31 protein-coding genes are annotated in these 52,587 nt (G+C 42.5%); 23 read left to right on the top strand and 8 right to left on the bottom strand.

What is annotated here, in order from left to right:
- The coding region (locus H524_RS17570) for a hypothetical protein (RefSeq protein ID WP_027939441.1) at positions 1-184 on the top strand (184 nt) is incomplete at its 5' end.
- A gap of 348 nt (positions 185-532) precedes the next feature.
- Here the strand turns inward: H524_RS17570 and H524_RS0105065 are convergent.
- The 3 genes from H524_RS0105065 to dctP all read right to left on the bottom strand — a co-directional run bounded on the left by H524_RS0105065 (position 533) and on the right by dctP (position 5,465).
- A complete protein-coding gene (locus H524_RS0105065) occupies positions 533-2,143 on the bottom strand; it encodes a mannitol dehydrogenase family protein (protein WP_027939439.1) in 1,611 nt (536 codons plus the stop codon).
- Positions 2,144-2,381: 238 nt separating this feature from the next.
- On the bottom strand, positions 2,382-3,503 hold the full coding sequence (locus tag H524_RS14355) for a mannonate dehydratase (RefSeq protein WP_211232153.1): 1,122 nt from the start codon (positions 3,501-3,503) through the stop codon (positions 2,382-2,384).
- Positions 3,504-4,319: 816 nt separating this feature from the next.
- Positions 4,320-5,465, bottom strand: coding sequence for a TRAP transporter substrate-binding protein DctP (gene dctP, locus H524_RS14350; RefSeq protein ID WP_084281668.1), 1,146 nt, complete (start codon positions 5,463-5,465; stop codon positions 4,320-4,322).
- 1,272 nt (positions 5,466-6,737) lie between these two features.
- On the opposite strand from dctP, the gene H524_RS0105045 reads away from it, so the two are divergent.
- The gene (locus H524_RS0105045; RefSeq protein ID WP_027939438.1) at positions 6,738-7,589 is read left to right on the top strand and encodes a TonB-dependent receptor; all 852 of its coding nucleotides are present in this window, start codon (positions 6,738-6,740) and stop codon (positions 7,587-7,589) included.
- 649 nt (positions 7,590-8,238) lie between these two features.
- Here the strand turns inward: H524_RS0105045 and H524_RS0105035 are convergent.
- Positions 8,239-9,681 (bottom strand): carbon starvation CstA family protein, encoded by a 1,443-nt coding sequence (locus H524_RS0105035; protein ID WP_027939437.1) that lies wholly within the window; start codon positions 9,679-9,681, stop codon positions 8,239-8,241.
- 1,898 nt (positions 9,682-11,579) lie between these two features.
- Between H524_RS0105035 and H524_RS0105030 the strand changes: the two genes are divergently transcribed.
- The 14 genes from H524_RS0105030 to pyrF all read left to right on the top strand — a co-directional run bounded on the left by H524_RS0105030 (position 11,580) and on the right by pyrF (position 34,477).
- Positions 11,580-11,807, top strand: coding sequence for a FeoA family protein (locus H524_RS0105030; protein WP_044121528.1), 228 nt, complete (start codon positions 11,580-11,582; stop codon positions 11,805-11,807).
- A 21-nt stretch (positions 11,808-11,828) separates the two neighbouring features.
- A complete protein-coding gene (gene feoB / locus H524_RS0105025; protein ID WP_027939435.1) occupies positions 11,829-13,964 on the top strand; it encodes a ferrous iron transport protein B in 2,136 nt (711 codons plus the stop codon).
- A gap of 419 nt (positions 13,965-14,383) precedes the next feature.
- Positions 14,384-14,710, top strand: a complete 327-nt coding sequence (locus H524_RS0105020) for a YbaB/EbfC family nucleoid-associated protein (protein ID WP_027939434.1) — start codon at positions 14,384-14,386, stop codon at positions 14,708-14,710.
- Positions 14,711-14,834: 124 nt separating this feature from the next.
- A complete protein-coding gene (gene recR / locus H524_RS0105015) occupies positions 14,835-15,443 on the top strand; it encodes a recombination mediator RecR (RefSeq protein ID WP_027939433.1) in 609 nt (202 codons plus the stop codon).
- 724 nt (positions 15,444-16,167) lie between these two features.
- Positions 16,168-18,120, top strand: coding sequence for a molecular chaperone HtpG (htpG, locus tag H524_RS0105010; protein WP_027939432.1), 1,953 nt, complete (start codon positions 16,168-16,170; stop codon positions 18,118-18,120).
- Between the two features lie 419 nt (positions 18,121-18,539).
- Positions 18,540-19,199, top strand: a complete 660-nt coding sequence (gene adk / locus H524_RS0105000; RefSeq protein WP_027939431.1) for an adenylate kinase — start codon at positions 18,540-18,542, stop codon at positions 19,197-19,199.
- A gap of 273 nt (positions 19,200-19,472) precedes the next feature.
- On the top strand, positions 19,473-19,988 hold the full coding sequence (locus H524_RS0104995; RefSeq protein ID WP_027939430.1) for a hypothetical protein: 516 nt from the start codon (positions 19,473-19,475) through the stop codon (positions 19,986-19,988).
- Between the two features lie 1,178 nt (positions 19,989-21,166).
- Positions 21,167-21,946 carry a response regulator gene (locus H524_RS0104990; RefSeq protein ID WP_052338922.1) on the top strand — a complete coding sequence of 260 codons (780 nt, stop codon included), beginning with the start codon at positions 21,167-21,169 and terminating at the stop codon, positions 21,944-21,946.
- A gap of 1,114 nt (positions 21,947-23,060) precedes the next feature.
- On the top strand, positions 23,061-25,154 hold the full coding sequence (locus H524_RS0104985; protein WP_052338921.1) for a fructose-1,6-bisphosphatase: 2,094 nt from the start codon (positions 23,061-23,063) through the stop codon (positions 25,152-25,154).
- Between the two features lie 2,029 nt (positions 25,155-27,183).
- Positions 27,184-29,430 (top strand): formate C-acetyltransferase, encoded by a 2,247-nt coding sequence (gene pflB, locus H524_RS0104970; RefSeq protein ID WP_027939426.1) that lies wholly within the window; start codon positions 27,184-27,186, stop codon positions 29,428-29,430.
- 734 nt (positions 29,431-30,164) lie between these two features.
- Positions 30,165-30,929, top strand: coding sequence for a pyruvate formate-lyase-activating protein (gene pflA / locus H524_RS0104965; protein ID WP_027939425.1), 765 nt, complete (start codon positions 30,165-30,167; stop codon positions 30,927-30,929).
- Between the two features lie 360 nt (positions 30,930-31,289).
- Positions 31,290-31,643 (top strand): lipopolysaccharide assembly protein LapA domain-containing protein, encoded by a 354-nt coding sequence (locus H524_RS0104960; protein ID WP_027939424.1) that lies wholly within the window; start codon positions 31,290-31,292, stop codon positions 31,641-31,643.
- Between the two features lie 299 nt (positions 31,644-31,942).
- Complete coding sequence (locus H524_RS0104955; protein ID WP_169726130.1) at positions 31,943-33,118, top strand: hypothetical protein; 1,176 nt, start codon at positions 31,943-31,945, stop codon at positions 33,116-33,118.
- A 618-nt stretch (positions 33,119-33,736) separates the two neighbouring features.
- Complete coding sequence (gene pyrF, locus H524_RS14345; RefSeq protein ID WP_044121526.1) at positions 33,737-34,477, top strand: orotidine-5'-phosphate decarboxylase; 741 nt, start codon at positions 33,737-33,739, stop codon at positions 34,475-34,477.
- A 248-nt stretch (positions 34,478-34,725) separates the two neighbouring features.
- Here the strand turns inward: pyrF and H524_RS0104945 are convergent, their stop codons facing one another.
- Complete coding sequence (locus H524_RS0104945) at positions 34,726-35,913, bottom strand: H-NS family nucleoid-associated regulatory protein (RefSeq protein WP_027939422.1); 1,188 nt, start codon at positions 35,911-35,913, stop codon at positions 34,726-34,728.
- A 346-nt stretch (positions 35,914-36,259) separates the two neighbouring features.
- On the opposite strand from H524_RS0104945, the gene H524_RS0104940 reads away from it, so the two are divergent.
- The 5 genes from H524_RS0104940 (at position 36,260) to nfsA (ending at position 42,819) form a co-directional block, all read left to right on the top strand.
- On the top strand, positions 36,260-36,715 hold the full coding sequence (locus tag H524_RS0104940; protein WP_027939421.1) for a SixA phosphatase family protein: 456 nt from the start codon (positions 36,260-36,262) through the stop codon (positions 36,713-36,715).
- A gap of 1,657 nt (positions 36,716-38,372) precedes the next feature.
- On the top strand, positions 38,373-38,603 hold the full coding sequence (locus H524_RS0104935) for a stringent response modulator YtfK (RefSeq protein WP_052338920.1): 231 nt from the start codon (positions 38,373-38,375) through the stop codon (positions 38,601-38,603).
- A gap of 796 nt (positions 38,604-39,399) precedes the next feature.
- Complete coding sequence (gene prmB, locus H524_RS0104930; RefSeq protein WP_044121531.1) at positions 39,400-40,314, top strand: 50S ribosomal protein L3 N(5)-glutamine methyltransferase; 915 nt, start codon at positions 39,400-39,402, stop codon at positions 40,312-40,314.
- Positions 40,315-40,651: 337 nt separating this feature from the next.
- The gene (aroC, locus tag H524_RS0104925; protein ID WP_027939418.1) at positions 40,652-41,755 is read left to right on the top strand and encodes a chorismate synthase; all 1,104 of its coding nucleotides are present in this window, start codon (positions 40,652-40,654) and stop codon (positions 41,753-41,755) included.
- A 329-nt stretch (positions 41,756-42,084) separates the two neighbouring features.
- Complete coding sequence (gene nfsA / locus H524_RS0104920; protein ID WP_044121523.1) at positions 42,085-42,819, top strand: oxygen-insensitive NADPH nitroreductase; 735 nt, start codon at positions 42,085-42,087, stop codon at positions 42,817-42,819.
- 296 nt (positions 42,820-43,115) lie between these two features.
- On the opposite strand, the gene H524_RS0104910 is transcribed toward nfsA, so the two are convergent.
- Both H524_RS0104910 and H524_RS0104905 read right to left on the bottom strand, forming a co-directional pair.
- Positions 43,116-44,564: a DUF4277 domain-containing protein gene (locus H524_RS0104910; protein WP_027939416.1), complete on the bottom strand. Its 1,449-nt coding sequence runs from the start codon at positions 44,562-44,564 to the stop codon at positions 43,116-43,118.
- A gap of 181 nt (positions 44,565-44,745) precedes the next feature.
- Complete coding sequence (locus H524_RS0104905) at positions 44,746-45,513, bottom strand: hypothetical protein (RefSeq protein WP_027939415.1); 768 nt, start codon at positions 45,511-45,513, stop codon at positions 44,746-44,748.
- Between the two features lie 1,409 nt (positions 45,514-46,922).
- Between H524_RS0104905 and H524_RS0104900 the strand changes: the two genes are divergently transcribed.
- The gene (locus H524_RS0104900; RefSeq protein WP_027939414.1) at positions 46,923-48,446 is read left to right on the top strand and encodes a fumarate hydratase; all 1,524 of its coding nucleotides are present in this window, start codon (positions 46,923-46,925) and stop codon (positions 48,444-48,446) included.
- Positions 48,447-48,778: 332 nt separating this feature from the next.
- The gene (locus H524_RS0104895) at positions 48,779-50,650 is read left to right on the top strand and encodes a TnsB C-terminal domain-containing protein (RefSeq protein ID WP_156907544.1); all 1,872 of its coding nucleotides are present in this window, start codon (positions 48,779-48,781) and stop codon (positions 50,648-50,650) included.
- 331 nt (positions 50,651-50,981) lie between these two features.
- Here H524_RS0104895 and H524_RS16415 read toward each other — a convergent pair whose 3' ends face one another.
- Positions 50,982-52,139, bottom strand: coding sequence for a ZIP family metal transporter (locus H524_RS16415; protein ID WP_027939412.1), 1,158 nt, complete (start codon positions 52,137-52,139; stop codon positions 50,982-50,984).
- Between the last annotated feature and the right edge of the window lie 448 nt (positions 52,140-52,587).

The raw sequence follows: 52,587 nt of genomic DNA, 5'->3' as shown, positions 1-52,587 counted from the left end.
CATTACGGTAGAGCAGTATAAAGCGGGCATGATATGGAAGCCAATTGTTGGAGCCCAAGAATTTTTGTTGAGACAGTTAAAGATTGAGCTGCCTAGATCAGTGATGACAGTTGCAAAACTTGGACAGACTATAGATATGCCTGTCAGTGTTTCAGAAGATTTAGAGGAAGTGCCGGAGATATAGCTATAGTAACAGAGGTTACCTGTATCGCTCAGACTTAGATTAGCTTATAAAGCCAAAAGGGGCGCAGCATGCATATGCTGCAGCCCCTCATCAGGCCAGTATGCCTAGCTCCCTAGATCTATAAAAAACATTGACCAAAGGAGTAGAATGTGGTTAAGCCTGGCAACATGGAATGGCGAGTGGATTATGCGGGAGCCTGGGCAATGCGGGGTTCGGGGGTGGATTGTGAGGGGAGTGATAAAGTGTCTATGGATGAAAAAAAAGCCCTCGCTACAACGTGTTTAAGCATTGTAGCAAGAGCCTCACGAGTCTTAGTAGTTTGCAATAGAATCGTTATTAAGTTAGGAATTAACCTAAGTATTTAATCAATGTGGAGCGAACAGCACCAGGTGCGCGGATCATCTCTTTGAATAAGTCTTCGATCTTGGTGCCTAAACCGATAGAGTAAAGGTCAACACCGAAAAGAGTTGGGTTACTTAAAATTGGATGGAGCTTGTCACCAACACTCTCTACCTTGCCAAACTCGATACCAGCCATCTTGGAAGTGAGCTCATCATTAAGAGGATCGTCAGATAAGCTAAAGGCATTACCCTTATCATCAATGGCTAAGAGGTAGCGCATCCAGCCAGCAATAGCCAGAGGTAGTGCGGTAAGCTCAGTTGCGTCTAAGCCTTTCTTCTTATAGTTCTTTAAGGTCTCACCAAAGCGCACTGGTACCTTTTGAGATGTATCTGTAGCAATACGTTGAGGAGAGTCAGGCAGGCACTTGTTAGTCAGACGCTGCTCGATAACTTCAGTTAAGAAGTCACGTGGGTTGAGGATCTTAGGATCATCAACTACCTTTAAGCCCTCATCATAGCCAAGCTTCTTAACTAAAGCTACTAACTGAGGATCATCCATCTCTGCAGCAATGCGCTCATAGCCAAGCACACAACCGTAAACTGCTAAGGCAGTATGCAGAGGGTTTAAGCAAGTAGTAACCTTCATGCGCTCGCACAGATCGACGCCAGCCCCATCAGTAAAGAGCACGCCAGCCTTCTCAAGAGGTGGACGGCCATTTGGGAACTTATCTTCAACGATAAGGTACTGTGGCTTTTCAGCGTTAACAAATGGAGCAATGAAAGAACCACGAGCTGTCTTGATTGGTTCCATATCTTCAATACCGCGATCTTTGAGTAATGCAGCAATGGAAGCGTCTGGACGAGGGGTAATCTTGTCGATCATGGTCCAAGGGAAAGATACCTTAGACTCATCTTCTAAGTATGCAATAAAGGCTGCATCTACAAAGCCCTTATCTAACCATGCCTTAGCGATCTCTAAAACAGCTGCTTTAAGCTTGTCGCCATTGTGAGAGCAGTTATCCATTGAAACCATGGCAATTGGTTTGGCACCGGCCTTAAAGCGTTCATGCAGCAGAGCTACAGTCCATGACATGGCGTGGCCAACCTTGCTAGGTCCTGAGGCCATATCTAACTTCACTTGCTCAAGGTAGTCACCATCGATACCACGAATGGCATAACCCTTTTCGGTAATGGTGTAGGAGACTAACTGTACAGATGGTTTAGCAATCAGTGCTTTAACTTCATTTTCGTCTTCTTTAGCAGTGCCATTGAGCTTATAGCCATGCACAACTGAGCCAATTACACGCAGCTCTACATTGGTGTCAGGAAGTAAGGTAACTTCCATAGTGAGCTTGTCATGAGGAGTGAACACGTCATCAATGATGGCACCATCATAAACAGAGAGAGTCTGAATGCCTGAGCTTTGATCGCCACTGTCTAAGAGTTGCTGCTGTAGAGATGCGACAAAACCACGGAAGATATTGCCAGCACCAAAGTGTAACCACACTGGATTGTTGCGGCTTTCCTCTTGTACCTTTGCTACATCAAACTTTGGCAGGGTAACGTTAGCTGCAGCAAAGGCAGCAGTGTCCTTAATGCCTTGTAAAGTAACCTTCATGACCAACCCTCTTGGCGATTGCAATACACCTTAGGCAATGTGTTGAATGCTAAGGAATATGCATATATCTAAGACTTAGTACACTATGAGCAAACTTTGATACGTAAAACGTATAGCTCAAATTACCGTTTAACCAAAATAAGGCCATGTTGAAAGCTTTACGCGTCAAACATGGCCTTATCGATATACTTTGCTAGAACTGTTCAGATTCTAGTACTTACTCTGTCTTAAGCTCAGATTACTTCCAAGGAGCGGTAACTGAGTTGATGTTGTCAGGGTAAGGCATGCCTTTACCCTTACGAATGGCCTCTTCAAGACCAATTAAATAGGTTGCGCCTAAGGCACGATCGTATAAGCCGTAACCTGGGCGAGCAATCTCACCCCAGATCTCACGACCATGATCTGGACGAATAATGCCGTTGAAGCCAATTTCAACTAAGGCCTTCATGATCTCATAGAGATCTAAGCTGCCAGTGCAGGAAACGTGTGAGCTCTCGTGGAACTGGTGATCGCCAGTGTGCAGAACGTTACGTACGTGTGCAAAGTGGATGCGCTTAGCAATGATTGGATTACGAATGATCTTTGGCAGATTGTTATTAGGATTAGAACCTAATGAGCCAGTGCAAATGGTGAAACCATTTAATGGGCTGTCATATAAACCTGCGATCTTAACGAGGTCTTCTTCAGACTTGGTAATACGTGGAATACCAAAGAGATCGTAAGAAGGATCATCAGGGTGAACACCCATCTTGATGTTGTACTTCTCACAAGTAGGCATAATGGCCTCTAAGAAGTACTTGAAGTTAGCACGCAGCTCATCGCCGGTCATGCCCTTGAACTTGTTAATCTGCGCTGTGATTTCGTCCTTACGGCTCAGCTCCCAACCTGGCATTTCAAAGCCATTGGAGTTGTTAGCAATACGCTCAAACATATCCTCGGCGCTAAGACCTTCAATTTCCTTACCGTCGTATGCTAAAGCGGTAGAGCCATCCTCAAGAGGAAGAGCTAAATCGGTACGAGTCCAGTCGAATACAGGCATGAAGTTGTAGCAAACGAGGTGAATGTCGTTCTTGCCTACAGCCTCAAGAGACTTAATGTAGTTCTCAATATACATGTCACGAGTAGAAGCACCGTACTTGATGTCCTCGTGAACATTAATGCTTTCGATACCTAAAAGCTTAAGTCCGTTCTTTTCAACCAAAGCCTTACGCTCACGGACCATGTCCTCAGGCCATGGTTCACCAGCTGGAAGCTCATGCAGTGCAGTGATGATACCTTCCATTCCTGGAACCTGACGGATTTGTTGCAGAGTAATGCTGTCCTGCTCAGGGCCGAACCAACGCATTGTCATGTGCATCATAAGAATAACTCTCCGCTTGCAGTAGAAATCTTTGGCGTCACATATGAGGCGAAAAGCTAGCAGTGAAATAAAGACTGCTATTGGTGCTTAGTTACCAAAGCTATATGTGCAACTTAGATTAAGCTTAATTGTGCCTCTTATATCCAAAGACATCGCATTTTCTGATTAAACTCTGCATGTCCAATAGGATATATGTGATGTGCTAAGTATAAGACTTTTATGCTCTGTATACTAGTATACAAGTAGATAAATTTGAGTAAATTTTCAGCAAGTTTACAAAATTGTGATCAGCTATAACTTTTTACACTGACATACAAGTAATGCAAATCTAGTTTTAGACTATTTTCCCGCAAACATCAGGTTTGTTTGAGTGATAATCATTGCCATACTTGTATACAAGTTGGTCAAATATGGTTGTTTGTTAACGCATATTCCAGGTTGTATTGCTTGTTTTTCATTGCTTGAGCTCTAGTATAAAATCGCAAGTGTTGAGTGAAACTAAATGAACTATTGAATGAACATGACTGCAGCTTCTGTATGTACAGTCAATAGATGCATGTAGTGAAGCTACACGCGCTAAACTTTTCTAGTTGCAGTAGAGCAATGCTGTACTACACAGTCATGGGGGGCTATGTAGTTTTAAGTAATAAGGTGAGCTTGTCATAAGGATGAGACTTGCTTAATCAGGAGATGATAAGTTACTCAAGGGATGTTGCCAGTGCTGTGGGGTCTAAATGCTTAAAAATGGAAGGTATCAAACAAAAAGGCCTTGCTAAAGCAAGGCCAGAGTTTGTTAAAAGGAAAGTTTGAGATTTGTTATTTCTTTAGGCTGCCGGTCTCTTGGTCTAAGCCGTTACCGGTGTAGTAAGACCAAGGCACGTGCTTAGCGTTAACAGTTTGGTAGTAAAGACCAGGAGTCCAGTGCTCTGAAACATCACGACGACCATAGAAAGATCTTGCTGCAGTGTTGATTTCTCTAAAGAACTGAGGAGATGGCTCGGTCACAGTTACACCTGCAGCAATCAGCTGTTTATATGCAGCATGCTCAACAGCCATTTGAACCACATTAAAGAATTTTGCAGCACGATCGCAGCTTTGTTTGAAGATCTCCTGATCTGAGGTGCTTAGTGACTGCCAGAATGCATTGGAAACAGCTACACCACTAAGGTCATATACGTGGGCAGTTTTTAACAAATATGGAGCTGCTTTGTAAAAGCCTCCTGCATAAATAGTAGCGATAGGTCGCTCTACAGCATCGATCTCTTTATTGCGCAGTGCGGCTAAAACCTTAGTTGCTTCCATCTTGGTAGGCTCAGTACCAAAGGTTTGCCAAGTCTTGTACTGAATGTCATTCATTGGGGTACGAATGCGCAGACCTTGTAACTCAGAGAATTTGGTAATTGGTCGAGTAGTTAAAAGATGGCGCACACCATAGCACCAGTCAAAGGATATAACTCTGATGTTGTGTTCTCTAGATAACTTATCAAATTGTGCTTTGGTCCACTTGCTATCTACAAGACGTAAAGCTTCATCCCAGTTATTGAACAGATATGGGCCATACAGAACACCTAAGTCATAGGCCCCCATGGTATAGAGGCTGGCACCATCTACAACAGTAGCGAGATGCTCACCTTGCTGCATACGCTCTAAAATTGAGTTCTTTTCACCTAAAGATGCACTTGGATAAAGCTCAAGAGAAATTCTTCCATGAGTGCGGTTTTCAAGTTCTTCTTTCCAGCGTTGCATGCCGAGATCTAGAGGCTCACCAGCAACACCGTCGTAACCTACCTTAAGAACAATTTGAGCTTTAACTACATTAGTGCTACCGCTTTTGCCATCAACCTTAGCCACTTTTGATTCGTCAGAGCATGCGCTCAGACCGATAATCATAGCTAATGAAGCGAAAACCATAATTGCTCTACGTATGAAGTTACGTATAGAGCTATTGTGAGTGTAGAACATGATTACGTCCCAACTTGATCCAAGTCTTATTGGCTTACGCAGTTATCAATGCTACAGCTGAGCAGATACGTTAGTCCTGCATTCTTTAAAACATGTGAGTCTAGGTTTACCTTGTTCATGACAAGATCAATATAGGTTACTCACTTCAAAGTGCATGACTAATTAAGGTGCTTTGTAAATAGACTTCTAAGCTTGTTAGCTCGATGCCTGAACTTATGTGTTTGATTGATGCGCTGCTAAGTGAACAAGACGGATGCTTGATTCGACTTTAGACAAAACAAGAATATGCACATATGCATCTTGCCTTTGGCAAGTGCAATACACTTCATTAATAAAGATTACTTGGACTTGTGTATAAACACAGTGTCTCTTAGGAGTATCCAAACTTTGGTTTTAAGCAAGATGACATCTCCTAACCACTATAAAATTAAGCATACCGATGACTTGCTTATCAATCACTGCTACATTTTGTATTCAATTAATATAGAACTGATTGAGAAGCTATGTGAGTGTCTATATCTTCAATCTTTCATAGGCCAAGATAAAGCATGGCATGTGAACAATTAAAGCAGCGGCGTGCATGAAAAATCATATCAGTTTAAACAGCCCTGTGCACGTCAATCTTGATACAGCATACAACTCAGTTGATAGTTTTGCCATACTAGTCACATTAGTAACCAATATCTAAGAAAGAAATCAGATTTGTTTACATCATTACGGCAAAGTCGATCATCAAATAATCGAGCTAAAGTCGATCATTTTTAAGTAGAAATTACGACCAACTTCTCTAACCTTGATCGTCATTTTTAAGCATAGCGTTAGTACACATTATGGATTACGGATGTAAATTTCAATGTGTAGGCGTTTTTAGTTTGTTCCTAGATACTCTCAAACACATTAATATTGGCAGTTTAGAGTAAAAAATATGCGTTTTTACTGACAAACAAACTAATTTGGTAAAGTTTGAAAACTTATTACGTTGCTATAATCCCGCCGCTCATTAAGACATAAAACGCAGCATACATATATCTAATAAGCTTAGCGCTTTGTGTCCTTTCTTCTTTGTAGTCCATTGAGCTTTACTAAAATTTGGTGCCCAAGGCAGTGTACTCAATTAATTGGTATGCAAAGAAGAAAGAGCAATGTCATAGCTAAGCAAGATATTAAAGAGGTGCGACCTCTTTATATGCAGTGCCATGCTGTATCTTGATGAGATTATATATGCACTGTCATATACGTTAATTTGTGTTTTATCTTGAGGTAGATTCTTTTATGAAGCGTTCTTTAATCTCTGCTGCATTAGCTACTGTAGCTGCCTGCGCTATTTCATCAGCTGCTATTGCTGCTCCTTTCTTTGTAAACCTAGATCTCGTTGGTACTGCTGATGCTGATATCAAGGGCTCAAATGCAGAGATGAAGACCACCAGCTATGGCATTAATGGTGGTACTGATTGGATTTCTGTTGGTGTAACTCGTACTGATTACGATTTTTCCAACCTCAACAACGCTCCATTTGATTCTCTTAACAAGGTATATGTAGACTTACGTTACGATGGCTACATTTCTTCCAACATCCGTTACTATGCTGGTTTAAACCTCGCTGCTTTATACGAGAGCGATCTGGATATCGGTAACAGCTACAACATTTCCCCACGTATTGCTGTAGGTTGGGAGTTCATGAACGGCATTACTGCATTTGCTGGTGCCTTTGCTAGCCTGAACGAAGCTGATAACATCTTCGAGCCTATCTTTGGTCTTGAGGTTGGCAAAAATCATGAGCTTGGCTGGACTGGCTCTATTGCTTACCCAAGCACCCGTATTCAGTATCGTTTCAACCCAACTTGGGCTGTTGATGCTAGCTTCATGACTGTACGTGATACCTACAACTTAGATGATGACTCTGCAAAGCCAACTAAGCTTAAGAATGGCTACATGCGTGAAGAGTCTTACGGTTTAGGTCTTGGCGTTTCATACACCCCAGTGCAGATGGTTACCATTTCTGCTGGCTTAGTTTCCTACTTCGACCGTGAGTTCAAGTTCTACGACCAAGGTGGCAACTCCATTGGTACCGTTGAGACAGACAACTCCAATGGCGCTTACGTACGCGCTGCTATCAACTTCTAAGATAGCTAAGCGACTACGCTTTTTATGCCACGTTGAGTGAATGCAGCGATTACAAAGATCGCTGTGTCCCTCAGCTAAAAGAAAAGGCCGGATACCATAAAAAAGGTTGCCGGCCTTTTCTTTTATCTACGCCCAAATGCAGTATGACTTTCCGTCAATATACGCCTGAAAGTAGCATGACTATCCGTATATCTATGCTTGAAAATGGCATTACTGTCCATCTATCTACGCCTGAAAATGGCATTACTGTCCATATATCTACGCCCAAAGGCAGTAGGCTCTTTCGTTTATCTGTACCAAATAAGCAGACCTTTTGTTTGTATGGCTAAAAGTTAGCAAAAGTGTGAATGCTTGGTAAATCGTTAGTAGATTCTTTGTTTTATGCTGCTTATGTACGATCAAGCGCGGGCAATTAAGGCTAAACTGCTCTTTAACAAGGCAATGATGCGGGAAGTAGCAATTGCAGAGTCTAGCTATGAGCTAGCTAAGATCGAGGTGGGTTGAGCTAAGAGAGCTTGTGATGTTTTGGCAGACTAGGTGAGGCTAGGACTTGTCGTGGTGTATAAATAAAAATGCCGCATCAAGTGCGGCATTTTTAAACTGGTAGCTAGTGTGCTACCAGCTTTATAAAAGATATTTAGGCTATGGATTAAACATCCATTGGTGCGCCTTCAATTTCGCTCTTGCCTAACATTAAGAAGACTACGAACATACCAACGGCTGCAACAAGACCGATAATCTGAGCGATAAAGATGTCAACGCCTAAGCCCATGTTTGGCTCGTAGATAATGTAGGTTACACATGCTGCAGAGATGAATGCTGCTGGAATAGAGCAGATTAAGTGCAGCTTGTTACGACGGTAGAGGTATGCAGCTGCAGTCCAGAGCATAATACCGGCGAGTACCTGGTTGGAGAAGCCGAAGTATCTCCAAATGATGTTGAAGTCGATGAATGACAGAGCAATACCAAGTGCGAATAATGGAACTGCGATGTACAGACGCTTAATTGGCTGGGTCTGGTCTAAGTCGAATACTTCAGCGATGGTCAGACGTGCAGCACGGAAAGCGGTATCACCAGAGGTAATTGGCAGAACAATAACACCTAAGATAGCTAAAAGACCACCGAATGAACCCATCAGAACGATAGATGCATCGTAAACAACGGCAGAAGCGGTACCGGCATTAATGGTTGCGTTTAATTCTTCTGGAGATACGTAGAAGGTCATACCAACGGTTGCCCATACGAGACCGATGAAGCCTTCAGCAATCATACCACCGTAGAATACCATGCGGCCTTCGTTCTCAGACTCGATGCAGCGTGCCATCAGAGGAGACTGGGTTGCGTGGAAGCCAGATAATGCACCACAAGCAATGGTGATGAACATTAAAGGCCATAATGGCAGATCAGCAGGATGTGGATTTACGCCCCACTCAGCCCATGAGTAGAACTGATCTGGCATCTTTAAGAATAATGCTGCAGTTACGCCCACGGCCATAACGATAAGGAGTGCACCGAAGATTGGGTAGATTCGGCCGATTAACTTATCGATTGGTACTAAGGTAGCAATGAAGTAGTAAACGAAGATAACGCCAAGCCAGAACAGGAAGTCCAGTGAATCAGGGGTCAGTTTAGCAAGCAGGTTTGCAGGAGAAGTTGCGAATACCACACCTACTAATAAGAGCAGGATAACGGCGAATACGCGCATCAGTTGCTTGAAGAACTTACCTAAGTTGTAGCCTACGATTTGAGGAACGTTAGCGCCCTGGTAACGGACGGATAACATACCACCGAAGTAATCGTGCACTGCACCGGCAAAGATGGAACCTAATACGATCCATAACAGAGCCTGTGGGCCGTATAAAGCACCCATGATAGGGCCGAATACAGGGCCTACGCCTGCAATGTTAAGCAGCTGAATTAACCACAGCTTCCACTTTGGCATGGAAACATAGTCAACACCGTCGAACTTGGTAACAGCTGGTGTCTTACGATTAGGATCAGGTTGGAAAACCTTCTCAACGAACTTGCCGTACAGCCAATAGCCTACTAAAAGGCCAATGGTTGCAATGATAAACCACATATACCTAGGCATTTGTGACTCCTTCCTTAACAAACCTCAACAAACCACAGTCAGGACATAGCAAGATGGAGGTGAGTGTTATATGAGCACTCTTGCCAAAGAAATACTTTGTATATCTTTGGTAAATTACTAAACAAGCAAGTAAAAGTACGCCTTAACTAAGGCGCTTTTAAAAAGCTTGATAGCTGACTGTCATTGTTTTGTTTTGGACAGATACAAGATCATCTTATGGAGGGCAACTAAATAATTAACTGCGCTTTTGCCACAAGATCAAACTGTTCTTCTCTCACCATAGATTAACGCTTAGGTGCAAGCTGTACGCTAGATAGTGAGCAAAGAGCTCCTAAACGGAGGCTAGTCTTTGCTAGACAAAAGATCACCTAATGTCAGTCTAAACCGCATACGATTGTACTGGTTTAAGGAAGATTTGATGCTAAGTTTCTAAGCAAAATGAGTGTTCGCTCTCATTGCTAAAAAATTATCTGGATGTAGATCCCATTTTTCGCACCGTAATTGTCTGATTTGAGGAAATTTGTCAGACAAGCAAGAGTACGTTTTATGTTAACTATATCTCTCGAAAAATGGTATAAAAATCAGCATTTCTCTTTTGATTGTACTGTAAAACTATCGCTAACAACATAATATGGTGCCAATGCAAAATTAGCAGTTTTAGAGACTTGGCTTATGTCTACACATATATGTATGCAAAAGGAAAAGAAACATAAGCGCAGCCTTACCTCTATTGGGTAAATAAAACGTAGAAATGGCCTTGCCTGTATTGGGTAAACAAAACATAGAAATGGCCTTGCCTGTATGGGGCAAACAAAACTTAGGCATCACCTTGTCTGTATTGGGTAAATAAAACGTAGGAATGGCCTTGCCTGTATTGGGCAAACAAAACGTAGGCATGGCATTGTCTGTATTGGGCAAACAAAACGTATTCATGGCCTTGCCTGTATTGGGCAAACAAAACTTAGGCATCACCTTGTCTGTATTGGGTAAAAACTTAAGAGCTGCAAATGTTTGAGTTGAGATCTAAGAGGATGTAGTTCAGCGTATGAAGCTATCAAATTGTGACGACAAGGTATTAATTGAGTAGTGCTATGAGGTTGTTATGAGCTATGGCCTGTTATAGCTATAGATAGTGGGTAAAAGTCTCTATCTGAGAGCTACAGTTTTATTCGTTGATCTGATTACTTGTGAGACAAGTTAAGTGTTTATTTTTATGTCCTCTTCGCAAAACTAGATACGTAAAGGGATTTATCAAAAATCCCATGGTTTAAGCATTTTGCTGTGGTTCATTTGTGATCAAAACTTAAGAAAGTCGTTGCAAATTCGTGTCAGTAAGCATAGACTAATTTGTGCAAGTGTAGGGTAACTATTGTTAGTCACTTCTAGCTTTGTAAGCTTGACCACAAAACTTAAGCAAGGTCAGGTGCAATCATGGTAGAAGAAACATTTATTTACAGTGCGCTTGTAAAGCCGAATGGCAAGAAGACCTGAACATATGGCGCTGCTAGTTACTTTTTCTTAGCAGTGTCATACATGAGGCTAGTCACAATAGGTTGAAGAAGTTCAAGTTAATACCACTTCTTTGGTGACTACTTTTTAACAAAATTGAACGCTATACATCCTCAGGTAGTCATACAACCATGATATATACCTGATACAAATGGGTTTTTCTTACTCATTTGTCAGCTTAAGGTGATGTTTGGCGTACAATACTCAGACACATTTGGTGTAGCGCAGCACGCCGCTATAAGCGCAGTGCTACCTCGACAACAAGTCAGCTTGAACAAAGATAGTTAAAGCATCTCTTTGCTCTGTTTTTAACTCTCTTGTGTCGTGTCAACCAGGTTTCTGGGTTTCTGCGGATTCTTTTGAGAAGCCAAAGCGCTTAAATACATATTATGAGTAAGACTTTAGATACTTTAGAGGTTGGTCAGAGTGGTACTGTGAGTGCAGTTAATGGCCATAATACCTCCCTGCGTCGCAGATTGCTTGATATGGGCTTGACCCCAAACACTCAGGTCAAGATTATGCGCCTCGCTCCTTTGGGTGACCCAATGGAGCTTGAGGTGCGCGGTTATGCCTTAACCATCCGTAAGGATGACGCTAAGCTGATTGAAATCGCCTAATATCAAGGAGCACGAAAACAAATGAGCAAGACTATTGCTTTGATTGGCAATCAAAACTGCGGTAAGACTACCCTGTTTAATTGCATCACCGGTTCTAATCAGTATGTTGGTAACTGGCCTGGTGTAACCCTTGATAAGGTTGCTGGTTTCGTTTCATCACAGAATTTGAAGGTTGTTGACCTTCCTGGTCTTTACTCTCTTTCTCCATATTCACCAGAGGAAATTGTCTCCCGTAATTTCCTTATCGATGGTGATTATGATGTCATCGTTAACTTAGTCGATGCCACCCACCTTGAGCGTTCCTTATCTTTAACTTGTGAAGTCATGACCTTTAAAAGACCAATGGTTATTGCACTTAACATGATGGATAAGGCTGAAAAGTCTAGCATCAAGATCGATACTGCAGCTATGTCTAAGCGTTTAGGCGTACCTGTAGTTGCAATCTCAGCAGCTAATAGCTTTGGTATTGATAAGCTCTTTGAAGCTATTGAAAACGCCTCTGTTCCATCAGCCGTGATTTATGATGAGGCTTTAGAGCAGTCTATTGCGTCAGTTGCTTCAGAGCTTAAGAATGAATCTAATGCAGGTAACAGCCGCTTTGCTGCCATGTCTTTACTGCAAAATGATAAAGCCTATATGCAGCAGTATAAGAACAATGAAGCTGAGCTAGGCATCATTAATCGTGAGATCTTAAACCTTGAGAAGAAGTACTCTACTGATGTTGAATCTCTGATTGCTCAAGAGCGCTATAGCTTTATTGATAGCGTAATTGCACAGTGCGTAGTAAAGGGCAAAGGTATCTACAATGACATCTCACGTAAGATCGATAATGTAGTAACTCACCGTTATTTAGGTATACCAATCTTCATCGGCGTAGTATGGATGGTTTACTACTTAGCAGTAAGCACCATTGGTACTATGGGTACTGATTATGCCAACGATGTGCTCTTTGGTACTTATGCTACTGAAGCAGCTACTTCTTTAATGGAAAGCATCTCTGCTCCTGAGTGGCTCTCTGGTTTAGTAGTTGACGGTATTATTGGCGGTGTTGGCGCTGTTTTAGGTTTCGTACCTCAAATGATCGTTCTCTTTGCTCTTTTATCTATGCTTGAGCAAAGCGGTTATATGACTCGCGTAGCCTTCGTGCTTGACCGTGTCTTCCGTCACTTCGGTCTTTCTGGTCGTTGCTTCATTCCAATGGTAGTTGCCTCTGGTTGCGGTGTGCCAGCTATTATGGCTACTAATAACATTGATAACATCAATGAGAAGCGCATTACCATTATTACCACTACCTTTGTACCATGCTCAGCTAAGCTCCCAATCTTAGCTATGATTGCAGCTGCATTCTTCCCTGAGTCAACCTTTGTTGCTCCTGCAGTTTACTTCTTAGCTATCTTCAGCATTGGCTTTACTGCATACATCTTAAAGAAAGATACTGCTTTTAAAGAGGAAGTATCTCCATTTGTTCTTGAGATGCCAAACTACAATATGCCAAAGCTGCGTAACGTATTTCGTTCAACTTACGAGCGCTGCCGTGCATTCGTTATCAAGGCCGGTACCGTAATTTTTGCAACCGTAGTAGTAATCTGGTTCTTATCTAACTTCAACTTCACTTCTGATGGTTTCGGTATGGTTGAGGTTAATGATTCCATTCTGGCTGCTATCGGTTCAGCTATCGCTTTCATCTTTATTCCACTTGGCTTTGCATCCTGGCAGGCTTCAGTATCCGTTATCACTGGTCTTCTTGCTAAGGAGAACGTGGTTGGTACTTTAGCTGTGCTGCTTGGCTTAGGCGAGGTTGCTGAGAATGATGCTTCATTAGGCGCTGCATTAAATGCTGAGTTCTCAACTTCAGCTGCAGCCATGGCTTTCTTAGCTTTTAACCTGTTCTCAACTCCATGTATCGCAGCTTTAGGTGCAATGCGTCGTCAGCTTAAGAGCCCACGTCTGTTTACCTTTGCTGTTGTTTACATGCTTGCCTTCGCTTATGGCCTTGCCATGGTAATCTACCAGCTTGGTGGCTTTATCACTGGTCAGGTAGGCTTTGGCCCAGGTACTGTGGTAGCAGGTGTGATTGTGCTAGTTGCTCTGTATTTAGTGTTCCGTCCAGAGCGTAAGGCACGTACTTCCATTCAGATTCCTGTAAAGCAGATCTAGATGTTTAGGTAGTAAGCAAAAAACTGTTAGCTACCTAAAACAAAATTCAATCCCTGAGTAGAGTTTTTAATCAAAAGTTCATTGCTTAGGTTCCTCAAATGCCAGTACAGCACTAGGTTGTCCTGGCATTTTTTATGTGTAGTATCTTAGGCTAAAAATGCTAAGAGCCATTAACAGATATTGGCAACTAAATTTGGTTCGTACCTCACATCACGAGGGTAAGCTTGAGTAGTCTCATATATAGACTCTAGCTTTTTGCTAGACCTCATACACAACATAAAGACTACCAATCTATCTTTGCAATTTGCCTTTTTATCGCATGCGTTTGTTGAGATTGTTCGTCGCTTTTATCTAAGACCCTTGTGTTTTGGTTCTAGCTTAGTCAAAATAGCAGCATTGAATTATTGGGAGTCGATTACATGTTTAACATGAACAATATGATGAAGCAGGCTCAAATGCTTCAGGAGCGTATGGCCAAGGCTCAAGAAGAGGCAGCAGCCTTAGAGTGCACCGGTGAGTCAGGAGCTGGTTTAGTTAAGGTTACCGTTAACGGTCGTCACGAAGTTCGTCGTGTTGAAATCGCCGATTCTTTATTTGAAGGCGAAATCGACAAGGAAATGATCGAAGATCTGATTGCTGCAGCTTGCAACGATGCTAGCCGTCGTGTTGAGGAAGAGAGCAAGGCTGTTATGTCAAAGGTTACCGCTGGTATCCCTCTGCCACCAGGCATGAAGCTTCCTTTCTAAAGTTTCGTCCATCATTTGATGTACGTACGGATACTGTTGTCATATAAGTAGACAGCATTGAGTATCATCAAGCCCGGTGATCCGTAATCAGGAAACCGGGTTTTGTTTTTTAAGAAGTTACAAGATGTCATCATCCGCTCAATTGGACAAGCTTATCAAAGCACTGCAAATACAGCCAGGCATTGGTCATCGTTCAGCCACACGTATTGCCTATAATCTTCTCGACAGACGTAGACAGGCCGCAGTTGAATTAGGCCAGGTACTAATCGAGTCAATGAACAATATCAAGCTCTGTAGCTGTTGCCGTAATTACTCAGATAATGATCTGTGTAATTTATGCGCCTCAGAGGAGCGTCATAAGGCAAGATCTCTGTGCGTGGTTGAAAGTCCATCTGATGTTGAGGCCATTGAGAATAGTAATAACTTCTTTGGTCTGTACTTCGTATTACACGGCCATTTATCTCCAATCGATGGAGTTGGTGCTAAAGAGTTAGGCTTATATCAGCTCGATCAGCTGCTTGCGCAAAACAAGTTTGATGAGATGATCTTAGCTACCAACCCAACTGTTGAGGGTGATGCAACTGCATCCTTTATTGCCTCGATGGCTAAGCACCACAACATACAAAAGATCTCCAAGATCGCCTCAGGCGTTCCATTAGGCGGTGATCTTGATAACGTCGACCAAAAGACTCTCGGTTCAGCTCTCATGAACCGCCGCCCATACGAGTCCTAAAGATCGCACACGAGCCATGGCGATCTCATGCCATGGCCATAGCCATGCCATGATCTAGGCACATTCTCACTCCACTTACATGCTAAAGCCATGCTGCGATCTTAAATAGACTATCAATGCATACACTGGCATATGCTTAAGTCATGATCTTGCATAGGCACATGCTTAAGTCATGATCTGGCGAAGGCATATGCTTAAGTCATGAGCTTGCATAGGCACATGCTCAAGTCATGATCTTTTGAGCTAGCAACACAATCAACTAGCTCATGTAAATGCAAGATCGTACACACCTCGCCTGTTAATTGCTCTGCATGCGCTAAAGCATGCTTGTCTTCAAAAGCCTAATAGCTACCTGAATCTATTAGCATGACTGCACATACAGCAGTGCCGCGATCCTCAGCTGAAGGGGGATCTTTTTAAATAAGATCAGACATTGGCAGCTCACCACCTTTAAGTTAATTGTTCTTGGCATTAATTACTTCTATGAGGTGCTCGACCATTGATAAATTTGGCTGATGGTGGGTATTTTGTGTGGCGTGAAGTGAAAAAAAGTTTAGTGATGCACTTGAAAGTGTAACAAGCTGTCCCCATATATCTTTCAAACAGCAAGACACCGTTTGTTGATGGCGTTTGATGAGCGTTTTGCTGGTCTTTATGACACAAAAGCCGAACTTAAAAAATTAACGCTTATGACGGTTAGATGTGCTTTGGGAGAATTTTTTAAATGTCAGCTACTGTACACGGCTTTCAGACCGAAGTTACCAAGCTTTTAAACTTACTGGCCCACTCTCTTTACTCAAACAAAGAGGTATTCCTGCGCGAGCTTATTTCTAATGCATCTGATGCTATCGATAAGCTGCACTTCATGTCCCTGACAAATCCAGATCTCATCAAGGAAGATCCAGATTTTAAGATCCGTCTGCGTGCTGACAAGGACACCGGTACTTTAACCATTTCTGACAATGGTTTAGGTATGACCTTAGAAGAGGCTAATGCCAACTTAGGTACCATTGCTAAGTCTGGTACTGAAGAGTTCGTCAAGAACCTCTCTGGCGATCAAGCTAAGGACTCACAGTTAATCGGCCAGTTCGGTGTTGGTTTCTACTCTGCTTTCATCGTTGCAGATCAGGTTACCGTAATTTCACGTAGCGCTAATGCCTCTGCTGATGAGGGTGTTCGCTGGTTCTCTACTGGTAATGGCAGCTTTGAGTCAGAGAACATTAATGTACCTAACCGTGGTACCTCTATCGTTCTGCACTTAAAGGATAGCGAGAAAGAGTTCTTAGACTCTTGGACCTTACGTCAGGCTATCACTAAGTACTCTGACCACATCTCTACTCCTGTTGAGCTTTATGACAGTGTTTATGAAGAGAATAAGGATGAGGGTGAGAGCGCAGAGGGTGAGAAGAAAGAGCCTACTCAGACTTTCAAGTATGTTCAGGTTAATGACGCTAAGGCTCTGTGGACTCGTTCTCCAAAAGACATCACTGATGAAGAGTATCAGAACTTCTACAAGCACTCCTTTACTGACTATGCAGATGCTTTAACCTGGTCTCATAACAAGGTTGAAGGTGAGCTTGAGTACACCTCATTACTCTACATCCCATCAGTAGCTCCAATGAACCTGATGATGCGTGACAATCACAGCTCCATCAAGCTGTATGTACAGCGCGTATTCATCATGGATGAGGATGAGCAGTTTATTCCTCAGTACTTACGCTTTATGCGCGGCTTAGTTGATACTAATGCTCTGCCATTAAACGTAAGCCGTGAGCTCTTACAAGAGAGCAAGGTATCTCGTAAGTTAAAGAGCGCTATTACTAAGCGTTCCTTAAGCCTCATCGAGAAGTTAAGTGCAGACAAAGAGAAGTATGCAAAGTTTGTTGCTGCTTTCAATGACGTACTTAAAGAGGGTGTTTCTGACGATCACGAGAACCGCAACAAGGTCTTAAAGCTGATTCGTTTTGCTTCTACCCATGACACTGCAGCAAGTTGCAATGTTTCCTTAGACGAGTACATCTCTCGTATGAAGGAAGGTCAGAAGAACATCTACTACCTGTGCGCTGATGATTATGATAAGGCCGTAAACTCTTCATACTTAGAGCGTTTAAAGGCTAAGGATATCGAAGTTCTGCTCTTATGGAAGCAGCCTATCGATCAGTGGATGTGCTCATTCTTAAATGAGTACGAGGGCAAGAAGTTCATCTCCGTAACTGCAGCAGACCTTGAGCTTGGCGATCTTGAAGATGCCGCTGAGAAGGAGAAGCAAGAGCAGTTCCGTAAGGACAACGAGGATCTCGTAAAGCGCTTTAAGGAAGCTTTAGGCGATAGCGTTGAAGATGTTCGTGTTGCTAGCTCCTTAACTGAGTCTCCAGCTTGCTTAGTTCAGTCTGCAGCCGGTGCAGGCTTTAGCCGTCAGATGCGCTTCATTGCTAAGATGCAGGGCACTGAGTTACCTGACGAGAAGTACATCATGGAGATCAATCCAGATCACGAGATCGTTAAGGAAGCTTATAGCGAGATTGATGAGACTATATTTAAGGATTGGGCAAAGCTCATCTTTATGCAGGCAACTCTTGCTGATGAGGGTACCTTAAAGAACCCACGCGAGTTCGTATCTTTAATGAACAAGATGATGCTCAAGCGTAAGACTGTAGCTACTGGCTTAGAGGCTTAATGACTAGCTTAAGCTAAATACAGTTGCCTTTTGGCATCAAAAAATAAAGGCCATAAGTACCACTCTACTTATGGCCTTTGTCGTATTTATGGCCGCACTTGCCTCATCAAGCTCAAGCTCAAGCTCAAGCTATAGCGCTTGCGTCTGCTCCGCTCATGGCTCAACGCTCTTATTTATAGCCCACCTTTGGGCATACAGCTATAAAGCCGCCATAGTTTAGTGGTTAAGATCTAGCAGGCCTTCATACTTTAGCGGCAAAGATATAGCAAGCCGCCATCCTCTAGCGGCTAAGCGCTAGCGCTCCTACATGCTATTAGCGAGTGGCGTACATATAGCGATGCAAGTTTCGTTTTGGTGCGTATGCAAGATATCTTGTATAATGCATGATTATCAGATTACTTTTAACAGCAGGAGCTATCATGCGCATTATTCTGTTAGGCCCACCAGGCGCTGGTAAGGGTACCCAAGCTCAGACTTTAACCAAGGCATTCTCCATTCCACAGATCTCCACTGGCGATATGCTGCGTGCTGCTATCAAGGAAGGCACTCCATTAGGTTTACAAGCTAAGGCTGTAATGGATGCAGGCAAGCTTGTATCTGATGAGATCATCATTGGCCTGGTAAAAGAGCGTATTGCTGCTGATGATTGCAAGAACGGTTTCTTATTTGACGGCTTCCCACGTACCATCCCACAGGCTGAGGCTTTAGTTGAGGCTGGCATCGAGATTGATGGCGTTGTAGAGCTGCAGGTTCCTGATGAGAAGATCGTTAAGCGTATGTCAGGCCGTCGCGTACACTTAGCCTCTGGCCGTACTTACCACATCGTCTACAACCCACCAAAGGTTGAAGGCAAGGATGACGTAACTGGTGAAGACCTCGTAATCCGTGCTGATGACGAAGAGGCAACTGTACGTTCACGTCTTGAGGTTTACCACAACCAGACCGAGCCTCTCGTAGCTTTCTACAAGAAGCTTGCATCTGAGGGTAAGACTTATTACTTAGCTTTAGACGGTGATCGCCCTGTTGAGACCATCGCTCAGGAAATGGTTGACTCTCTGAACGCTAACGCCAAGAAGTAATTGGTAATTATCGTTTTGTGCTCTAAGGTGATTACAAATAGCGCTGCTATATAAGAAAGTACTTAAGGTACAGCTTAACAGCGCATCATCGCCGACTTGAGAGCCATAAAATAGGGCTGCCACTATGGCAGCCTTATTGTTGCAAGCAGCTAATGTAAGTTTTACTAAAGTATTTAACGGCAGCCATGTTTATATTTGAGTATTGCTGCCGTTAGGTATTTGGCCATCGTACACAGCAAAGTTAAGATGTGTATGGGCAAAAGGAGTTTTTAGATGCATCACTCTCTATCATTATGGCGCTCTATTTGCGCAGCATCCGTATTAGCTACTGTTTGTGCAGGTGTAACCTATGCTGATGACAACTTAGATAAAGTGGCTGTTCATGCAGAGAAAGATGATGTTACTGCACAAGATTACTCCCAAAACATTCCATGCCCACCATTTTGGAGTGTTCAGCCTAATCCAAGCATGGATAACTCATTATCTTATGTACACGAGTCTGGTTCTATTGCAGTAAGCGTTACTTATATTGCTGATAAGTCTGGCTCTCAAGTAAGTGCTGAGACTTTCTCACGCGTAGCAGCTGAGCAGATGAATTGCACTTTGCCAGTAAGATCCAACATCTTAAAGAAAGCTTGGGCCTTTAATTGCGATGATGATATCGAAGCCCTTGTTTATGGTGAGCCTGGCAACTTAGTACTCCTTAGCATCTCAGGACGTAATGACGATACTGAAAGCTATTTCGAGTCTTTTATCTCATTCCTGTCTTATCAAGCTAGTTCACGCTAATGTAGCTAGAAGCATATGCTTAGCTTGCGCTAGTTATTAGCTTATGAGCATATACTTAGCTCGTGCTAGAGCTTATAAGCATATGCTTAGCTTGAGCGAGATCTTATAAGCATTCACATGAGCACCTGCCTTAGCAGATGAGTGATTTCCTTTATAGGACTTTGACTCTCGACGCTAAGAGCATGTGTTCCCCGCCTTTTATACACGAATCTGCTTCAAGTGTTAAGACAATGACAGCAGATGCGTGCACCTCTATTCAAGCAAATCTCATTTAGCACTATCTAAGTGATTAACGTAAGTCTCTTATTTAGCTATCTTCAATTGGCTTGTGCATGATGGGCTTATATGCACGTGCAAGAGATTCTTCAAAAGCATTAGTACACTATTGTGCCTTAAGTAATCTATCAAAACTAAAGTACAGTGGATACATAATGATTTGTGTTTAGACAGATCGCTTGTATTGATATGCATGCACTCTTTAGTGCCAGAAAAGAATAGGGAATCCTATTTTTACGTAGTTATGTTTGAAAAAGCGCTTAAAATGGGGATATATCTATCATATAGCTCACAGAAAAAGGCCATATCCTGCATGCTGTGCTAAGATAACAGTGAACTAGTATTTTTGATATTGCTTTTGTTGTAATAAGGTATGTGAGAGATTTTTTAGCTCTCAAAACCTTTAGATCAAAATATTGTTAGACAAAGATAGCTTTAAGCTTATTGAAAGCTTTATCTAAGCCTAACTATTGATTGGTATATTTAGTTTGAGTCTTGCTAGGCTCGTAGGCTTGTTTTAATACCTTAATTGAGTACTTGGTAGCTTGCGTGTTTTGCTCGTCTCTAGCGATTTATACATGGTTTGATTTTATAACAGTATCTTCAGCATAAGGGGAATACATTCAAACATACTCGTTAGCATCATAAGTACATGGTTCTCAATTACTGCATGCTAAAAAGTGCTCTTACGTAAAGCTGTTAATTAAGCGGAGCTTATAAGTATTTTCTAAGTCAAGTTGTCAATTTGAGATGTAGATGTAGCGACCTAAAGTTACGATAACTGTCATGTTCTATGATGAATTTTCAATCTCTTAAAGTGCAGAGTAATTAAAGAAGAACTTACGAAGGAGTGAAGCGCTTGCAAGCTCATCTTTAAAGTAGCTTAATTGCGCCAATAGTGTATGGCTTCATCGAACGGTATTACTAATACAGCGTCTCTATTTGCTTCTGATGATAATGACAATCAGAAAGCTAAGGGTTCATTGTATTCTGCTAAGCGCAGTACAGTACTACTCATCGACAATGATGAGTTGGTATGTATTAGTTTTCGCCGTAAGCTAGTCAATGAAGGTTACAAGTGCTTTGAGGCTAGCAATACCAAGCAAGCACTTAGAACTGCAGCTTCTACACAGCCTGATGTTATCCTCTTTAACATCGATATCACCGAAGACAACGGTATGGAGATCTTAGCCACCATCCGTGCATACTCTAAGGTTCCAGTAATTGTTCTTTCAAGCAAAGATGATGAAAAAGCAAAGCTTGCCATCCTTGAGGCTGGTGCTGACGATTTTGTAAAGAAGCCTTTTGGCGATCGCGAGCTCATGGCGCGTATTCGCGCACGTTTGAGAAGACGCGTTATTCCTAAAGATCACAGTGATATTACCAATGAGATTGTGCTTGGTAATGTCCACATTGATTTGCATACTGGTGAGCTGTTAAAAAATGGCAACCCTGTACACTTAACTAAGCTTGAAAAGCGCCTCTTCCACATCCTTTTAAATGAGCGAGGTAAGGTCTTATCTACTAAGTACTTAACCGAGCAGGTATGGGGCCCTAACAGCGATAATGGCAATCACCTGCGTATCGTTATTTATAACCTGCGTCTTAAGCTCGAAGACGAGCCCAAGGCTCCTCAGCTCATCATTACTGAAACTGGTGAAGGCTATCGCCTCAATGGCTAGCATCTGAATGACTGCGGCTAATGGGCAGCAATTCAATGCCTACAGCTAATGGCTAGCAATTCCATGCATGCAGCTAATAGCTAGCGGCTAAGATTTAGCAGCATAGCCAATAATCTTAGGCTCACTATCGCGTGTGCCATTAAGCTTTCAAGACCATTTAAATCAAAATACGCTATCTCACCCAAGCAGTGCATATCATCCGGCGTCTCCTAGCCATCCCAGCGCCTCTGCTGTCTTTGAATGAGATGCAGTTTGGTTCGAACCTTTTCTTAATGATCCTTGCTTTGTGATCTTTCGTTAAGTCAGAAAGTGGTGATATAGCAATGTGATTGTTAGGATGAGTATGCTCAAAGTGATTTGCATGCAAATGTGTTTTTATTGTCGCATGTAAATGTTTCATTGCAGTTACATAAGCGCATCTTATCAACGTAAACGCGCAAAGCCTTATTCGACGTGGATTTACGCATTAATATGTAGCTTTTTGTAAAGATGATAATCTGTATCATATTGTGTAAACGTTTACATTTTGCGCATCGTCGCATTTTCAAAACATAAGGTCTTTTTGCAATATCTCTCTTTGCTAAACTCTAGCGCGTCATCAGCGGACAGCACTTTATGTTACGTCACTTTAGATTGTGACTCCTCGTAATTAAGTTCTTTCCGACGTAGTTGTTAATCGACTACGCACTGGTAAATCTGTAGAGAACAAAACCTATAGCATCTAGTTCAATCTAGCACCACTGAGTGTGAAACAATCTCAACTCTTCTTGTCTTTGCTTCTTCTTTCAGTAGCGTCCTCAGGCTATTTCTTTTGCTATCTGGTATGAGCTTTAGTGCACTAGCTATATCTATCTAATTCATTATTTTGTGTGGTTTGGCTTATTAAAGTATGAATTATGTAGATACCTAAAACTAATGGCGCTTATCTATCTTTGCAGAATGGTTTACTGATGATTTAAAACAGGATTTTGGTGTGTGGGCTGTACTCAAGTCACTATAGCTACCACTCGCATTTAGCATTAAAACTAGGTAGATACCTCCTTAATGCTTAAAGCTTTATTGATAACACTGTAGCTACATACATGAGTGTAGAAGTACATGTAAGGAGTTTTAGGTGAGCACTTTTGATTCAGGCTTAGACGTCTTGGGTGAGGCTCAACAATTCGTCGATGATTTATCTCCTGATGGTCACGGCGTTCTTATTGACCAGCATTATTTAGAGCTGCTAGCAGTACAGTATCCAACACGCGTTGACGCATTCTCTGAGATCATCAACTTACAGGCTATCTTAAATCTGCCTAAAGGTACTGAGCACTTCATTAGTGACCTGCATGGTGAGTACGAGGCATTCTGCCACATCATCAATAGCTGCTCAGGTGTTATTCACGATAAGGTTGAAGAGCTCTTTGATATGAGCAAAGAAGAAAAAGCAGCCTTATGCTCCCTTATCTACTACCCACGTGAAGTTCTGCGTTTAAAGCGCTCCCGTAACGAACTTAACGAGCAGTGGTACCGCGAGACACTCTTAAAGCTTATCAAGCTGTGTAAGTACATGTCTGCAAAGTACACTCGTTCAAAGGTTAGAAAGGCCATTAATCAGAACTACAGCTACATCATCGATGAGCTCTTACACGCCCAGAATGATGAAGAGCATAGCCGTTCTATCTACCACAAAGCGATTATTAACACTATCTTACAGACTCGCTCTGCACGCCACTTCTTATACTCATTATGTGCACTGTCAAAGCGTCTTGCTGTTGACCATCTGCATGTAGTTGGTGACGTATACGATCGTGGTCCAAACCCAGATCGCATCATGTCCATGTTAATGGATTACCACAGCATCGACATTCAGTGGGGTAACCACGATATCCTGTGGATGGGTGCAGCTTTAGGCTCTGAGGTCTGTATCGCTACAGTTTTACGTAACAACGTTAACTACTTCAACTATGGCCTGCTTGAGTCTGCATACTCAATCTCTTTACGAAAGCTTGCCGACTTTGCTCAGAAGACTTACTCCTATCCGGTCAAGGAGAGATCAAATGGTGCTGCTTGCTCATTAGTTGGCAACGTCCATGTTGATAATAGCCACTGCGATGGCCGTGGTGCAGATAGCGATGAAGAATATGAGCAGATGGTAAATGCCGTTGAGGACGAAACTCGTGCCAAGATGGTTAAGGCAATTACCGTTATTGCACTGAAGTTACAAGGTCAGCTCATTAAGCGTAATCCTGAGTTCCATATGGAAGATCGTCTCCTTATGGACAAGATGGATCTTAAGAATGGCACTGTAACTATTGAGGGTAAGGTATACAATCTCAACACTACAGAGCTGCCAACAATCAATCCTGATGATCCTTTTGCTTTAAGCCGCGAAGAGGCTTACTTAATGGAGTCCATTAAGGAGTCTTTTGCTAAGTCTAAAGAATTACAGCGTGAGGTTGCATTCCTCTTTAACGTTGGATCTATGTACAAGTGCTACAACGGTAACTTACTCTTCCATGGCTGCGTACCAATGACTGAGGATGGTAACTTCCGTCCAGTTGATGTTGGTGGTAAGACTCTGCAGGGTAAGGCTTACTTCGATCACTGCGATAAGGTCGCTCGTCGTGCTTTTGCACTGCGCGATCGTAAGAGCTTAGACTTCATGTACTACATGTGGTGTGGCTTTAACAGCCCATTATCCGGCCGTACTATGAAGCCATTTGAGCGTTACTTCATTGATGACAAGACTTCCCACAAGGAGCCAAAAGATCCGTACTACACCCACTATCACAAGGAAGAAGTAGCACGCATGATCTTAGAAGAGTTTGGTCTTGATCCAAACACTGGTCACATCATCAATGGTCACACTCCAATTCGTGTTAACAAGGGTGAAAGCCCAGTACGCGCCAATGGTCGTGTGTTCGTAATCGATGGTGGTCTGTGCAAGGCTTACCATAACACCACTGGTATTGCTGGCTATACTCTGATCTCTACTAGCCGTGGTATTACCTTCAAGGCTCACACTCCATTTGAAAGCTGTGAGAAGGCAGTAGCTGAGAACGTAGACATTAACTCAGATGTAACTTTAGTTGAGAAGTTTGATGAGCGTCGTTTAGTTGCAGATACTGATAATGGCATCAAGATCCGCACTACCATCAAGGAACTCGAGGCTCTGTTACATGCCTACGTAACTGGCACCATTGCTGAAAAAACACAGCACTAAACAAACATACTCACTTACTCAATACTGCTGCAGCGTAGCAGCAGTATCACCAAGCACGACAGCTAGATATCAAGCATCCAAGAGCTCTTAGATGCGGTGAGCGGTGATCTTATAAAACAGCATTCAGAGATCTTTATCGGCTGCATACCTACTGATCTTGGGTCATGATAGCGAGCTAAATGAGCAGCATGAGAGTGCTATTAGAATGCATCTTAAGCATGCTATGGGCTAGCACCTCAAGCGTGCTATCAGAAGGTAGCACAAACATGCTTTTGAAAAGCATCACAAGCTCTGATCTAGGTAGCTTTGATAGCTTTGAGTAAGTTAAGCGATTTTCGGCAAAGTATCGCAGCAGCATCGAATACTTCTGCAACCGTGTTTGCGGCTGTTAGATACTTTGCAACCTAAGTTTAAGCGCCAAGCAATTCTCCAGGCTTGCGCAGATTTTTAGCAGCTCTCGCTTCTATTAATCGCACCTCTTTTAGCTGCGAAATGCAGCTTTACTGATTACAGTGTTATGTAGACCAGCGGGAAGATATCACCGCTGGTTCTTCTTTACATAAAAGCACTCTATTTTTCCCTCTAACGCTACGCTCAATAGCGCTCTATCTCCCCCTCTACCGCTCCACTCAATAGCTTATATATCGTCATCGATAATCTATGCATTGCAGCTGATATCTGCAGTAGATGCTGCAGTTGCTTCGCGTGCGGTGCTGCATTCACAAGCTATCCTTGCATTATTCTCTCTTTGCAAAAGCATTTAACAGTGATTTTGCCCTTGGTAAGCTGCAAGATTCCGCAAGAACTCAACATCTTGTGGCTTAGTAGGCAGAGCCATTGCTGCGCAAAAAAGTATTTAAATGGCTTATTTATCGAGCTTTTGAGGGCGTTGCTTAGTGTCGTTGGACGGCATGTTGTCACGATCTATTGGAGGAAATAATTAGGTTGTAGCAATTTGTGGAGTAAATTTTCATGCTGTGGCTCTCTTTGAGAGGATGATTCTGCTCGATTGAAGAGGCTATTTTGAGCCAAATTGCTAATGATGTATAAGTAAAACTTATGGAATTTATGTAAAAACAGTTAGTTTAGACTAACTTGGATGTTTTGCAAAAATTGCTCACTTTTAATCATAAATGAAAGTCAGCTTAACTGTGTAGCAAGATTAATCATCAAAAGCATATATAAGGGAAATATTTGCAAAGTGTGTACTTGTACACTTGTATATAAGATGTTTTTAGTGCCATCGGTATTTGTAATCAAAAATGATAGCTAAGGAAAAATTTTTTAATTGGTTTTTGTGTTCAATTTGTTAAGGATGATGGCTATTTGAGGCATCGCATTATGTTGTTTAAAAGTGTAATAAATGCGATAAATATCAGCTTTATGGATAGTGTTAGCTACAAGTAATTATTAAACTTAATTTATTAAAGGAGTTACTTAATTAAAGGATTTATCAAAGAGGGGGTTTTGAGGGTGAAATGTGCTGATCTTTGATGCTGATAAGTGGTGAAAAATATTTTCACGAAGTGCTTATATCCGCCATTTGTAATGGGGTTGGGCTTGCGGGGGAGGGCAAAATAATAAGTTTACAAACAGCTAGAAGAGGTCTCTTGTTAAGATCTTGTGATCTTAGTGATAAATATGGTTAAAAGCTGATGTATATGCGATTTGTGAGGTGTTTTGAGGCTTTTGCACAAGTAACTAAAAAAATGCTTGATTTGCATGTTTTGATTGTTTTTTGTCAAGTACAGGAGAATAATGAACCCATAGTTTTGATTTGGTTCACAAAATTGTTGACGTTAGTTGAGAGTCTTTAGCAAATTGCTCCAAATGGATGCAAAACCTCAAGCTAAGTGCTTGAGTCTCAACAGTCAGGTTTTCGTGTTTAAAGTTGACCGATATGGTGGTGTGAAATTGCACACTACAACTTGCAAGCTACCAAGGTTGCTAGTGTAGGTCGCTAAATTGTCGCAACACTTTGTGAACTGTTAAAAGATCTAAGTTTCTGTACTTCTCACAGGAGATTTTTATGAGAACAGAATGGCGTGGTTTTAAGGGCACTCACTGGGTTGACGAGATTGATGTTCGTGACTTTATTCAGAACAACTACACTCAGTACAACGGCGATGAGTCCTTCTTAGCTCCAGCTACCGATAACACCGATAAGCTCTGGGGCCTGTTACAGGATCTGCAGAAGCAAGAGCGTGCAAAGGGTGGCGTTCTCGATATGGAAACTGAGATCGTTTCAAGCATCAACGCTTACGGTCCAGGCTACATTGGCGAAGGCACCAAGGATCTTGAGAAGGTTGTTGGTTTACAGACTGACAAGCCTTTAAAGCGTGCTTTCATGCCATACGGTGGTATCAAGATGGCCCAGGAGGCTTGCACCACCTACGGTTACACCCCAAATCCAAAGTACGAGCAAATCTTCAACGAGTATCGTAAGACCCACAACCAGGGTGTATTCGATGCTTACACTCCAGAGATGCGTGCTGCTCGTAAGAACAAGATCATTACTGGTCTTCCAGATACTTATGGCCGTGGCCGTATCGTTGGTGACTACCGTCGTGTTGCTTTATACGGTATCGACTTCTTAATCGCTAAGAAGAAGGAAGACTTATCTTTATGCGGTTGCGGCATCATGACCGACGACATCATTCGTCAGCGTGAAGAGATCTCCGAGCAGATCCGTGCTTTAGCTGCAATGAAGGAGATGGCTGCTACTTACGGTTACGACATTTCTGGCCCAGCTCAGAATGCTCGTGAGGCCTTCCAGTGGTTATACTTCGGCTACTTAGCTGCTATCAAGACCCAGAACGGCGCTGCTATGTCCGTAGGTCGTATCGCTACCTTCCTGGACATCTACATTGAGCGTGATCTCAACGAGGGTACCTTAACTGAGTCTGAGGCTCAGGAGCTCGTTGACCACATCGTTATGAAGTTCCGTATGGTCAAGTTTGCCCGTATCCCTTCATACAACCAGCTCTTCTCAGGCGATCCAGTATGGGCTACCTTAGAGATGGCAGGCTTAGGCATGGACGGCCGTTCAATGGTTACCAAGAACGACTTCCGCTTCCTGCACACCTTAGAGAACATGGGCCCAGCTCCAGAGCCTAACTTAACTGTTCTGTACTCCAAGAACCTGCCACAGGGCTTCCGCGATTACTCAGCTAAGATCTCTATCCTGACCTCTTCTGTTCAGTACGAGAACGACGACGTAATGCGTCCAATCTGGGGCGATGATTACTCCATCTGCTGCTGCGTATCTGCAACTGAGACCGGTAAGGAAATGCAGTTCTTCGGTGCACGTGCTAACCTCGCTAAGTGCATGCTTTACGCAATCAACGGCGGTGTTGACGAGAAGTCATTAGTTCAGGTTGGTCCTAAGTACCGTCCAATCACCTCCGAGTACCTCGACTTTGATGAGGTTATGGAGCGTTACGATGTTATGATGGATTGGCTTGCAGGCCTGTACGTAAACGTACTGAACCTCATCCACTTCATGCACGACAAGTACTTCTACGAGGCTGCTGAGATGGCCCTCATCGATACCGATGTACGTCGTACCTTCGCAACTGGTATCGCTGGCTTCTCACACGTGGTTGACTCCCTGTGCGCTATCAAGTACGCCAAGGTTAAGTGCATCCGCAACGAGCAGGGTGTTGTAGTTGACTACGAGACCACCGGTGACTTCCCACGCTACGGTAACGATGATGACCGTGCTGATGAGATGGCAGTTTGGTTATTAAAGACCTTCTTAAACAAGATCAAGAAGTACCACACTTACCGTAACTCTGAGCCAACCACCTCTATCTTAACCATTACTTCTAACGTGGTTTATGGTAAGGCAACTGGTTCATTACCTGATGGCCGTAAGGCTGGCGAGCCTTTAGCTCCAGGTGCTAACCCATCATATGGTGCTGAGAAGTCTGGCTTATTAGCCTCCTTAAACTCTGTAGCTAAGCTCCCATACGAGTACGCTTTAGACGGTATCTCTAACACCCAGACCATCTCTCCAGATGCTTTAGGTCACGACTTAGGCGAGCGTACCAACAAGCTCGTACAGGTAATGGATGGCTACTTCGAGCAGGGTGCACACCACCTGAACGTTAACGTATTCGGTACTGAGAAGCTCATCGACGCTATGGAGCACCCAGAGAAGCCTGAGTACGCAAACTTCACCATCCGTGTATCTGGCTACGCTGTTAAGTTCATCGACTTAACCCATGAGCAGCAGTTAGACGTTATTGCACGTACTTGCCATAAGAGCATGTAATTCAACTCTAATGTTGATTTAGTGCAAGCAAGGCTTAATTTAGCCTAAAAAAGGGCGGCCACTTGGCCGCCTTTTTTATGGCTAGCGCAAATGCAAAATAAGCCTACTGAATTACTCACAAGACAATAACAAGCTCAGTACACGTAAGCAGGCAAGCGGCTAGTAACTAGCAAGCCCAAAGAGCAAGACAGTCAGGTATTAGCCTAACCATCCACTTACTTACTTGCTTGATGCAAGTAATGCTAAGATAAGTTTTTCTTGATTTGCCCGTACCTAGGCAGTAGTTATTGATATCTTCATCGCCTAAGTTGGATAACTCCATATCCGATGTTGGTATCACCATAGTCGAAGCTGGATAACTCCAATACGATGTGGGATAACTTCATCGCCGATCGGTAATAACTCCATATCCGATGTTGGATAACACCCTCGCCGCAGTTTTGGTAAATCAAGAAGAATTTGCTCAGCAGCAGTTCTTTAGATCTGGATTTGTTCACGCTACTTATTTCATGCAAACTACTTAAAGTTAGTGCAAAGAGATTTAGCAAGGGTCTTTTTGCTTTGCGTGCAATAGTATTTCAAGAGGCTAATGTCGCTATGGCATTGGTCCATGTTTTGGCCGTTGGATGCATATATTAAAGTAGTGCACCTTCATGGCTTCATCTATTTATCTGCAGTTAGACATAGTTCAGATAGGTTCTCTTTACTTGTCTTCCACATTTTAAGGTAAGGTTATGACCACAGCACGAGTTCACTCTTTCGAAACCTTTGGTTCCGTAGATGGCCCAGGTATTCGCTTTGTAGTCTTTATGCAAGGCTGCAAGATGCGCTGTCTATACTGTCACAATCCTGATACTTGGAAGATTCATGATGCAGGTGAAGAGTACACTGTAGACCAAATTATCAAGCGTGCCCTGCGTTACAAGACATACTGGGGTGAGCAAGGTGGCGTTACTGTTTCAGGTGGCGAGCCTTTAGTGCAGATCGAGTTCTTAGTTGAGTTCTTCAAGGCTTTAAAGGCAGAAGGTATTAACACCTGTCTGGATACTTGTGCAGCTCCATTTACTCGTGAAGAGCCTTTCTTCTCTCAGTTCAATGAGCTCATGAAGTATACCGATCTGGTCATGCTCGATATCAAGCATATCGATAACGAAAAGCACGTTGAGCTCACTAAGCTTGAGAACACAAACATCTTAGATTGTGCCCGTTACTTAAGTGAGATTGGCAAGGATGTCTGGATTCGCCATGTTTTAGTTCCAGGCTACACCGATAATGATGTATATCTGCAAAAGACTGCAGACTTCATCAAGGAGCTTAAGAACGTTAAGCGTGTTGAAGTACTGCCATACCACAGCTTTGGCTCATTCAAGTATGAAGAGATGGGCATTCCTTACAAGCTCAAGGATGTTGAGACTCCTTCACAGGAGCGTGTGGACAATGCCAAACGCATCTTAGGCGTACAGTCTTATGCTGAGTATGAGGCATCTTTAAAGAAGTAGGCCAACACTTACCAAATAAGTTGACCAAAGCGTGTTAGCTTTACATAAGTTGGCAACGCCGCGTTGGCTTTAAATAAGTTGGCAACGCCGCGTTAGCTTTAAATAAGTTGACCAAAGCGCGTTATCTTTAGAGGTGGGCAAGCTAAGTTGTCTTTTTGCTAGACTTTTTTCTCATGGGGTCTACAGCAATGCAATTTTGCAGATAGTTTGGATGTTTTATTGAGCAAAAAGATGCTTAATGTCGCAAAAAGCGTGACTTAAGGCTGCAAGCTTAGTTTCTCAAACTAGGGAATGTAGATTATTTTGCTATAATGCGGCATGCTTTTTTGAGCAAATGGATAACTATAATTGGGTGTCACTATGCTGAAGTTTTGGCTTTACGTCATCGTACTTATTTTGTTCTGCATCTTAGGTTTAACCATCGGTTCTGCTAATGAGTCAATCGTTACTTTCGATTTCCTCTTTGTTAAGGCAGACCTCTCACTGGCAATGGTGATGGTTATTGGCCTGATTGTCGGCATTATTGTTGGACTTTACATCTCCTTAGTCTTCACCATGAAGATGTGGGCTCGTGCTCATAACGCTAAGAGCGAAGCTAAGAAAGTGAAGAAAGAGGCAGCCAAGGCAATCGACAAGGCTAAGCACGACGCTGAGGCCAATGCTGCAAATGACAAGAAAGCAGCTGATGTTAAGGTAGAAGCACCTGCAAAGTAAGAATTATCTTGTCAGCATAAGCTAAGAAAAGTTACAAGTTTTAAGCTTGAAGCCGTCTCCTGTCGCTCTTTTGTTGCAGACAGGTGACGGCTTTTGTCATTTACACAAGCAAAAGATTTCTGATATTACTAAGTATGTTCAGCTGAGTAGAAGATAGATATCTACTTGCAATGAAGCTAATGAACTAAAATCAGCTGACAATTGGAATTATTATTACTATTGCTTGTACAATGTAATTATCATGGCGTATACCATTGAGTATATGCTGCTTTCTAATTCGCTCTACGAGCTAGGCGTGCATGTTTGAACTACTCTTTTTACTTTTGCCTATAGCTGCAGCATACGGATACTATATGGGCCGCAACTCATATAACGTAAAGCGAGCAGGTGAAAAGACCGAGCAGACTAAGAACTACCTGCGCGGCGTGGACTTCTTTATCAATAACGATAAAGACCAAGCTGTAGATCAGTTCATTGCATACTTAGACTCAGGCAATCCTTCCTTTGAGTCCTCTTTAGCTCTTGGCAATCTCTTCAGACAACGTGGTGAGGTAGATAGAGCTATCTCCTTGCATACTTCCCTTGCTAACAATGACAGCGCCGAGCCTTTTGAAAGTGAAATGGCTCAGCTTGAGCTAGCAACTGACTTTATCAGTGCTGGTCTTTTAGACCGTGCTGAGGCTATTTTGCTTGAGTTAGTTGAAATCCCAAGACAGCATAAAAGCTCTGTGCGTATGCTCATTAAGCTGTATGAGCAGGTGCGTGACTTTGAAAAAGCCATTGAGTTAGGTAGCGAGCATAAAGATGTGCTCGGACCATCTGAGCTTAATAGCCTATCTCACTACTACTGTGAACTTGCACTGCAGGATATTGATTCAGGACGAATCAAAGAGGCTACTAAGCGTCTTAACAGTGCTCAAGAGTTCTCTGAGAATGCTATCCGTCCTTTGATCATGCTCTGTGAGATTAAGATTAAAGAGGGTGGACCGGACGTAAGCAGCAAGGTGGTCGAGATTATTGAAAAGATCGCCTCTAAAGATAAAAACTCAGGTATGTTCTGCCTCGAGCTTTTAAGCAAGTGCGGATTAGAAAAAACAGACCCACTATACAAGAGCACCTTAGAGTCATTAGCTAAGAAGACTAGTTCAGCAGCTGTTTTAGCAGAGCTTTGCGATGTGGTTTATAAGACTCAAGGCAATGAAGAGGCTCAGAAGCTGTACTTAAGCTTCATCAATGAAAGACCAAATATCAAGCTGTTCTCTGCCTATATGGGCTTTAGAACTAATTGTCAGAGCACCCAAGGTGAAAGCGAAACCGTGATGCAGCTTAAGAGCATTATCGACGCTCGTATTGCATCTAACCATAAGTTCTCATGCTCCTCATGTGGCTTTGAATCGAGCATGATGTTCTGGCAATGTCCATCTTGCCGCCGCTTTGACACCATTCGTCCAAAGCACTCACTCGACGGCGACTAAACTTCAAGCCATAGTTAATCTCACCTTCCATCTACTCACGGATGCAGCAGTCTCTGGCTGCTGCCATCAAAAAAAAAACAGCTAACCATTTCTTGCTAGCTGCAAAGCCATTAAGCACTTTTGCTACAAAGAATCTAATTACGGATTACTGCCAATGATTCAATGGATAATCATAAAGTAGCTAATAAAGAATTAGCACAAAGCAGCTTATTAATGATTGTAGTTAATAGATCCAAAGGCTTCATAAGCGCTGAGCGCTATAGATACAAGGCACGAATTTAACAAAATTTTGGCCTTAAAGCTGTAAGTTGTTGTATTATCGAGTGATCCCTCAGCACAAATTCCCATATTTTATGAGCCATCAAGCGTTTTGTGGCGGATTAGTGCTGTGCTTGTGAGCTATTCTTCAGGGACTAGATGATTTTAAAAGCTGTGATAGATTTTTCTTTGCAGCTTGAGTAACAAGGCTATATCAATGCCACATTAAGCTAGCTGTAATAATGAGGCTAGCTTAAAGAACTGCGAGCTATCCAAAAAGAAGGAGCTAAGGGTAGGCAAGCTTAATCATGCTTGCGTTATTGCACTTAGATATCCTGCCTGTAAGCTAAGGAATTAAACATGTTTGATCCAAAGGTCATTGTCGCACTCGACTACGATAACGATGCAGCTGCTTTAGATTTTGTATCCAGACTTGATCCAAGCTCCTGCAACCTTAAAGTAGGTAAAGAGTTGTTTACTATTGCAGGCCCTCAGTTCGTATCTAAGTTAGTAGACTTAAACTTCCGTGTCTTCTTAGACTTAAAATTCCACGACATCCCAAACACCACTGCTATGGCAGTACGAGCAGCTGCTAGCTTAGGTGTATGGATGGTAAACGTACATGCCTCTGGCGGTAAAGTCATGATGGAGACAGTACGCAATGAGCTTGATAAGCTTCCAAGCAGTGCCTCTAAGCCAATTGTTATTGGCGTGACTGTACTTACCTCAATGGATCAAGAGCAGCTGAACGGTATTGGTATTGACTGCAGCCCAGAAGAGCAGGTATTACGTTTAGCTACCTTAACTAAAGAGGCTGGCTTAGATGGTGTAGTCTCATCAGCACGTGAAGTTAGCCTGATTAAAGAGAAGTTAGGCTCTAAGTTTATTACTGTAACTCCAGGTATTCGTCCAGCTGGTTCCGATGTAGGCGATCAAAAGCGCATCATGACACCAGTTGATGCAATTAAGGCTGGCTCTGACTACTTAGTAATTGGCCGTCCAGTTACCCGTGCAACTGATCCTTGTGCTGTGCTCAAGAGCATCAACAAGGAAATCTACCAAGTAATGGCAGAGCGTGATAGCGCAATCACTGGCAAATAAGCTTAGCTCTTAAAGCTCACAAAAAAGCCTTGCTATCGTACAGATCGCAAGGCTTTTTTCATTGTAGGCAACACCTTTATAAATGGCACTTTTCTCAACTGCACTTGCCCAACGTCACTTTGGTCAATTGTCGCTATCTCAAAGCAAAAAGCATTAGCGTGCATAAAATGCAGCTTGCCTAGAGTAATGGGCCATTAGTACTATGTGCCTTGCCTACAGCAATGGGACATAAGTACTATGGGGTTTGCCTAGAGTAATGGGCGGTGAGTCTGGTTGGCCTTATCTGCAGCATGGTCTCTACCATGAACGAGATCTTCGGTGCGTTTAAGCAAGGTCATCTTGGCAACTAAGGCAGAGATTTGGCTAATCTCATCGTGGTCAACATCTTTAGCATGGAGAGGAGTATCTTCTTTGGCTAAGAATGCTTCTTTAGGTTTGCCGGTAGCAGCCATAATGGCTTTAAGTCGTTTTGGCTCACGCCCTTGCCCAGTCCACTCACAGACTTTGCCATCTAAATCAATAAAGCGATACTTATATCTGTTTGTGTGGGTAGTTCTTTGATCACAGCCAATACGCTGTGCTATGCCTTCAATGAGAGACTGAGGATCAACTAAGGCATAATCATCTTCCTTGCCGTCATTGCGATAGAGTTTGACAAAGGCTTGATGTAAGTACTCTTTGCGTTGGCGCTCTTGCTCTTCATTGATCTTTTCGACCTTGAGCCTTTCAAGCTGCAGCTGTATATCGTCAATATCTTGAGGGCTAAGATCTTTAAACCATGCTCTGAGGTTTCTTAAGCTTTTGAGCGCTGATACACGAATATCGCCAAGGTGCAGCAGCTTTATTGAGTTGTCATGATGCTCATCAGCACCCTCTTCAATGTCTGCTACATGTCCATTGTTAAATGTCTGATAGCGATAAGATGATTGGTCGCTAACAGCTGCACTATGAGCGTTAACAGAAGATTGGCTACTCGTAGCAGTGCTATGAGTGTTAGCAGTGGTTTGGCTACTCATATCTGCGCTATGAGCGTGAGCAGTGGTTTGGCTACTCATACCTGCGCTCTGATTGAGAGCAGATGATTGGCCACTAATGGCAGGTGGTTGATTTAGATGTTGATGACGATGGGATGCATGTCTTGAAAAGCCGTTGGTAGAGCTCGTAATTGACTCAACTGAGCTGTCCATGAAGCGACTAGAGTTGTCAGGCGTTAGCTGCGTTTGATCTGAGCTAAAGCTGGTGTGATTGCGTCTACCCAAATATGTAGCATCAGATCGAGCATATTGTTCAGTATTATGGTGTTCTTCTTCTAACTGCAGCGTAAAACGTGAGGCTGCATTAGCATGGGAGCGGTCAGATTCGTCAGCAGAGCGAAAAGGCCTATGTATAGTGCTATTTCCTCTAAGAGCACTTTGAGTTTCATACTTTTTGACCATGGCTCTTTTCCTTGTCTTAACCGCGTTATACACCACTAAAGTGCCAAGTAGCGACAGAATAGCTTAAACCTAATCTTGTCTAAGAGAATTATCTGTTGCGCCTCAAGCAAATGTTAGCTTTTGAACTTGCCATAAGCAAGCTTAGCGGCCTGCTATTAAGCCAGCTAAACTGCCAGCCCTTAAGCAAAGCAAACCAAGACTCATTTTACTTAGCACGTGAAATTATATGGCATAGCACTATCTCGTGTGCTATAAAGTATGCATAAGAGCAATGAAGAGCAATTAACAGAAAATTAGTGTTTTCTTGTGGGTTCACTAAAGAGAGGCTGCTGTGAAAGTCATAATTATGCGACATGGAGATGCTGTGTTTAGCGGTGGAGATCGAGTGCTCTCTGAGCGTGGTGTTCAAGAGGCTAAGATTACTGGTATGAAGCTAGTTAGCTCCTTACAGATTACTCGCATCTTTAGCTCACCAAAGCAGCGAGCAATGGCTACAGCAGCACAAGTAAAAGATCTCTTAAGAGGCCGCTCCATTCCAGAGATTGAGATTATTCCAGAGCTCAGTCCCACAGGTAACACCGATATGGCTGTAGAGTATGTGATGGCCTCCTGCTCTAATGATGATACCGTCTTACTCGTATCTCATATACCTCAGGTGGTTAATCTCTCCATTGCTTTTGCAGGTTATGGCTTTAACGTGCCTTCGTTCTATACAGCTGCAGCATTAGTACTACAGCAAGATGAGTCAGGTAAGTTTGTACCGCAGGACTTTTACACGCCTAGCAAAGAAAACAGCTTTTAACGTCCAGCTTTACTTTAGCAACAATCCATTTGATCGCTAGGCCTTGGGATCTAGCGATCTCACACAACTCTCATTTTCCACATCCTGCGCACCTCCATTCAACCGCTCTGATCTCAACACTTCTCAAGTATTGCGATGCATTAGCGGTAAATCGTCTAGGCATCTGAAGAACATGCCCATCTACTTAAGATGAGTTAAAAGACGTCCTTTATATATCAACTTTCTAGCTCGTTCACCTCAGCACAAATATCCCAAGATCACAGGATCGTAGCTTCTAGTGCATAGTTGCAAATGCACGGGATCATGGTTATCGGACGCTTGCTTCTTAAGATCTTGGGATCGTAGCGATGTTTTTTTGAAATGCAGGGATCATGGGGCGTGAGATCGTCAGGGGACGTGCTCGCTTGTTCATAAGTTCTAAAGTATGTGCGGGCGCTTACTTATAAGATCGTGGCTAGAGATCAGGTAGCTTTGAGTAAGTCAGAGGCGATCGCGGATTTTGGTCTTGGTTTACCTGCTATTGGCTGGACGGTTGGTGATTTTTTGAGTCAGTTTGTTAAATAGCGAGTGATTCTTTGTTAGGAAAACTAGCCATCATGGGTAGGTTTTTGTGGGTAAAAGACTTATTTATCGGGTTTTGTGACTTTACTAATGGGGGCGAATCTTTTTTTATTTTTTACAATTGGCTGATTTGCCTTTGATTTAGCAGGATTAAAGTATGCGCCGTAGTCTAAAGGAGAAGAAACAAGGCAAATGGGGCGGCCAAATTAGTGCTTAAGCCCTGTTATTTGACCCAAAACAAGGCTGATCAAGCGAAACGTTTCACTAATGTTTCGTTTTGAAAATATCAACATTAGCACCTAGTTTGTTAAGAACCTTTATTAATTATCTTGAACAATGGTGAAGTGTTAAGTGAGTAAAAAAAGCTCACAAAGCCTAATTTAATGCGCTTTTAAAGAGGTGAGAAGGTGTGTGTTGCAAGATCTTGCCTTTGCAAAGTCTAGGTTAATTCGTTTTGGCCATGACACAAACGTTTGCTTACATAGTTTCAACTTGTATACAAGTCTTATCTTTAATAAAGATTGTTTACAAGGGATCGAACCATGAGTCTACTAGGATACAAGTGCTACAGAGTATTACTCCACTAATCGTAGGATGGTGGAGATTTGCTTCAAATGGGTACTTGTATTAGGTGCAAATGCGATAAATATCGAATTTGAAGTGTAGTTTGCTGGCATGTATAAAAATATGTGCCAAGATATCAAAGATCTATTCTTATCTTAAATCACATGTGTAAATACTGCTGTTTATAGATAAGACATTCTGTATCTAGCTTTTTGTGATCCTCTCAACATTGTTGTAAGAATAGTGGTTAAATCTTCAAAATTGAGGTCTTTATATAGGCATTTAGTGAAGTTTTTATCCATAATGTAAACACAGTCAAGAGGAAGCAAACCGACCGCCTGTACACAAAATGATTTAAATATACAGGTGATTGTTGTAATGCCATCTCTGTGAGCACAAACAGTTTAATCTTTGGTCTATTGTCCAGCGAAAAACACTTTGAATCAGTTGTTCTCATATCCACCTGATTGATGCAAAGAACTTTTGTCTAGTGAAAATGTGAATACACAGACTAAAGCAGAGGATTACAGCTATGATGCGCACTTTTAACAAATACTCCCCACTGATGATTGCTAAGCATGTTTCATCTTTCTTTAAGGGTCGTTTTGTCATTGCCGAGCAAGGTACTTTTATCTTTGATGGCGGCAAGGTTGTCATTGATGACAATTTAAGTGAGCACCAAAAGAAGATTGGTCGTGAAGTTAATGACATTATTTCAGACTTCATTAAGGCCTCTCGTCCAGTAGACCTTCACTACAGCTAAAACAATCAAGACAAACATAAGGTACGGTACCATCTTGAAGTTGGCTCCGTAGATGCTCAAATGGATATAAGGTCAGGCATTAAGTTGCAGCCTGAGATCTTAAGTATGTTTGAATAAGTCCATTTAGCGTGTATGGTTCTGACACAAAACAAACAGCCTCTGTAAATCTCAATCCATGCGATTACTAAGCTCGTAATCAGGGATAGGCATGGATTATTAGAGTGGATACTTATTCTAGTGTCGTATGCATGTGCTGCTTGCAGATTAGAGTCTTTGTCTCCTGCGAGCAAATATCGTAGCTAATATGAAGCCCTTGAAGATACATATCTTCCGGGGCTTTTTATTTTTGAGCAATTAACAGATGATAAAGCCGACCTCATCGATAAATGCGCCACATATTCATGTGCATGCGCTACATATTCATGTCCATGCTCTCATGATAAGAACCATGAGTGCAGCACCATCTTTAATCTGCATCCAAGGTTACGAAGCCTTGGCATAGTGTCAGCTTTGTATCGATTTTATGAGATGCACTTGTTGTTGTGATAACATACTGAATCTAGGTGACATGGGGCTAAAAGCTGATAGCATTCATGCTTGCTAGCAAGCAGTTCTAGCTTGTTGTGTGAACAAGCACTTCCCTGTGTCTATGTGTATGTTTAATTGAAAGTTTTGTATGACAGACATTGATTTATGTACCAGCGTCGAAGATAACGACGACGTAATTGATCAGACTATCGCCGCACTTGATGAGGAGTTTTACACTCTGCCAAGTGATGAGCAAGTAATTGAGGCTATGTCCGAGGAACTGAGCACTGTTCAAGACGTGGTTCGTTACCTGGTTTCAATGTTTGCGATGCATTCAGTTTATGTAGGTCATGGCACTGGCAACTACTGGGATGAGGCAATTGAGCTCGTTCAGTCAGTCATGTTCTTGCAGCCTCCTTGCGATGAATCAACCTTAAACTCACGTTTAACTCGTCGTGAGCGTATCCATATTGCTAAGATGGCAATTGCGCGTACCAAGTACCGCATCCCAACTCCATACTTAACTCACCGTGCATTCTTTGCAGGTCATCAGTTTTATGTTGACCGTCGCGTTATCATTCCGCGCTCACCAATTGCTGAGCTGATTGAAAATGAGTTCCACCCATATATCACCAAGCGTCCTGAGCGTGTATTAGATATGTGCACTGGCTCTGGCTGTATTGCAATTGCTATTGCACTGCAGTTTGATGGCGAGTGTGAGGTAGATGCTGTAGATATCTCTGCAGATGCCTTAGATGTTGCTCAGCGTAATATCGAAGAGTATGGCCTTGAGTATGTGGTAACCCCAATTCAGTCTGATCTCTTTGACAATCTGCCTGAGGGCGACAAGTACGATCTCATCGTAGCTAACCCACCATATGTAAATGCTGAAGATCTTGAGTCTATGCCAGATGAGTATCAGCGCGAGCCTGAGATCGCTTTAGGCTCTGGTGATGATGGTCTTGATTGCGTACGTAAGATCCTTATTAAGGCTCGTGACTTCTTAACTGATGATGGTGTGCTCATCGTTGAGGTTGGCAATACTGAAGAAAACCTCATGGAGACATATCCAAACGTTCCATTCCGCTTTATCGACTTTAAGCGTGGTGGCAGCGGTGTATTCATGCTCACTGCTGATCAGCTTGAGGTTTGTGCTGAGTACTTCAAAGAGCAAGCCAAATAGTCTTTAAGCGTAAGCCACAAGAGCAGCGATAACTGCAGCTCATAATCTTGAAGCTGCAGCGAGCGTGGCTATCTAAAATGACCGACACATGGGGCCAAGAAGCTTGGCGCTGTGGTCGGTCTTTTTGTTTTTCAACGCGAGAGTGTGCATCTTTCTCTGTTGCATTGCTGTGTTTGATGTCTTTTTGTAGTGTCCAAAACGGGGAGATAGCATGCAAATGAGTGCGATTATCTGTAAAGAGTGCCTTTTGCTGCTATGCCTGATAATATGGAGCATTGCAAAGGTGGCTACCTAAGCAATCATATGGCTTTATTTAGGTTAATGGATACAAGGGACTATGGGTGCTAATACTTTTGGACAGATCTTCACTGTAACTACTTGTGGTGAGTCTCATGGACTTGCCTTAGCTTGTATCATTGATAACTGCCCACCAGGCGTAGAAATCAATGAACAGATGATTCAGCATGATCTCGATCGTCGTCGTCCAGGTAGCACTCGTTTTGGTACTCCTCGCAATGAGGCTGATGCTGTAAAAATTATCTCAGGTGTCTTTGAGGGCAAGACCACGGGCACACCAATCGGCCTTATCATCGAGAACACTTCACAGCGTTCTGGTGACTACTCTGAGATCATGAACTCCTACCGTCCAGGTCATGCCGATTACACTTACTTCATGAAGTACGGTATTCGTGACTATCGTGGTGGCGGCAGATCTTCTGCCCGTGAAACAGCTATGCGTGTAGCTGCAGGTGCGGTAGCCAAAGCTGTATTAAAGAAGCTCTTTAATGTTGAGGTAGAAGGTTGCGTGACTGCAATTGGTCCTCACAGTACTACATCTTTTGATGCTCAGGCGGCTTTAAATAATGCCTTCAACTTTGCTACCTCTGATAAGCAAGAGCTACAAAAGCTTACTGACTACATGGATAAGCTGCGTTTAGAGCAAGATTCATGTGGTGCGGTGATTGAAGTTAGAGCTAAACATGTGCCTGTTGGTACTGGCTCTCCAGTGTTTAGCCGTTTAGATGCAACCTTAGCCCATGCCATGATGTCGATTAATGCAGTCAAGGGTGTAGAAGTAGGCGACGGTTTTGCCATGGCTGCAATGCGTGGCTCCGAGGCTCGTGATGAGATCACTCCTGATGGGTTTAAGTCCAATCACGCAGGCGGTATCTTAGGCGGCATTGCTACTGGTCAGGATATTAAGGTGCGTTTAGCATTCAAGCCAACCTCGTCTATCATGACTCCAGGTGAGTCTATTGATAAGCAAGGTAACTCCATCAGTGGTTTAGTTACCAAAGGTCGCCATGATCCATGTGTAGGTATTCGTGCTGTGCCGATTGCCGAGGCTATGATGGCAATGACTATCTTAGATGCCATTATGCTTGATCGCGCTCAGTGTGCGAGCGTTGATCGTGAGGCTATCTTCCATATTCCTGTCTAAAGATAGGATATGCTGCATCAGTTGCGAGCATCGCAAGCTGCTATCTGCTAGTTAGGCGCATATAGTGACATCACACTCTAATTGTTAGGCGCATGTAGTGACATCACACTCTAAGTATCAACTCATTATGGTGCCTTAGACGAGTAATTACCTAGCAAGAGGGGAGCTATATGCTCCCTTTTTTCATATTGAGCCAGAGGCGCAATTGTAGGTATTATTATTAGCTAAAAATAGAGATAGTTTGTTCATAGCATCGTAACTCAGTGTATCGCTGAGCAGGTGGTGCAAGCTACTCTTGCAATTGTGATTGTTCTTTGAGGAAATTAACCATGGACGCCATTGAGACTATTAAGTCCCATCAGTCAATCCGTAAGTTTACTGATGAGAAGATTTCAGACGAGCAGATGCGCCTCATTGAGGATGCAATTATTCAAACCTCTAGTACTTGCTTTTTCCAATACGTAACCACTATCAAGGTTACTGATAAAGCAAAGCTCGAGCGCATTGCCACTATCTCTGGCGATCAAGACCATATTGCTAAGTGCTCTCACTTCCTCGTTTTCTGCCTGGATATGACCAAGTTACAGCAGGTCACCGATGTTAAACCTCCATACAATTTCCGTATGCTCATTGGCGGTTTTAACGACTGCTCTTTATGCTGTCAGAATGCTTTAACTGCTGCTGAGTCTTTAGGCTTAGGTGGCGTTATTATTGGCGGTTTCAAGGCTGGTATCGCTGAGATTTCTGAGATGCTCAAGCTGCCTTATGGCGTAGTGCCACTCCTTTGCTTATGCTTAGGTGTTCCTGACAAAGAGTATATTGAGGATCAAAAGCCTCGTCTGCCACGCCATTGGCTCATTATGGATGAGGAGTATCGCGATGCTTTCAATACCCCAGAGCTTGAGGCATATGACAAGGAAGTTGATCAGTACTTCCAGAATCGTAAGTACAATCAGCGCTCTGATACTTGGTCAAATTCTGCCAACACTATGATGCAGCGTACTAAGTTACCTGCGACTCCTATCATCGTTTACTTAAAGTCCCAGGGCTTTGAGTTTGAATAAGAGCAATTAACAGCTAGATCAACGCTAGCAAATCTAAACTCCAGCTTAAGTACTACTAACAAGCGTCACTTTAGTAGTACCACAATTGCCTCATGGTTTTGTCCAAGGTCTTGGTCTTGTCCATTGTTACGGTCTTGGTCTGGGCCATGGGGCTTTTTTGTCTTTAGTACACACGAAATATCCAGCAAGTGAAAAGCATCTATGTTCATAGATAGTACAGATGTACTAGCTTTAGCGGTGAGTATTAATATAAAAGCTCATGCTAATACATATAACTTCAGTTTCGCCAATGGCTATTACTTGGCCTCATGCATAGATAATGCATTCTCATTAAGCGCACGTTCGACAAAGATAATTAGTTTCCTTGCATAGTACTGTGCTATTGCTTCAAGTGCTAAAAATGCTCTTGTCCTACTTTCAGAGCGAAAAAAGATAGAATCATATAACTTACCTTTAGCCTTGATATCTATCCACTGATACACGTTATCAGACTCGTAGTTATAGGTTTTGTAAAGACTAATGGCATTTTCTTGAGTTTGCTTCGTATCAACATTAGTTGTCGCTAAAACGTAATACAGCTCATGCTCAATAGCTGCATTGACACTATCTTCGTTGATTGTTGCTTTAGCATGTACTTTTACGCCTGTTAAGATCTTTTTAGCGTTAGGTTTTGGTCTACCAGCAGTCGCATATCCCATAACATCTTCATACTCTATCTCTGATAAGGTCACATATTTGAGATCCTTTGCAATGTTCTCAAAGTCGTGCTGAGCATCGGCTTTGCACGAGCGTGGTACTTTAACGAGCTTTACAAGCTTGCGCTCGATTTCTTTGAGCTCTTTTTCAGCTGAGCGCCTAATTGATTCTGTCTTGAACTGACGCAGACTTTCTTGCGTGAAGATGATTTTGAGCACGGCAACAGACTTCCCATCTTCTGCAATAAGCTCTTGTTTTCCTAACCAAGCATAACCCATGGATCTATGTGGTGTACCTTTCTTGACCCATGAGTGAGAAGGTACTTGTACTGAAGAAAGATGTGTAAGACCTGATTGAACTTTCTCAAAGTCCTTCATTACTTTAGTGTCATTGAGCCTTGCAACTAACTCGATACCACAATCGTGACATGCTTTAACAGTTTTGGCATCAGCCAATACCGTTTCTGCAACAAGAGTTTTTATGTTTGAGTATGGTTGTTTCAGATAGTCTAGCTCGCCTTCTGCAAAAAACTTCAGAAACCTTGTATTGTCATTATTGTTCGCATTGAGTGCTGCTTGATAAGGCAGATCTGCTGTATCAATAGTCTCAATGCTAGTGTTTGATGTAGCGTGTGGGCGATTAACTATAGTGCTGTCAGCTTTGATTAGTGCAGATAATATCTCTGTTGAGAACCTTTTAGGGCCATAGGCAGCAATACGGTCAAAAATGTCAGCTACAGAATACCTATTTGCATGTAAGTAAGGATTGTCTACACATGTATTCGATAAGGCAAACAGGTTAGCTGGTAGCTTCCTAGCAAATTCCTCAATGCTGTTAAATCCGCCTGTCATATCAGTATTTAAGTATCTGAGAATTAATAACTCAGTTAAATGACCAGACTGAATATGAACATTAGGTCCATCCTTGCCAATCATAGAGTTTACAATTGAGCTGAGATTATCAGCATCCATTAGACCTTGTAATAAACCAAGATGTTGAAGCTTGACGCTAATTGAGCTAGGTGAGGTTTTTTTGATGTTGGAAGCCATTGTATGCGCCTAATCGTTGGGGTGACTGCCATATCTTAATGTAAATAGCCAAACAACGCCCCACTATCAGTTATTTTCTATGAAAGCTTTATAAGAAACGCTGTTATTCGATAGCTACTGTTAGCACAAATGAAAATGCCCTCAAAAGAGGGCATTGTTTGGGCTCAGAGAGTGGCGGTTATTACCACTTCTTCTTGTCTCCGAAAATCTCGTCAAGCTCTGCATCAGTCTCGGACTTCTCGTTGACGCGCTCGACTTCTTCCTTGCTCTTTTCACGAACCTGATTTTCAAGGTCGTGAAGCATATTGGTTAAGACATCAGACTTATCCATGAGCCAGTTATCCTTGATGCCAGAGCGGCGGATAACATCAAGGCCCTTGGTAATCAGGGTACGGCATGAACCGACCTGATGAGCCTCTCTCATGATGGTAACGTTCTGAATTAAAGAAGAGATGTTGATCTTTAAGACTAAGAGCTTAAGACGACGGTCTTCTTTTTGGCAGAGGTTTACGTCAACAGGAGTACCTGAACGTAACTCTGACTGAATAATCTTTCTTAAACGACGAATGGTACGTAACTGTAAAACAGCGATGTTGTCGTTCTCTGGGGTTCTAAAGGCCAGATCCTCACGATAGTTCTTCTGAATATCGTTGATGAGGTTGGTCTGCTCAGCAATGCGGTCTTCGATACCACGTGCGGTAGGGTCACCCTTGAGATGTTTTAAAGCTGTAAGAATACGGTTACGCATAATCAGAACGATAGTCTTTGAGTATGGCAACTGGTTCTGATTGATGAGTAATTCTTCAGTCTCGGTGACGATATTGCGGCAGCGTGTGTAGATAATACGCATGTCTTCTTCGCGCTTGGTCATGTAATCAGAATACATGTTGTAAATGATAAGCATGAACGTAGCAAGCACGATGATAATCACAGCGATCGTTACTAGCATACTGAGAGCCCTTATTACTATTGCTATTAGATGCAAGTGTGGTCTTACAAAAGTAAGTGATGATAGCCCTTACTTTAGCCTAAGCTCAATAGAGATTATTGTCTTATGCTAAGGCTGTCACATGCCACTTAGTGCATCCTTAATTTATCTAAACTGTATGAGTTGCAAAGTGCATCATCTAGAGGTGGTTCAAACAAAGCATTGGCAATCTTGGGACAAAACGATTTAGAACCAAGAATTAAGCTCTTATCTTGTGTGTAAACCTACACTACTCATACACTTGTCTAATTATGCAACAAAACACTGTAAAAAGCATAAGAGTGCGGATAACTAGTCAGGATTTGCACCATCCTAAAACGCTCTTATGTCGACAGATAGTTATTTTTTTCTCTTCCTGAGCGAACTGATGAGACTCATCAGCCATTTTGCACCACGTATTGTAAGGCATTTTGGACTACATAAAGTTGAATAAAGCTTGCAAAACGAGGCGCACGTCGGAAAAAGACGTTGCAATGACTCATATCAGGGCAAAGTGCAATTGGTGTGCCATGCAACTTGGCTCTTACACATAAGACAAGCAGCTATGCAAACTTTGCAAAAGCTTAAAGCCTAGATATTTGGGATAGAGCTGCTTGAGGTAGGGTTTATGATTTTGCCAAAACGCTTTACTTTTACGATCGCAAAAAGCAAGTGCTATACGTAAAATCGCGCTAATCTGTCAGGTACTTGTACATCAAGAAAGGTAAGAGATTTGACAAAGTTTCTTAATCTTTCATTCTAAAGTGACTGTTTTTGTACCAATTATGGTGAAAAATTTCAAAAAATGATGAGTGTAATCGCTCTGAGGCTACCAAATCGTAGTTAAGTGACATCAGCAGGGAGTATCTGCAGTAACCAACTTTTGCAAAAATTGCAGTGAGTAGTGCAATTAATGATGTGTATGGAATAGAGTGATTGCAATTTTTGCATCAAGTGCTGTTTTTGGTGCAGTTTTGTGGGTAAATCTATAAGGTGATGAAAGTACCGTCTCATAGCTAAGTTAGGTACAGATAAGGGTACTTTCAAGTACCTTCATAGCATTAGATATAAGCGTACAAAGCTTGTGCTGACGGGATTTGAGCAGATACTTTAACAACTTGGAGCAGTGACTTTGGCTATTGGTATGTGGTTGTATCTTGGCAAGTTAAAGAAAACTATATGAAATGCTTTAGTGACTTCACAGTCACAATTCATAATTGATGCTTTACTTTTTTACTTGCGAGTATAATCATGAGTTAGGCAATTAGGCAGCATCAGTCATTAAGCTATCTGTCTTTTGGGCAGTTAATTTGCTGTATTAGGCTTAAGACGACTAATTGTCTCCTAGGAGATACACCTCCGAAGTTTAAAAATGGAAAAGGATGCCCGGCATGACATTAATTAAGAATCAGGACTTCATTGACTCCATTTATGAGGCATTGCAGTTCATTTCCTACTACCATCCTCATGACTTCCTTGAGGCCATGAAGCACGCCTATGACATTGAGCAGAACCCATCTGCTAAGGCTGCTATCGCTCAGATCTTAAAGAATTCCAAGATGTGTGCAATTGGCCATCGTCCATTATGTCAGGACACTGGTGCCGTAACCTGCTTCGTTAAGATCGGTATGAACGTTCAGTTCGAGGGCGACATGACCGTTCAGGAGATGGTTGATGAGGGTACCCGTCGTGCATACTGCTCAGAGACCAACCCTCTTCGTAAGTCTGTTCTCGCTGACCCAGTAGGCAAGCGTTTAAACACCAAGGACAATGCTCCTGCTGTTGTTCACATTGAAATGGTAAAGGGTGATAAGGTTACCGTTTCTATCGCTGCTAAGGGCGGTGGTTCTGAGAACAAGACCCACATGAAGATGCTCAACCCATCTGACTCTATCGTTGACTGGATTCTTGGCGAAATCCCTAAGATGGGTGCTGGCTGGTGCCCACCAGGTATTTTAGGCGTTGGCGTTGGCGGTACTCCAGAAAAGTCTGCTCTGCTTGCTAAGGAAGCTTTAAACGAGCACATCGACATTCAGGACCTCATCAAGCGCGGCCCACAGAATGCTGATGAAGAGCTCCGTCTTGAGCTTTATGAGAAGATCAACAAGCTCGGTATCGGTGCTCAGGGCTTAGGCGGTCTTACCACAGTATTAGACGTTAAGGTAAAGACCTATCCTTGCCACGCTGTGTCAAAGGCAACCACCATCATCCCTAACTGTGCTGCTACCCGTCACATCGACTTCACCTTAGACGGTTCAGGTCCAGCTACCTTCACTCCTCCATCATTAGACGACTACCCAGAGATTGAGCTCGGCGGTAACGATAATGTTAAGAAGGTAAATCTCGACACCTTAACTAAGGAAGAGGTTGCTACCTGGAAGATGGGTGACACCCTGTTATTATCAGGCACCATCCTCACTGGTCGTGACGCTGCCCACAAGCGTATTTGCGACATGATTGCTAAGGGTGAGCCTTTACCTGATGGCGTTGATTTCAAGGGTAAGTTCATTTACTACGTTGGCCCAGTTCCAGCTGTAGGCGATGAGGTTGTAGGCCCAGCTGGCCCAACCACTTCAACTCGTATGGACAAGTTCGTTGAGACCATGCTCTCCGAGACCGGCCTCTTTGGCATGATCGGTAAGTCCGAGCGCGGCCCTGCTGCAGTTGAGTCCATTAAGAAGCACAAGGCTGCTTACCTGATGGCTGTTGGTGGCGCTGCTTACTTAGTTTCCAAGGCTATTAAGTCTGCTAAGGTATTAGCATTCGAAGATCTCGGCATGGAAGCTATCTACGAGTTCAAGGTAGAAGATATGCCTGTAACCGTAGCTGTTGACGCTGAGGGTAACAACATCCACGCTGTTGGCCCACAGGTTTGGTCACAGAAGATTAAAGAGCTTGACTTCAAGTACGTTTAATCTAAGCGCATAAGCTATTAAGTAAGGTGCGGCATCTTTTGATGCCGTATCCTGCTCAACTAAAAAGGCCCCGATCATTAACTTTGATCGGGGCCTTTTTAGTTTGTTGAGCATGCCATCAGAGTTTATATTTGATGCTGTTCAGGTTTCTATCATATAAGTTAAAGCTTATAAGTCTTTTTGCTTATCATAAGAGCTAGCAAAATCAACACGTTGTTTTGCTACAAGAAACGACTTAATGAGCTAGTTGAGCCAAGTTTTTTTTCTGGATGGTTATCTTAAGGACTTAGATGATGTCTAGACAACAGTTATATGTGAATACAGTTTTGTCAATGGACGGAAGTACTTATAGAGTGCTTTTTATTGCCCCTGATGATGTAGCTCTCTATGACATGTCTAGCTCAAAATCTAGCATTAGATTTGATCTTGTTAGTAGAGCCACATTAATGGATCAGCTTAACTCTGGTCATGCAGAAATAGTGAATGATCCATATGAGGATCTTAGGTTTGTTGTAAACTCCAAGCATGATGCAAAAATGGAGGAAAGCTACGAACTAATAAAGCCTATTGTGTCTGATCCTAGTATCTTGTACTCAAGAGTAGAGTGCAATGCGGCTATCAAATCTATTGCAGGTGATGACCAAGTTCTTCAGCGCAAGATATACAGGCTAATTGCACGTTGGTTTCAAAGAGGGCAATGCAAAGGAGCATTGTTACCAGATTACCGCTCTGTAGGCAAAGGGCCAAGAACTCTTACTAAGAATCCAGGGCGCAAAGGTGCTAGGCAATCTCCTATCATGAATGATGCTCTGCGTGATTTAATGGCTATGATCATCAAAAAGTATGTCCTAGTCGTGAATCACATTTCGCTTGAAAAAGCATATCCTGAGCTTATAAAAGCCTATAAGGATGCTTATCCTGATTCTCAGGAGCTTCCTAGTTTTGGCCAGTTTAGGAACTTTTACTACAAGGTAACCACTCATAACGATCGAGAGCTTAAGCAATTTCCTGAGATCCTCTTAAACGATAAATCGCATAATGAAATGAGCTCAGAGTCGGCAGTAGCAAATAGTATTGGCGCAATATACGATTTGGAGGCTGCTGTAGATAATGTCTGCCTTATTTCATTTGCGCCTAATCCTATAAGTATTGGTAGACCTGTTATTTATCTTGTAACTGATAGATTCTCGGGCAGGATAGTAGGCTTTAGTGTGTCCCTTGAGGAAGCTAAATACAGCAGTGCTGCAGATGCTATTTACTGCGCTATTGCCCAAAAGAACAAGTATTTTAAAGAGTCTTTTGGCATTGACCTGCCGTTTGAGTGGGATGTATCTGGTTTTCCAAAGACTATTTGTCTAAACAATGTTGAGCTAGATGGTGTAGACATAGAAGAGTTTCAAAGAAAGTATAGTGTTGCTATTACAAATACACTACAGCAGAGCACGGAGTTGAATGGTTCTGTTGAGAGCACGCTTTCTCTTGTGCAAAAGGAACTTGACTCATTTTTTGTAAAGCAGTCATTTACATCAAACAGTAGCAAGAAAGCTGACAGGCAAGATAACATAGACAATGCATTCTTAACACTTCAAGACTATAGAGCTATTGTCTTATATGTGATTGATATCATTAACCACAGAGTAATAAGAAATACGCCTGCTACATACCCACCTGCGCTTTTCAGCAATCCAAATACTCTATGGAAGTGGGCCGTATCGTCTAGTAGCATCGAGCTTAGAGGCTGTGAGAATGAAGAGGCCTTACATTTGAGCTTACTGTCAAAGCAAATAGCTTCTATTTCAAAAAAAGGGATCAATTGCTCAGATATTGTGTATACATGCAAAGAGTTTGAAAAAAATGGACTTTTTGACCGAGACCTGATGTCTAGTGAAACTCTCAATCCAGTTATCGCGATTGATAATAGTAATGTGTCTAACGCTTGGATCTACCCAAATCCGACAAAACATCCGCTGAAGTATTATCGCTGTAGCCTAGCAGATGAAAGTCTCTTCTTATCTAATACTTGCATGTATGAAGCTCAGATTTTCAGTAAACTAAGATTTGAGTCTAAGAGACAAACTTTATCTGAGCAAGAGCGTCTAAGAAGAGAGTTGATGGTTCGCGTTAAGAAGATGACTGAATGCGCTATAGAAAATCTTAAACAAATCGACTTAAGCTTGCAGCAAAGTACCAGTGATACTATTTAAAGTCTGCTCGCCCAAAATGAAATTGAATGAGTTGGTAGTACCTTAGATAGTTGTACAGAATATTTCTAAACCTGCCCAATCAGATTACAGATAGGCCAATGATTAAGAGGCGAATCTAAGCAACGATAGGCCAATGATTAAGAGGCGAATCTAGGCAACTATAAGGACATGGCATTTAAAAGCCGTTAGGCTTAGAAAAAGTCCATGACCTTATACACAGTTAAACCTTTGCGCCAGTCATTCATTTGAGTATCTAATCATTATTACTCAAGGCATAAAACTATGCCTTACATGTACATTGCGCGGTAAATGTATTCTTATACATTAGATTTTAGTGATGGTGGCTTAGCATCATCGCAATGGCTGCGCCAATTACTAGATAGCTGTAGCTTATGGCCATCATGCGCTTGTTATCTGGTCGATTAATACGAGGCAAGATGTCTGAGAGCGCTACATAGATGAATGAACCGCCAGCAACCGCAAGGGCAAATGGCAAGATGTTCTCTGCCTTATCTAAGATGTTATAGAAAACGATAGCGCCAATTAGCGAGCCTAACATGGCAGTTAGATTGACAATAAAGCCTTGCTTGCGGCTCATGCCGAAGTTAAGCATCAATACATAGTTGCTAAGCTGCTGTGGCATTTCGTGAGCAATAATGGCTGCAGTAACAGCCACGCCGACATTAAAATCGACCATGAAGGATGAGGCGAGCACAATACCATCGCAAATAGAGTGGAATAGCGAGCCAGCTAAGATAGGCGCACCGCCATTGCTCAGACCTTCCTTAATTGATCCCTTGCCTAAAGCGGCGTTTTCATCAGCACGTCTTGTGGCATCAACAAAGTCTCTACCTCTAAGATCAAAGCCATGTGAATGACCTAGATGATGGAGAGTTGAGCGCTTATCTGGATGCTCTGGATCGATAGTGTGTACCTGACCGCAACTGCATACGCTAGCAGGTGCATGCTGATGGTCGTGGTCATGCTCATGGTGGCAAGAGCAGTTTGGATCGGAGCAGCTTGCCTTATGAGCAGCATCAAAAGCTGCTGATTTTGACAGAGTATCGTTAGCTGCATTGAGTGGCTTAACGATGCTCGTAATCATTGAGTTAGCTACTGACTTGTCCTTAGCGTTGGTATCAACCTTGTCATTTGGATGGAAATTATGCTCTTTTGCGTAGGTCTTAGTCTGCTCATTGGCAGCACAGACAGGACAAGTTTGGCTGTGATGATTTGAGTTAAAGAACATCTCGATGGCCACTAATACCAAAATGGTAACTAAGATAGTAAGACCGATATCGTGGATATCAGAGCCCTCTTCAATGGCCTCAGGTAACAGATGGGTAAGAGAGAGAGTCAAAAGAAGACCTGTGGCCACAAGACTTAAAGCCTTGCCTGTGATGCCTAAGATACGTGGCGGAATAAGTGAGATGACTAAAGCAGCTGCTGCGGCAGGAAATAGTGCAGCTACGACAATGCTTCCCAACATATTTAGCTCTCCATCAGTTGATCAATTCTAGCTATTAGATAGCCATCTAAAGTTTTTAGCCTACCTGAGTATTTAGTAAGGTGTCGCTAACTACAGGGCAACAGAATACAACAAAAATAAAGGCAGTGCTTAAAAAATTTAGAAGTTGATCAAATTTTACTATGGCGAAACGGCAACGATGCTTTAGTTCACATTTTTGCTTTAATGCCATTTTACCCGAGCTAGCCTTGGGGATGCTCTTTAAAAATCTAATTTACCTTAAATCTTTCTAGCATGGATTTCGTCTACAACTTCTTTGACTAGTTTTTGAGCAATAGTCTTTCGTAAAGATGTACTCATATATCAAAACTAATATTAAAGTGTGATCCAAGGATCACGGTTTAATGAAGATGCTAGTGACAGAGATCAAATTATGATCAAATAATGAAAAATTTGGCCTTGCATTTTT

The sequence above is a fragment of the Anaerobiospirillum succiniciproducens DSM 6400 genome (assembly GCF_000482845.1).
In the GTDB taxonomy this organism is placed as follows: domain Bacteria; phylum Pseudomonadota; class Gammaproteobacteria; order Enterobacterales; family Succinivibrionaceae; genus Anaerobiospirillum; species Anaerobiospirillum succiniciproducens.
Note: the sequence above shows the minus strand (reverse complement) of the source record. Positions and strands in the feature narration are given on the sequence as shown.

Excerpts from the sequence above, each read along its gene's own strand:
- H524_RS0104945 (WP_027939422.1), bottom strand. The coding sequence starts at position 35,913 with ATGGTCAAAAAGTATGAAACTCAAAGTGCTCTTAGAGGAAATAGCACT.
- H524_RS0105065 (WP_027939439.1), bottom strand. The coding sequence starts at position 2,143 with ATGAAGGTTACTTTACAAGGCATTAAGGACACTGCTGCCTTTGCTGCA.
- nfsA (WP_044121523.1), top strand. The coding sequence starts at position 42,085 with ATGGACGCCATTGAGACTATTAAGTCCCATCAGTCAATCCGTAAGTTT.
- aroC (WP_027939418.1), top strand. The coding sequence starts at position 40,652 with ATGGGTGCTAATACTTTTGGACAGATCTTCACTGTAACTACTTGTGGT.
- pflA (WP_027939425.1), top strand. The coding sequence starts at position 30,165 with ATGACCACAGCACGAGTTCACTCTTTCGAAACCTTTGGTTCCGTAGAT.
- pflB (WP_027939426.1), top strand. The coding sequence starts at position 27,184 with ATGAGAACAGAATGGCGTGGTTTTAAGGGCACTCACTGGGTTGACGAG.
- H524_RS0104935 (WP_052338920.1), top strand. The coding sequence starts at position 38,373 with ATGATGCGCACTTTTAACAAATACTCCCCACTGATGATTGCTAAGCAT.
- H524_RS0105045 (WP_027939438.1), top strand. The coding sequence starts at position 6,738 with ATGAAGCGTTCTTTAATCTCTGCTGCATTAGCTACTGTAGCTGCCTGC.
- H524_RS0104995 (WP_027939430.1), top strand. The coding sequence starts at position 19,473 with ATGCATCACTCTCTATCATTATGGCGCTCTATTTGCGCAGCATCCGTA.
- htpG (WP_027939432.1), top strand. The coding sequence starts at position 16,168 with ATGTCAGCTACTGTACACGGCTTTCAGACCGAAGTTACCAAGCTTTTA.
- pyrF (WP_044121526.1), top strand. The coding sequence starts at position 33,737 with ATGTTTGATCCAAAGGTCATTGTCGCACTCGACTACGATAACGATGCA.
- feoB (WP_027939435.1), top strand. The coding sequence starts at position 11,829 with ATGAGCAAGACTATTGCTTTGATTGGCAATCAAAACTGCGGTAAGACT.
- H524_RS0104955 (WP_169726130.1), top strand. The coding sequence starts at position 31,943 with ATGTTTGAACTACTCTTTTTACTTTTGCCTATAGCTGCAGCATACGGA.
- H524_RS0104900 (WP_027939414.1), top strand. The coding sequence starts at position 46,923 with ATGACATTAATTAAGAATCAGGACTTCATTGACTCCATTTATGAGGCA.
- H524_RS16415 (WP_027939412.1), bottom strand. The coding sequence starts at position 52,139 with ATGTTGGGAAGCATTGTCGTAGCTGCACTATTTCCTGCCGCAGCAGCT.
- H524_RS0105035 (WP_027939437.1), bottom strand. The coding sequence starts at position 9,681 with ATGCCTAGGTATATGTGGTTTATCATTGCAACCATTGGCCTTTTAGTA.
- recR (WP_027939433.1), top strand. The coding sequence starts at position 14,835 with ATGTCATCATCCGCTCAATTGGACAAGCTTATCAAAGCACTGCAAATA.
- H524_RS0105030 (WP_044121528.1), top strand. The coding sequence starts at position 11,580 with ATGAGTAAGACTTTAGATACTTTAGAGGTTGGTCAGAGTGGTACTGTG.
- H524_RS0104910 (WP_027939416.1), bottom strand. The coding sequence starts at position 44,564 with ATGGCTTCCAACATCAAAAAAACCTCACCTAGCTCAATTAGCGTCAAG.
- H524_RS0104895 (WP_156907544.1), top strand. The coding sequence starts at position 48,779 with ATGGACGGAAGTACTTATAGAGTGCTTTTTATTGCCCCTGATGATGTA.
- prmB (WP_044121531.1), top strand. The coding sequence starts at position 39,400 with ATGTCCGAGGAACTGAGCACTGTTCAAGACGTGGTTCGTTACCTGGTT.
- H524_RS0105020 (WP_027939434.1), top strand. The coding sequence starts at position 14,384 with ATGTTTAACATGAACAATATGATGAAGCAGGCTCAAATGCTTCAGGAG.
- H524_RS0104990 (WP_052338922.1), top strand. The coding sequence starts at position 21,167 with ATGGCTTCATCGAACGGTATTACTAATACAGCGTCTCTATTTGCTTCT.
- H524_RS0104960 (WP_027939424.1), top strand. The coding sequence starts at position 31,290 with ATGCTGAAGTTTTGGCTTTACGTCATCGTACTTATTTTGTTCTGCATC.
- dctP (WP_084281668.1), bottom strand. The coding sequence starts at position 5,465 with ATGTTCTACACTCACAATAGCTCTATACGTAACTTCATACGTAGAGCA.
- adk (WP_027939431.1), top strand. The coding sequence starts at position 18,540 with ATGCGCATTATTCTGTTAGGCCCACCAGGCGCTGGTAAGGGTACCCAA.
- H524_RS14355 (WP_211232153.1), bottom strand. The coding sequence starts at position 3,503 with ATGATGCACATGACAATGCGTTGGTTCGGCCCTGAGCAGGACAGCATT.
- H524_RS0104905 (WP_027939415.1), bottom strand. The coding sequence starts at position 45,513 with ATGCTAGTAACGATCGCTGTGATTATCATCGTGCTTGCTACGTTCATG.
- H524_RS0104940 (WP_027939421.1), top strand. The coding sequence starts at position 36,260 with ATGCGACATGGAGATGCTGTGTTTAGCGGTGGAGATCGAGTGCTCTCT.